Annotated in this window: 50 protein-coding genes and 1 pseudogene; 26 read left to right on the forward strand and 25 right to left on the reverse strand. The window is 69.9% G+C overall.

All coding sequences use genetic code 11. From position 1 onward, the window contains the following. Nucleotides 1-98: 98 nt before the first annotated feature. From truB to rbfA, 3 genes are read right to left on the reverse strand one after another with little or no spacing between them, the layout of a single operon-like run. Nucleotides 99-995, reverse strand: a complete 897-nt coding sequence (truB, locus tag ACFOMP_RS17915; RefSeq protein ID WP_379033084.1) for a tRNA pseudouridine(55) synthase TruB — start codon at nt 993-995, stop codon at nt 99-101. Nucleotide 996: 1 nt separating this feature from the next. Beyond that, nucleotides 997-1,752 (reverse strand): phosphodiester glycosidase family protein, encoded by a 756-nt coding sequence (locus ACFOMP_RS17920; protein WP_379033087.1) that lies wholly within the window; start codon nt 1,750-1,752, stop codon nt 997-999. After that, entirely contained in the window at nt 1,742-2,158 is a 417-nt protein-coding gene (rbfA, locus tag ACFOMP_RS17925) for a 30S ribosome-binding factor RbfA (RefSeq protein WP_289894613.1), read from the reverse strand. The genes ACFOMP_RS17920 and rbfA overlap by 11 nt, the downstream gene beginning before the upstream one ends. 69 nt (nt 2,159-2,227) lie before the next feature. On the opposite strand from rbfA, the gene dapB reads away from it, so the two are divergent. The 6 genes from dapB to trxA are packed head-to-tail and all read left to right on the forward strand — an operon-like array spanning nt 2,228 to nt 11,827. Next, complete coding sequence (gene dapB, locus ACFOMP_RS17930) at nt 2,228-3,034, forward strand: 4-hydroxy-tetrahydrodipicolinate reductase (protein ID WP_379033090.1); 807 nt, start codon at nt 2,228-2,230, stop codon at nt 3,032-3,034. Between the two features lie 30 nt (nt 3,035-3,064). Next, nucleotides 3,065-4,483 (forward strand): tRNA (adenosine(37)-N6)-threonylcarbamoyltransferase complex ATPase subunit type 1 TsaE, encoded by a 1,419-nt coding sequence (gene tsaE / locus ACFOMP_RS17935; protein WP_379033093.1) that lies wholly within the window; start codon nt 3,065-3,067, stop codon nt 4,481-4,483. Beyond that, nucleotides 4,480-5,151, forward strand: a complete 672-nt coding sequence (locus ACFOMP_RS17940; protein ID WP_289894610.1) for a nucleotidyltransferase family protein — start codon at nt 4,480-4,482, stop codon at nt 5,149-5,151. Before tsaE ends, ACFOMP_RS17940 begins: the two co-directional genes overlap by 4 nt. After that, nucleotides 5,144-8,086, forward strand: a complete 2,943-nt coding sequence (gene addB, locus ACFOMP_RS17945; protein WP_379033097.1) for a double-strand break repair protein AddB — start codon at nt 5,144-5,146, stop codon at nt 8,084-8,086. The genes ACFOMP_RS17940 and addB overlap by 8 nt, the downstream gene beginning before the upstream one ends. Then, a complete protein-coding gene (gene addA, locus ACFOMP_RS17950) occupies nt 8,076-11,450 on the forward strand; it encodes a double-strand break repair helicase AddA (protein WP_379033100.1) in 3,375 nt (1,124 codons plus the stop codon). The genes addB and addA overlap by 11 nt, the downstream gene beginning before the upstream one ends. A gap of 53 nt (nt 11,451-11,503) precedes the next feature. Then, a complete protein-coding gene (gene trxA, locus ACFOMP_RS17955; RefSeq protein WP_199259637.1) occupies nt 11,504-11,827 on the forward strand; it encodes a thioredoxin in 324 nt (107 codons plus the stop codon). Nucleotides 11,828-11,849: 22 nt separating this feature from the next. On the opposite strand, the gene ACFOMP_RS17960 is transcribed toward trxA, so the two are convergent. Beyond that, nucleotides 11,850-12,752 (reverse strand): hypothetical protein, encoded by a 903-nt coding sequence (locus ACFOMP_RS17960; RefSeq protein WP_379033104.1) that lies wholly within the window; start codon nt 12,750-12,752, stop codon nt 11,850-11,852. Between the two features lie 128 nt (nt 12,753-12,880). Between ACFOMP_RS17960 and hslV the strand changes: the two genes are divergently transcribed. The 4 genes from hslV to ACFOMP_RS17980 all read left to right on the forward strand — a co-directional run bounded on the left by hslV (nt 12,881) and on the right by ACFOMP_RS17980 (nt 16,221). Then, a complete protein-coding gene (gene hslV, locus ACFOMP_RS17965; RefSeq protein WP_289894605.1) occupies nt 12,881-13,435 on the forward strand; it encodes an ATP-dependent protease subunit HslV in 555 nt (184 codons plus the stop codon). A 114-nt stretch (nt 13,436-13,549) separates the two neighbouring features. Next, entirely contained in the window at nt 13,550-14,854 is a 1,305-nt protein-coding gene (hslU, locus tag ACFOMP_RS17970; protein WP_289894604.1) for an ATP-dependent protease ATPase subunit HslU, read from the forward strand. Between the two features lie 56 nt (nt 14,855-14,910). Then, entirely contained in the window at nt 14,911-15,087 is a 177-nt protein-coding gene (locus ACFOMP_RS17975; protein WP_019351746.1) for a PLD nuclease N-terminal domain-containing protein, read from the forward strand. A gap of 60 nt (nt 15,088-15,147) precedes the next feature. Then, nucleotides 15,148-16,221, forward strand: coding sequence for an alpha/beta hydrolase (locus ACFOMP_RS17980; RefSeq protein WP_379033109.1), 1,074 nt, complete (start codon nt 15,148-15,150; stop codon nt 16,219-16,221). Here the strand turns inward: ACFOMP_RS17980 and ACFOMP_RS17985 are convergent. Both ACFOMP_RS17985 and ACFOMP_RS17990 read right to left on the reverse strand, forming a co-directional pair. Next, nucleotides 16,218-16,820, reverse strand: a complete 603-nt coding sequence (locus ACFOMP_RS17985) for a Smr/MutS family protein (protein WP_289894602.1) — start codon at nt 16,818-16,820, stop codon at nt 16,218-16,220. The two genes, ACFOMP_RS17980 and ACFOMP_RS17985, sit on opposite strands and share 4 nt — an antisense overlap. A gap of 3 nt (nt 16,821-16,823) precedes the next feature. Next, entirely contained in the window at nt 16,824-17,480 is a 657-nt protein-coding gene (locus tag ACFOMP_RS17990; protein ID WP_379033112.1) for a Tim44/TimA family putative adaptor protein, read from the reverse strand. Nucleotides 17,481-17,591: 111 nt separating this feature from the next. Between ACFOMP_RS17990 and ACFOMP_RS17995 the strand changes: the two genes are divergently transcribed. The 3 genes from ACFOMP_RS17995 (at nt 17,592) to ACFOMP_RS18005 (ending at nt 19,489) form a co-directional block, all read left to right on the forward strand. Then, entirely contained in the window at nt 17,592-18,173 is a 582-nt protein-coding gene (locus tag ACFOMP_RS17995; protein ID WP_289894600.1) for an FxsA family protein, read from the forward strand. A gap of 49 nt (nt 18,174-18,222) precedes the next feature. Continuing rightward, complete coding sequence (gene secB, locus ACFOMP_RS18000) at nt 18,223-18,744, forward strand: protein-export chaperone SecB (protein WP_289894599.1); 522 nt, start codon at nt 18,223-18,225, stop codon at nt 18,742-18,744. 136 nt (nt 18,745-18,880) lie between these two features. Continuing rightward, nucleotides 18,881-19,489 carry an HD domain-containing protein gene (locus ACFOMP_RS18005; protein ID WP_379033117.1) on the forward strand — a complete coding sequence of 203 codons (609 nt, stop codon included), beginning with the start codon at nt 18,881-18,883 and terminating at the stop codon, nt 19,487-19,489. A 44-nt stretch (nt 19,490-19,533) separates the two neighbouring features. Here the strand turns inward: ACFOMP_RS18005 and ACFOMP_RS18010 are convergent, their stop codons facing one another. From ACFOMP_RS18010 to ACFOMP_RS18020, 3 genes are all read right to left on the reverse strand, one after another. Beyond that, nucleotides 19,534-19,842 carry an H-NS histone family protein gene (locus ACFOMP_RS18010; RefSeq protein WP_289894597.1) on the reverse strand — a complete coding sequence of 103 codons (309 nt, stop codon included), beginning with the start codon at nt 19,840-19,842 and terminating at the stop codon, nt 19,534-19,536. Nucleotides 19,843-19,926: 84 nt separating this feature from the next. Further along, a complete protein-coding gene (locus tag ACFOMP_RS18015) occupies nt 19,927-20,475 on the reverse strand; it encodes an ActR/PrrA/RegA family redox response regulator transcription factor (RefSeq protein ID WP_289894596.1) in 549 nt (182 codons plus the stop codon). A 53-nt stretch (nt 20,476-20,528) separates the two neighbouring features. Further along, nucleotides 20,529-21,041, reverse strand: a complete 513-nt coding sequence (locus ACFOMP_RS18020; protein ID WP_379033122.1) for an SCO family protein — start codon at nt 21,039-21,041, stop codon at nt 20,529-20,531. On the opposite strand from ACFOMP_RS18020, the gene ACFOMP_RS18025 reads away from it, so the two are divergent. The 3 genes from ACFOMP_RS18025 (at nt 21,034) to ACFOMP_RS18035 (ending at nt 24,758) form a co-directional block, all read left to right on the forward strand. Further along, a complete protein-coding gene (locus tag ACFOMP_RS18025) occupies nt 21,034-22,371 on the forward strand; it encodes an ActS/PrrB/RegB family redox-sensitive histidine kinase (RefSeq protein WP_289894594.1) in 1,338 nt (445 codons plus the stop codon). The two genes, ACFOMP_RS18020 and ACFOMP_RS18025, sit on opposite strands and share 8 nt — an antisense overlap. A 75-nt stretch (nt 22,372-22,446) precedes the next feature. Beyond that, nucleotides 22,447-24,030: a PAS-domain containing protein gene (locus tag ACFOMP_RS18030; RefSeq protein WP_379033126.1), complete on the forward strand. Its 1,584-nt coding sequence runs from the start codon at nt 22,447-22,449 to the stop codon at nt 24,028-24,030. Nucleotides 24,031-24,095: 65 nt separating this feature from the next. After that, nucleotides 24,096-24,758, forward strand: coding sequence for a 5'-methylthioadenosine/S-adenosylhomocysteine nucleosidase (locus ACFOMP_RS18035; protein ID WP_379033129.1), 663 nt, complete (start codon nt 24,096-24,098; stop codon nt 24,756-24,758). Nucleotides 24,759-24,838: 80 nt separating this feature from the next. Here the strand turns inward: ACFOMP_RS18035 and ACFOMP_RS18040 are convergent, their stop codons facing one another. The 3 genes from ACFOMP_RS18040 to ACFOMP_RS18050 form a co-directional block, all read right to left on the reverse strand. After that, nucleotides 24,839-25,015, reverse strand: a complete 177-nt coding sequence (locus tag ACFOMP_RS18040; RefSeq protein ID WP_379033133.1) for a hypothetical protein — start codon at nt 25,013-25,015, stop codon at nt 24,839-24,841. A 126-nt stretch (nt 25,016-25,141) separates the two neighbouring features. Next, nucleotides 25,142-25,402 carry a hypothetical protein gene (locus tag ACFOMP_RS18045; protein WP_289894590.1) on the reverse strand — a complete coding sequence of 87 codons (261 nt, stop codon included), beginning with the start codon at nt 25,400-25,402 and terminating at the stop codon, nt 25,142-25,144. 2 nt (nt 25,403-25,404) lie between these two features. Beyond that, nucleotides 25,405-25,530, reverse strand: coding sequence for a hypothetical protein (locus ACFOMP_RS18050; RefSeq protein WP_289894589.1), 126 nt, complete (start codon nt 25,528-25,530; stop codon nt 25,405-25,407). Nucleotides 25,531-25,777: 247 nt separating this feature from the next. On the opposite strand from ACFOMP_RS18050, the gene trhA reads away from it, so the two are divergent. Continuing rightward, the gene (gene trhA / locus ACFOMP_RS18055) at nt 25,778-26,440 is read left to right on the forward strand and encodes a PAQR family membrane homeostasis protein TrhA (RefSeq protein ID WP_379033137.1); all 663 of its coding nucleotides are present in this window, start codon (nt 25,778-25,780) and stop codon (nt 26,438-26,440) included. Nucleotides 26,441-26,509: 69 nt separating this feature from the next. Then, nucleotides 26,510-27,481, forward strand: a complete 972-nt coding sequence (gene speB, locus ACFOMP_RS18060; protein WP_289894587.1) for an agmatinase — start codon at nt 26,510-26,512, stop codon at nt 27,479-27,481. A 16-nt stretch (nt 27,482-27,497) separates the two neighbouring features. Here speB and ACFOMP_RS18065 read toward each other — a convergent pair whose 3' ends face one another. Beyond that, nucleotides 27,498-27,788, reverse strand: a complete 291-nt coding sequence (locus tag ACFOMP_RS18065) for a hypothetical protein (RefSeq protein ID WP_289894586.1) — start codon at nt 27,786-27,788, stop codon at nt 27,498-27,500. 240 nt (nt 27,789-28,028) lie between these two features. On the opposite strand from ACFOMP_RS18065, the gene ACFOMP_RS18070 reads away from it, so the two are divergent. Continuing rightward, entirely contained in the window at nt 28,029-29,678 is a 1,650-nt protein-coding gene (locus ACFOMP_RS18070; RefSeq protein WP_379033141.1) for a peptidoglycan-binding protein, read from the forward strand. A 65-nt stretch (nt 29,679-29,743) separates the two neighbouring features. Here the strand turns inward: ACFOMP_RS18070 and ACFOMP_RS18075 are convergent, their stop codons facing one another. The 7 genes from ACFOMP_RS18075 to ACFOMP_RS18105 form a co-directional block, all read right to left on the reverse strand. Beyond that, nucleotides 29,744-31,387, reverse strand: coding sequence for a DUF4139 domain-containing protein (locus ACFOMP_RS18075; RefSeq protein WP_379033144.1), 1,644 nt, complete (start codon nt 31,385-31,387; stop codon nt 29,744-29,746). A 96-nt stretch (nt 31,388-31,483) separates the two neighbouring features. Then, the gene (locus ACFOMP_RS18080; protein WP_379033147.1) at nt 31,484-32,506 is read right to left on the reverse strand and encodes an aspartate-semialdehyde dehydrogenase; all 1,023 of its coding nucleotides are present in this window, start codon (nt 32,504-32,506) and stop codon (nt 31,484-31,486) included. Between the two features lie 101 nt (nt 32,507-32,607). After that, nucleotides 32,608-33,222: a glycosyltransferase family 29 protein gene (locus tag ACFOMP_RS18085; protein WP_379033151.1), complete on the reverse strand. Its 615-nt coding sequence runs from the start codon at nt 33,220-33,222 to the stop codon at nt 32,608-32,610. After that, entirely contained in the window at nt 33,219-34,250 is a 1,032-nt protein-coding gene (locus ACFOMP_RS18090; RefSeq protein WP_379033154.1) for a glycosyltransferase family 4 protein, read from the reverse strand. The genes ACFOMP_RS18085 and ACFOMP_RS18090 overlap by 4 nt, the downstream gene beginning before the upstream one ends. After that, nucleotides 34,237-35,436: an MFS transporter gene (locus ACFOMP_RS18095; protein WP_289894579.1), complete on the reverse strand. Its 1,200-nt coding sequence runs from the start codon at nt 35,434-35,436 to the stop codon at nt 34,237-34,239. The genes ACFOMP_RS18090 and ACFOMP_RS18095 overlap by 14 nt, the downstream gene beginning before the upstream one ends. 81 nt (nt 35,437-35,517) lie before the next feature. Continuing rightward, nucleotides 35,518-36,315, reverse strand: a complete 798-nt coding sequence (locus ACFOMP_RS18100; protein WP_379033157.1) for a 5'-nucleotidase, lipoprotein e(P4) family — start codon at nt 36,313-36,315, stop codon at nt 35,518-35,520. Nucleotides 36,316-36,405: 90 nt separating this feature from the next. Beyond that, nucleotides 36,406-37,650 (reverse strand): MFS transporter, encoded by a 1,245-nt coding sequence (locus ACFOMP_RS18105; protein ID WP_379033160.1) that lies wholly within the window; start codon nt 37,648-37,650, stop codon nt 36,406-36,408. A gap of 120 nt (nt 37,651-37,770) precedes the next feature. On the opposite strand from ACFOMP_RS18105, the gene ACFOMP_RS18110 reads away from it, so the two are divergent. Continuing rightward, a complete protein-coding gene (locus ACFOMP_RS18110; protein WP_019352217.1) occupies nt 37,771-38,358 on the forward strand; it encodes a glutathione S-transferase family protein in 588 nt (195 codons plus the stop codon). Here the strand turns inward: ACFOMP_RS18110 and ACFOMP_RS18115 are convergent. The 5 genes from ACFOMP_RS18115 to ACFOMP_RS18135 form a co-directional block, all read right to left on the reverse strand. Continuing rightward, on the reverse strand, nt 38,334-39,542 hold the full coding sequence (locus tag ACFOMP_RS18115; protein ID WP_379033163.1) for a TIGR03862 family flavoprotein: 1,209 nt from the start codon (nt 39,540-39,542) through the stop codon (nt 38,334-38,336). The two genes, ACFOMP_RS18110 and ACFOMP_RS18115, sit on opposite strands and share 25 nt — an antisense overlap. Then, nucleotides 39,539-40,567: a DNA polymerase III subunit delta gene (gene holA / locus ACFOMP_RS18120; RefSeq protein ID WP_379033166.1), complete on the reverse strand. Its 1,029-nt coding sequence runs from the start codon at nt 40,565-40,567 to the stop codon at nt 39,539-39,541. Before holA ends, ACFOMP_RS18115 begins: the two co-directional genes overlap by 4 nt. After that, nucleotides 40,564-41,049 (reverse strand): LPS assembly lipoprotein LptE, encoded by a 486-nt coding sequence (gene lptE / locus ACFOMP_RS18125; RefSeq protein WP_379033169.1) that lies wholly within the window; start codon nt 41,047-41,049, stop codon nt 40,564-40,566. Before lptE ends, holA begins: the two co-directional genes overlap by 4 nt. Next, nucleotides 41,036-43,570 carry a leucine--tRNA ligase gene (gene leuS, locus ACFOMP_RS18130; RefSeq protein ID WP_379033172.1) on the reverse strand — a complete coding sequence of 845 codons (2,535 nt, stop codon included), beginning with the start codon at nt 43,568-43,570 and terminating at the stop codon, nt 41,036-41,038. The genes lptE and leuS overlap by 14 nt, the downstream gene beginning before the upstream one ends. Nucleotides 43,571-43,637: 67 nt before the next feature. Further along, the gene (locus ACFOMP_RS18135) at nt 43,638-44,132 is read right to left on the reverse strand and encodes a DUF3576 domain-containing protein (protein ID WP_289894573.1); all 495 of its coding nucleotides are present in this window, start codon (nt 44,130-44,132) and stop codon (nt 43,638-43,640) included. 340 nt (nt 44,133-44,472) lie between these two features. On the opposite strand from ACFOMP_RS18135, the gene ACFOMP_RS18140 reads away from it, so the two are divergent. From ACFOMP_RS18140 to ACFOMP_RS18165, 6 genes and pseudogenes are all read left to right on the forward strand, one after another. Beyond that, a complete protein-coding gene (locus ACFOMP_RS18140) occupies nt 44,473-45,468 on the forward strand; it encodes a porin (RefSeq protein WP_379033175.1) in 996 nt (331 codons plus the stop codon). A 69-nt stretch (nt 45,469-45,537) separates the two neighbouring features. Further along, the gene (locus tag ACFOMP_RS18145; RefSeq protein ID WP_379033178.1) at nt 45,538-46,191 is read left to right on the forward strand and encodes a YggS family pyridoxal phosphate-dependent enzyme; all 654 of its coding nucleotides are present in this window, start codon (nt 45,538-45,540) and stop codon (nt 46,189-46,191) included. Continuing rightward, nucleotides 46,127-46,705: a DUF1643 domain-containing protein gene (locus ACFOMP_RS18150; RefSeq protein WP_379033181.1), complete on the forward strand. Its 579-nt coding sequence runs from the start codon at nt 46,127-46,129 to the stop codon at nt 46,703-46,705. The genes ACFOMP_RS18145 and ACFOMP_RS18150 overlap by 65 nt, the downstream gene beginning before the upstream one ends. 107 nt (nt 46,706-46,812) lie before the next feature. After that, nucleotides 46,813-47,715, forward strand: coding sequence for a calcium-binding protein (locus tag ACFOMP_RS18155; RefSeq protein ID WP_379033184.1), 903 nt, complete (start codon nt 46,813-46,815; stop codon nt 47,713-47,715). 149 nt (nt 47,716-47,864) lie between these two features. Then, nucleotides 47,865-48,134 carry a 30S ribosomal protein S15 gene (gene rpsO, locus ACFOMP_RS18160; protein WP_017999129.1) on the forward strand — a complete coding sequence of 90 codons (270 nt, stop codon included), beginning with the start codon at nt 47,865-47,867 and terminating at the stop codon, nt 48,132-48,134. A gap of 297 nt (nt 48,135-48,431) precedes the next feature. Next, nucleotides 48,432-48,710: pseudogene (locus ACFOMP_RS18165) on the forward strand (hypothetical protein); the annotation flags it as partial.

The following is a 48,710-nucleotide window of genomic DNA, read 5'->3' on the forward strand; positions in this document are numbered from 1 at the left end:
CCCCGCCGAGGTCCGCTCCGCCGGCACCTTCACCTATGCCGCGGACGCCCTGCCCGGCGCCATGGTGGCCCGGATCATGGCGCCCGGCGACAAGGGGTCTAGCCCAGGTTGAACACCCGCGCGGGCTGCACCTCGCCGCCCATGTAGCGGCCGATGCACAGCGCCCGGCCGTTGCGGCTGACCCAGACCTCCTCGCCGAATTCGGCATGGCCCAGAACCTGGCCGGGATTGCCGTTCAGGATGCGGGTGGCGCCGATCTCGGTCGCCTGCATCTCGGGCAGGTCGGCCAGCGCCGCCTGCAGCGGCAGCAGCGCCGCCTCGATCTCGGCCTGGTTGGCGCGGTCGATGCGGTCGAAGGCCAAGCCGTCCCCGGCCTCGAACGGTCCCGACCAGATGCGGCGCAACTGCGCGACATGGCCAAGGCAGCCCAGCTTGCGGCCGAGGTCGCGGGCGATGGCGCGGACATAGCCGCCCTTGCCGCAGACCATGCGCAGCTCGGCGCTGTCGCGGGTCGTGGCCAGCAGCTCCAGAGAATCCACCCAGAGCGGCCGGGCGGCAAGCTCCACCACCTCACCCTCTCGCGCCAGGTCATAGGCCCGCGCGCCATCGACGCGCACCGCCGAGACGGCGGGGGGAACCTGCATGATCTCGCCGGTAAAGGCGGGTAGCGCGGCGCGGATCGCCGCCTCGTCGGGGCGCGTGTCGCTGGTTTTCACCACCGCGCCCGAGGCGTCGTCGGTCGCGGTCTCGGCCCCCCAGGTCACCGTGAAGTCATAGGCTTTCAGCGCCTCGGCCAGGATCGGCACGGTCTTGGTCGCCTCTCCCAGCGCTACGGCCAGCACGCCGGTCGCATCCGGGTCCAGCGTCCCGGCATGGCCGGCCTTCTTCGCGTCCAGCGCCCAACGCACCTTGCTGACCACGTCGGTCGAGCCGATGCCCGCCGGCTTGTCCACGATCAGCCAACCGTGGATCTCGCGTCCCTTTTTTCGCGCCATTCTAGTTCTGTCCTACATATCCGATGATCGGCCCCAGCCGCCGCCCGAAATCGGCGCGGCCCAGGCTCGGGGCGTATAGCCGCGAAATCGAGCCGTCGAAATACAGCGCGTCCCGCGCCCCCAGCCCGTCGCGGAACAGCCGGCCGAATTCGTGGAACGTCACCGCCCGGTCCGAGATGGCGAACCAGGCCGTCTGCCCGTCCGCCGAGACGCCGACGCCGTTCCGGACATAGCGGCTGTCGCTGTCGACCAGAAAGCGCGGATGCAGCGCGCCGTCGATCACCAGCATCGGCCCCGATTGCGTGGCGATGCGGCATTCCGGCGTGGCCCTGGCAAAGGCCCGGCTTTCGATCACCTGATAGGGCCGCGCGCCGCCGGTGCAGAACACGCCGTTCGGCAGCATGCCGAAATTGCCGCCGCCGCCCGCCGTCACCAGCTCGTGCTGGCTGACGCCGTCGCTGACGTAAAGCCCGACCGGGGTGAAATCGGGGTGATACATGCCGGCATTCATGGCAAAGCCCAGGATCTCGCCCTCGGCCAGCGTGTTTCGCACGGCGGTGAAATCGCCCAGGACCCGGCCGTCCGGGCCGTTCAGCCACAGCCGCAGCCCCGGCTCTTGCCCGGCCTCCAGCGTGCAGATCACATAGCCCTGCCCGTCGAAGTCGCGCTTTTCGCAGATCCCGGCCATGGCGGGCAGGGTCATGGCGATCAGCGCGCCGATGGCCAGGCCCAGCCGGCGCTTGAGATCAATCCTCATCGTCTTCCGGATGCGATTCGACGTCGCGGCGCACCCGGTCCTCGGACAAGAGCCGGCGGGTGTCGTCCATGCGGTCGAAGGTCTCGTCGAGGACGAAGCGCAGTTGCGGCGCGTATTTCAGCGTCATCGCCTTGGCGACCAGGTGGCGCAGCTCGCCCGCATTGCGGCGCAGGGCGGCCAGCGCCTCCTCGGCGTCGTGCCCGCCCAAGGGCAGCACATAGGCGGTCGCGACCTTCAGGTCGGGCGAGGTCCGCACCTCTCCGACCGTGATCGAATGCCGGTTCAGGTCGGGATCGTGGACGTCCCCGCGCAGCAGGACGTCGGAAAGCGTGCGGCGGATCAGCTCGCCCACGCGAAGCTGGCGCTGCGAGGGGCCGGTGCCGGAATGAAAGCGGTTCTGTGCCATGCGCGCAGATGTAGGGGGTCGCGGGCCGCGCCGCAACGGGATAGACATGCCGGAAACGGGGGATCGAGCATGGAAAAACCGGGAATCGTCATCACGGGCGCGTCGGGCCGCATGGGGCAGATGCTGGTGCGCACCGTTCTTGCATCGGATCAGGCCCGCCTTGTCGGCGCCATCGAGCGTCAGGGCAACCCCTGGGTCGGCCGCGACCTGGGCGAGGCGATGGGCGGCGCGGCGCTGGGAATCACCGTCACCGACGATCCGGTCGAGGCCATCGCCAAGGCGCAGGCGGTGATCGACTTCACCGCCCCGGCGGCGACGGTGGCCTTCGCGGAACTGACCGCCCAGGCCCGCGCCGTGCATGTGATCGGCACCACCGGCTTCGAGCCCGCCCATCTGGACAGGCTGAAGGCCGCCGCCCGCCACGCGCCGATCATCCGCGCCGGCAACATGAGCCTGGGCGTGAACCTGCTGGTCGGGCTGACCCGCAAGGTCGCCGCTGCCCTGGGCGAGGATTGGGACGTCGAGGTGGTCGAGGCGCATCACAACCGCAAGGTCGATGCGCCCTCGGGCACCGCGCTGATGCTGGGCGAGGCCGCCGCCGCGGGACGCGGCCACGGCCTGGACGAGCTGCGCACCCCGGCGCGCGAGGGCATCACCGGCGCCCGCGCGCCCGGCTCGATCGGGTTCAGCGCCATCCGCGGCGGCGACATCGTGGGCGAGCATGACGTGATCTTCGCCACCGCGGGCGAGCGGGTGGTGCTGCGCCATGTCGCCACCGACCGCGCCATCTTTGCCCGCGGGGCGCTGCGGGCGGCGCTGTGGGGCCAGGACAAGGGGCCGGGCGAATACGACATGGCCGACGTTCTGGGGCTTTGACAGGGCCGCGTCCCGCATTAGGGTCACGCCATGACCCTGCTTGCGACGCTTGACGATGCCGATGCCGATCTGACCGCCTGCCTGGCGCGGGTGATGGCGGCTGTCCTGAAACCCGGCGACGTGGTGGCGCTGCAAGGGCCGGTCGGCGCCGGCAAGACGCATTTCGCCCGCGCCTTCATCCGCGCCCGCCAGGGCGAGGCGGCCGAGGAGGTGCCCAGCCCCACCTTCACCCTGGTCCAGACCTATGCCGACCCGCTGGGGACCGAGATCTGGCATGCCGATCTTTACCGCCTGACCCATCCCGAGGAACTGGCCGAGCTTGGCCTCGACGAGGCCATGCGCGAGGCCGTCGTGCTGGTCGAATGGCCCGAACATGGCAGCCCGCTGGAGGGCGCGCTGACCGTGGGGCTGGAGCCTTTGGCGGACGCCCCCGACCTGCGCCGCATCACCCTGGCCGGCTCCGAGCCGCATTGGGGCATCATGACCCGTCTGCCCGCCATGGCCCGGCTGATCCACCGTGCCGGCTGGGCCGAGGCGCGGCTGATCCCACTGGCCGGCGACGCCTCGTCGCGGCGCTATTTCCGGCTGGTCGCGCCGGACGGGCGCAGCGCGGTCCTGATGGACGCCTCGCCCGGCGTGACCGCGCCCTATGTCGCCATGACGCAATGGCTGCGGGCGCTGGACCTGCATGCGCCCGAGATCCTGGCCACCGATCAGGCGCAAGGCCTGCTGCTGATCGAGGATCTGGGCGACGACCTGGTCGCCCGGGTGCTGGAAACGCGGCCCGAGCTGGCGCCGCGCATCTATGACCGCATGACCGATCTGCTGGTCCAGCTGCACGGCCATGCGCCGCCGGATTTCGTGCTGCGTCTCGACGGGCCGGAACTGGCGCGTCAGGTCGGGCTGTTCGCCGAATACTATCCCGCCGCCGCCGGGGCGCCCGGCAAGGGCGCCGAGGTTGCGGCGGTGATCAAGCGGCTGCATGCCGAACTGGCCGCCGACATGCCGCCGGTGCTGGGCCTGCGCGATTTCCATGCCGAGAACCTGGTCTGGCGCGCGGATGCGCCGCTGGGTCTGCTGGATTTCCAGGACGCCGTGGCGGTGCATCCGGCCTATGATCTGGTCTCGGCGCTGCAGGATGCCCGCCGCGACGTCGCGCCCGAGATCGAGGCGACGCAGATCGCCCGCTATGTCGCCGCGACCGGGGTGGACGAGGCGCGGTTCCGCGCCGCCTATGCGCTTTTGGGCGCGCAGCGCAACCTGCGCATCATGGGCATCTTCACCCGGCTGGCGCAGCGCGAGGGCAAGCGGCGCTATCTGGCGATGATGCCGCGCGTCTGGGCGGCGATCCGGCGCGACCTGGCGCATCCGGCCCTGGCGCCGCTGGCTGCCGCGCTGGACGGCATCCCGGCCCCGACGCCCGAGGTGATCGAGGGCATCGCCGGATGAGCCTGCCGCTGATGATCTTCGCCGCGGGCAAGGGCACCCGCATGGCGCCGCTGACCGATACGGTGCCGAAACCGCTGATCCCGGTCGGCGGCCAGACCCTTCTGGACCGGGCGCTGGCCTTGGGGCGGCAAGCGGGCGTCGGGCCGGTGGCGGTGAACATCCACCACCTGGGCGGCCAGATCCGTGATCACATTTCCGGGCGGGACATCGCCGTCTCGGACGAATCCGACCTGCTGCTCGAGACCGGGGGCGGCTTGCGCAAGGCGCTGCCGCTGCTGGGCCCCGGCCCGGTGATCACGATGAACCCGGATGTGGTCTGGAGCGGCCCGAACCCGGTCCGCGCCCTGCTGGACGGCTGGCACGAGGAAATGGATGCGCTGTTGATGCTGGTGCCGCTGGAGCGGACGCATGGCCGGCAAGGCGGCGGCGATTTCAGCCTTGACCCCGCCGGCCGGCTGATTCGCAAGGGCGATCTGGTCTATGGCGGCGTGCAGATCATCCGTCCCGACCGGCTGGCCGGGATTCCCGATCCGGTGTTCTCGCTGAACCGGCTCTGGGATCTGATGATTGCCGAGGGCCGCGCCTACGGGCTGGTCCATCCCGGCGAATGGTGCGATGTCGGCCGCCCCGACTGCATCCCGCTGGCCGAGGCGCTGCTGGATGCCTGACTGGCGGAACGGCATCTTCGCCCTGCCCTGCGGCGCCGATTTCCCCGGCGCCTTCGCCGACGGGCTGATCCGGCGCATGGGCCATCGCCCGCCGCAGGACATGGCGCGGGTCACGGTCTATGCCAATTCCGGCCAGTCGCTGATGGCCCTGCGCCAGGCCTTCATCGGGCGCGGGCCGCTGCTTTTGCCGCGGTTGCGGCTGATCGCCGATCTGGGTGGCGGCGCGGCCACGCCGCCGCTGGCGCGGCGGCTGGAGCTGGGCCGGCTGATCGACGCGGCGCTGCGCGCCGATCCCGATCTGGCGCAGGGGCAATCGGTGCCGGAACTGGCCGCCTCGCTGGCGGCGCTGATGGCCGAGATGCAGCTGGAAGGGCTGGACGCGCAGGCGCTGGACCGCATCGACGCCAGCGAACACGCCCAGCATTGGGGCCGGGCGCTGGCCTTCCTGAAGATCGCCGCCGGCTATTACCTGTCCGACCCGCCGCAGGACCGCGAGGCCCGGCAGCGCGCCGCGGCCGAGGCGCTGGCCGCGGCCTGGGCGCGGGGCGAGGATCTGCCGCAGGGCCCGGTGGTCGTCGCCGGCTCGACCGGCTCGCATGGTGCGACGCGGGATTTCATGCGCGCGGTCGCCCGGTTGCCGATGGGCGCGGTGGTGCTGCCGGGTTTCGATGCCGACCTGCCGCAGGCGGTCTGGGACGGGCTCGACCTCCGCGCCGAGGATCACCCGCAGGCGCGCTATGCGCCGCTGGCGGCCGAGTTTGGCCCGCCCGGCGAATGGCTGGCGGGCACCGCCCCCGACCCGGCGCGCAACCGGCTGATCTCGCTGGCGCTGCGCCCGGCACCCGTCACCGACCAATGGATCGAGGAAGGTCCGCGCCTTGGCCCGCTGATTCCCGCCACCGAGCGGCTGACCCTGATCGAGGCCGAACAGCCCGGCGAGGAGGCCGAGGCCGTGGCGCTGGTGATCCGCGAGGCGGTGCAGCGTGACAGCCCGGTCACCCTGATCGCCGCCGACCGGATGCTGACCCGCCGGGTGCAATCGGCGCTGGATCGCTGGGGCATCATCCCCGACGATTCCGCCGGCCAGCCCCTGCCGCTGACCGCGCCCGGCCTGTTCCTGCGCCATGTCGCCGACCTTTTCGGGGCCGAGATGATGCTGGACGCGCTTCTGGTGCTGCTGAAGCACCCGGTCGCGGCGACCGGCCTTGGCCCGGATTACCGGCGCGAGCACAACCGCCACACCCGCGACCTTGAACTGCACCTGCGCCGCAACGGCCCGGCCTTTCCCGACGGCGCGGCGCTGCGGGCCTGGGCCGAGCGGGGCGACGCCTCCAGCAAGCCCTGGGCGCTGTGGCTGGCAGCGCTTCTGGACCGCATCGTGCCCTTGGCCCAGGATCGGGCGCCGCGCGCCTTGGCGGATCGGCTGCGCGATCTGCGCGCCCTGGCCGGGGATCTGGCCGCCGGGCCCGGCGGCGATGCCGATGCCTCGGAGCTCTGGGCCAAGGCTTCGGGCGGGCTGGCGCGCGCGGTGCTGGATCATCTGGACGCCCATGCGCATCTGGGCCACGCTCTGCGCCCGGCCGAGTTCTGCGACCTGCTGCAGGACGAATTGCAGGGACAGGCGGTGCGTCAGGACGTGGCCGCGCATCCGCTGGTCCGCTTCCGCGGCCCGCGCGAGGCGCGCACCGAGGCGGTGGGGAACGATGCCGGGCTGGTGATCCTGTCCGGGCTGAACGAGGGCGGCTGGCCGCAGGCGCTGCCGCCCGATCCGTGGCTGTCGCGGCCGATGCGGCTGGCCGCCGGGCTGACCCTGCCCGAGCGCCGGGTGGGCCTGTCCGCGCATGATTTCCAGCAGGCGGTCGGCGCGGCGCAGGTGGTGCTGACCCGCGCCCGCCGCGATGCCGAGGCCGAGACCATCCCCTCGCGCTGGCTGAACCGGCTGGTGAACCTGCTGGGCGGCCTGCCCGGGCAGCAGGGGCCGCAGGCGCTGGCCGAGATGCGCCGCACCGGCCGCCAGTGGCTGGATCTGGCCGCGTTGCAGGCCCGGCCGCGGACGCGGCTGGCGCCGGCGCCGCGCCCCTCGCCCATCCCGCCGCCGCCGGCGCTGCGCGAGATGTCGGTGACCGAGGTCAGGACGCTGATCCGCGACCCCTATGCCGTCTATGCCCGCCGCGTGCTGGGCCTGCGCGCGCTGGACCCGCTGCGGCCCGAACCCGACGCGGCCGAGCGCGGCAACGTCCTGCATCACATCATGGACCGCTTCCTGCGCGGCCTTCCCGATCTGCCCGAGACGCCGGCGGCGATGAAGGCGCGGCTGCTGGGCATCGCCGACGCGGTGCTGGAAGCCGAGGTGCCCTGGCCCTCGGCCCGGCTGTTCTGGCGGGCGCGCATCGCCGGCATCGCCGAGCGGCTGATGGCGGACGAGGCCGAAAGGCTGGGGCGCGGCACGCCCACCGTGGTCGAGGAATATGGCGAACAGGGCATCCCCGGCCTGGATTTCCGGCTGATCGCCCGCCCCGACCGGCTGGACCGGCTGGATGACGGCCGGGTGCATGTCTATGACTACAAATCCGGCAAGCCGCCGACCGACAACCAGATCGCGCATTTCGACAAGCAATTGCCGCTGGAGGCCGCCATGGTCCGGCACGGCGCCTTCAAGGCGTTGGGACCGGCCGAGGTCGAGGGCATCAGCTATATCCAGCTTGGCGGCGAGGGGAAAACCGAGGGCCGCGAGTTCTCGGCCGGCTTCGCCGAGGAAACCTGGGCCGGCTTCGTCAGCCTGATCCGCCGCTATCTGGCCGGCGAGCGCGGCTTTACCGCCCGGCTGGCGATGGAGCGCAGCGACCATGCCAGCGACTACGACCACCTGTCGCGGCATGGCGAATGGGACACGACCGAGGTCGCGGCCCCGCAGAGGTTCGGCGATGATGGATGAGGCGACGCTGGCGCAGGTGCGGGCGGCGGACCCGCACCGCTCGACCTGGCTGACGGCCAATGCCGGCTCGGGCAAGACGCGGGTGCTGACCGATCGGGTGGCGCGGCTGCTTTTGGCCGGCACCGCGCCCGAGCGCATCCTGTGCCTGACCTATACCAAGGCCGCGGCGACCGAGATGCAGAACCGCCTGCTGGCGCGGCTGGGCCAATGGGCCATGCTGCCCGAGCCGGCGCTGCGCGCCGAGCTGGCCCGGCTGGGCGAGGCCGGCGCCCCCGACCTGCCCGCCGCGCGCCGGCTGTTCGCCCGCGCCATCGAGACGCCGGGCGGTCTCAAGGTCCAGACCATCCACAGCTTCTGTGCCGGCGTGCTGCGCCGCTTTCCGATCGAGGCCGGGGTGCCGCATGGTTTCACCGAGCTTGACGACCGCAGCGCCGCGCTGATCCGGGCCGAGATCATCGAGGACATGGCCCGCGAGCGTGCGCCGGCGCTGGAGGATCTGCTGGCGCTGCATTCCGGCGAAAGGCTCGACGCTTTCCTGGCCGGTCTGCGGGGGTTCGAGGCCCCGGCGGACCGGGACGCGCTCTGGACCGCCTGCGGGCTGGCGCCGGGCGAGGACATGCAGGCGCTGCTGGCCGCCTGTTTCGGCGACGGCGCCATGGTCATTCCGGCGCTGATCCCGCATCTGCTGAAGGGCGGCGCGACCGACCAGAAGGCGGCGGCGAAGCTGGCGCCCGGCAATTGGGCACAGCCGGGCCTGGCGGAGCTGGCGATCCTGGAATCGGTGCTGCTGACCGGGGCGGGCGCCAAGGCGCCGTTCACCGCGAAATACGACGGCTTCCCGACCAAGGCGCTGCGCAGCGGCCCCTGCGCCGCGCTGCTGGACGACCTGGCGATCCTGATGGAGCGGGTGGAAGCCGCCCGCCCGCGCCGCATCGCGCTGGCCCATGCCGAGCGCACGCTGGCGCTGCACCGCTTCGGCCATGCCTTCCTGACCCGCTACCGGGCGCAGAAGGCGACGCATGGCCATCTGGATTTCGACGACCTGATCGACCGCACCGCGCGGCTGCTGTCGGAAAGCAGCATGGCGCAATGGGTGCTGTTCCGGCTCGATGGCGGCATCGACCATATCCTGGTCGACGAGGCGCAGGACACCAGCCCGGCGCAATGGCAGGTGATCGAGCGGCTGACGGATGAATTCACCTCGGGGCAGGGCGCGCGCGACCAGGCGCGCAGCCTGTTCGTGGTGGGCGACCCGAAACAGTCGATCTATTCCTTCCAGGGCGCCGACATCGCGGTGTTCGAGGCGCGGCGGATGGGCTTCGCCCAGGCCTTCCAGGCGGTGCAGAACCCCATGCAGGTGCTGGAGTTGCGGCATTCCTTCCGCAGCTCGACCGCGATCCTGTCGCTGGTCGATCAGGTCTTTGCCGGCGATGCGGCGCGCGGTCTCGGCGATCCGCCGCAGCACCGCGCCTTTCGCACCGAGATGCCGGGCCGGGTGGACCTGTGGCCGCCGGTCCCCAAGCCCGAAAATCCCGAGCCGGGCGACTGGACCGATCCGGTGGACCAGCCGGCCGAGAACTCGGAAACCGTGCAGCTGGCCCGTGCCGTCGCCGATGCCATCGGCAAGATGCTGGGCCAGCCGATCTTCGACGCCAAGACCGGGCAGTTGCGCCGGATCCGCGCCGGCGATGTGCTGATCCTGGTGCAGCGCCGCTCGGACCTGTTTGCCGAGATCATCGCGGCGCTGAAGGCGGCGAACCTGCCGGTCGCCGGCGCCGACCGGCTGAAGCTGGCCGGAGAGATGGCAGTGCAGGACATCCGCGCCCTCTTGTCGGTGCTGGCCACGCCCGAGGACGACCTGTCGCTGGCCGCCTGCCTGCGCTCGCCGCTGTTCGGGCTGACCGAGGAGGAGCTTTACCGCCTCGCCGCCGGGCGCAAGCGCGGCGAATACCTGTGGCGGCGGTTGCGCGAATCGCCGCATCGCCATGCGGTCGAGCTGCTGGCTGACCTGATGGGCCAGACCGGCTTCATGCGCCCCTATGACCTGATCCAGCGGCTGCTGATCCGCCACGGCGGCCGGGCGCGGCTGATCGCCCGGCTGGGCCCCGAGGCGCAGGACGGCATCGACGAGCTGTTGTCGCAGGCGCTGGCCTATGAAAGCTCGGAAACGCCGTCGCTGACCGGCTTCCTGGTCTGGCTGACCGGCGACGATGTCGAGGTGCGCCGCCAGCCCGGCTCGGCCGGCGATGGCGAGGGGCTGATCCGGGTGATGACCGTGCATGGCTCGAAGGGCCTGGAAAGCCCCATCGTCGTGATGCCCGACTGCGCCGAGCGCCGCCCCCCGCGCGAGGCGCCGGTGCTGCCCGGCCCGGACGGGCTGTCCCTGTGGCGCGGCAGGAAGGGCGACCGGCCCGACCCGGTCGAGGAACTGGCCGCCCTGCAGACCGAGCGGCAGTTGCAGGAACGCAAGCGGCTGCTCTATGTCGGCCTGACCCGCGCCGAAAGCTGGCTGATCGTCGCCGCCGCCGGCAAGACCGGCGCGGCCGAGGACAGCTGGCACGCCATGGTCGAGGCCGGCATGGGCCGCACCAACCTGACCGAGATGCGGCTGCCCGCGCCCTGGGGCGGCGAGATCCGGCGGCTGTCCTTTGGCGACTGGCCCGAGGACGCGCCGCAGCCGGTGTTGTCGGAAAAGCCCGCGCTGGCCGAACCGGACTGGCTGCGCGCCCCGTTGCCGCCGGCGCCCGCGAAGGTCCGGCCCGTCGCCGCGACGGCACTGGGCGGCGCCAAGGTGATCGGCATGCCCGGCGCGGGCGATGCGGCGGCGGCGATGCTGTTCGGCACCCGGCTGCACCTGCTCTTGGAGCATCTGCCGGGGCGCGACCCGGCCGGCTGGCCCGAACTGGCCCGCGACGTGCTGGCCGATGCCGAGGGCGGCCTGCCCGGTCCCGAGGCGCTGGCGGCGCTGCTGGCCGAGGCAGCCGCGGTGATCGCGGCGCCGGACCTGGCGCAGGTCTTTGCGCTTTCGGACGCGGCCGAGGTGCTGGCCGAGGTGGCGCTGGCCGCGCCGGTCCCGGGCATCGGCATCCTGACCGGCGCCGTGGACCGGCTGGTGGTCGAGCCGGACCGGATCCTGGCGGTGGACTACAAGTCGAACCGCGAGCTGCCGGGCACGCCGCAGGCGGTGCCGCTGGGCATCCTGCGGCAGATGGCGGCCTATCGCGCGGCGCTGCGGCAGATCTGGCCGGCCCGGCGGGTCGAGGTGGCGGTGCTGTGGACGGCCTCGCGCAGCCTGATGGCGCTGCCCGACGAGTTGCTGGACCGGGTGATGGCGGGCCTTGACCCCAACCGCCCCGGTGCATAGCTCTTGACCCATACGCCCCGCCGGTGCCCGCCGGCACATCGCAGGAGAGCCCCATGGCCAACACCCAAGCCGTTTCCGACGCCGATTTCGACAGCGAAGTCCGCCAGTCCCCGACCCCGGTCGTGGTGGATTTCTGGGCCGAATGGTGCGGACCCTGCCGCCAGATCGGCCCCTCGCTTGAGGAGCTGGCCGCCGAATACGAAGGCCGCGTCAAGATCGTGAAGGTCAATGTGGACGAGAACCCGGAAAGCCCCGCCGCGCTTGGCGTACGCGGCATCCCGGCGCTGTTCCTGTTCAAGGACGGCCAGGTGGTCTCGAACAAGATCGGCGCCGCGCCCAAGGCGGCGCTGAAAGCGTGGATCGACGACTCGATCTGATTGCGCGTCGGGGCGCGGTTGGTCAGATCGGCCAGCCGCCCCTTCGCAGGGCCGCAAGGATGCGGCCGGGCGCCTCGGGCCGGGTGGTGTTGATGGCCTGTTCCTGAAGGAACCACCACAGGTAGCGCGCGAAATCCGGGGCATGGCTTTCGGCGCGGGCCAGCGCCGCCTCGGCGCCCAGTTCGGCCACGTTCAGCCCGATATGGTGGAAGTCGATCTGCCCGAACAGCACCGCCGGCTTGCCCAGCAGGTAGCCGTCGAAGGCCACGGCGCTGTTCTGCGTGGCGACGAAGGCGCAGTCGCGCAAAAGCCGCATCGTGTCGCCGCCGATCCGCAGCTTCGGGTGGCGCGCCGTCAGCCGGGCCAGGGCGGCGTGGTCGGCATCGTCATATTTCTCTTTCGGATGCAGCGTGGCGACCACCGGCCGGCCGGTGGCGGCGACCGCCTTCAGCATGGCGACCGGGCTCATGGTCTGGAAGGAGCGGCAGCGGCGGATATGGCCCTGCAGCGGCACCAGCACCGTGTCGCCCCGCCCGGGTTCCGGGTCGGGCAGCACCCGGGCGCGCAGCCTGGCGGCGAAGTCGCGGGCCGGGGCGGCATCCACCGCGGCGGGGTCGAAGCGGTTCAGGGCGACGGCGAAGCGCCAGCGCTGCTGGGTGCCCTCAATGCGCCAGAACGGGTAATGATAGGCGCGGCGGAAGGTCAGCGCCCGGCCATGCGTGGGTGCCTGCATGTGAAACAGCGCATAGCCGGGCAGCCCGGGCGCGGCGGCGCGGGCCGCGGGCCCGGCTTCCTGCCATTCCACCCGCCAGCCCCGGCCCTCGACCGTGGACCTCAGCAGGTTCAGGAAGTTGACGCCGCCAGTCCGCGCGGTGCGCAGCAGCGGCGGCTCCAGATAGATGCGCAGGATCGGGGCATGGCTCATGCCGGCAGGCTAGCCGGGCCGGCCGGGTTGCGAAAGGCCGGGTTGCGAAGGATCGGGTCGCGAAGGGTCGGGTTGCGAAACAGGGATCCGGCCCATATCTGACGGGCCAGAGGAAAGCGGAGAGAACCATGTCCGAAGAGAGATTTCCCGGCTGGCACGGCACCACGATCCTGGCGGTACGGCGCGGCGGCCGCGTCGTCGTTGCCGGGGACGGCCAGGTCAGCGTCGGCCAGACGGTGATGAAGGGCACGGCGCGCAAGGTGCGCCGGCTGAGCCCCGGCGGGCATGACGTGGTGGTGGGTTTCGCCGGTTCGACCGCCGATGCCTTCACCCTGCTGGAGCGGCTGGAAAAGAAGCTCGAGGCGGCCCCCGGCCAACTGGCCCGGGCCTGCGTCGAGCTGGCCAAGGACTGGCGCATGGACAAGTATCTGCGCAATCTCGAGGCGATGCTGATCGTGACCGACGGGCGCGAGATCTTCGTGGTGACCGGCGCCGGCGACGTGCTGGAGCCCGAGCATGACGTGGCCGCCATCGGCTCGGGCGGGAATTTCGCCTTGGCCGCGGCGCGCGGGCTGATGGAAAGCGACCTGGATGCCGAGGCGGTGGCGCGCAAGGCTATGGCGATCGCGGCGGATATCTGCGTCTACACCAACGGCAACCTGACCGTTGAAGCCATGGGGTGACGGGACCCCTGCCCCTCGCCGCACCCGTCCCTCGGCGGGGCATGGGCGGCGTTCTCCGGAACATTTGGGCAAGAACGAAGGCTGCGGCCAGTGCCCGCGACAGAAAGGCAGAACATGAGTGACCTGACCCCGCGCGAAATCGTGTCCGAGCTGGATCGTTTCATCATCGGGCAGAAGGAGGCGAAGCGCGCCGTGGCCGTGGCGCTGCGCAACCGCTGGCGGCGCCGGCAGCTCGGCGACGACCTGCGCGACGAAGTCTATCCCAAGAACATCCTGATGATCGGCCCGACCGGCGTCGGCAAGACCGAGATCAGCCGCCGGCTGGCCAAGCTGGCCCGCGCCCCCTTCCTGAAGGTCGAGGCGACCAAGTTTACCGAGGTCGGCTATGTCGGCCGCGATGTCGAACAGATCATCCGCGACCTGGCCGATGCCGCCGTCATCGAGACCCGCGAGCGCATGCGCGAGGAGGTCAAGGCCCGCGCCCATAAATCCGCCGAGGAGCGGGTCGTCGCCGCCCTGGCCGGCGAGGGCGCGCGCGAACAGACCCGCGAGATGTTCCGCGACAAGCTCAAGCGCGGCGAGCTGGACGACACGGTGATCGAGCTGGAGGTGCAGGACAATTCCAATCCGCTGGGCATGATGGAGATTCCCGGCCAGCCCGGCGCCATCGGCGGCATGATGGACCTGTCGGGGCTGATGAAGGCCTTTGGCGGCCGCCGGGTGCGGCGCAAGGTCAGCGTCGCGGAAAGCTATGAGCTGCTGATCGCCGAGGAGGCCGACAAGCTTCTGGACGACGAGGCCGTCAAGACCGCCGCGCTGGAGGCGGTGCAGGAAAGCGGCATCGTCTTCATCGACGAGATCGACAAGGTGGCCGCCCGCACCGATGCCCGCGGCGGCGATGTCTCGCGCGAGGGGGTGCAGCGCGACCTGCTGCCGCTGATCGAGGGCACCACCGTCGGCACCAAATACGGCCCGGTCAAGACCGATCATATCCTGTTCATCGCCTCGGGCGCGTTCCATATCGCCAAGCCCTCGGACCTGCTGCCCGAGCTGCAGGGCCGGCTGCCGATCCGCGTCGAGCTGCGCGCCCTGACCGAGGAGGATTTCGTCCGCATCCTGACCGAGACCGACAATGCCCTGACCCGGCAATATACCGCGCTGATGGCGACCGAGGGGGTCGTGGTCGAGTTCACCGAGGACGGCATCCGCGCCCTGGCCCGCATCGCCGCCGAGGTGAACGGCTCGGTCGAGAATATCGGCGCGCGGCGGCTTTATACCGTCATCGAGCGGGTGTTCGAGGAGCTGTCCTTCAGCGCCCCCGACCGCTCGGGCGAGGAGGTGGTGGTGGATGCGGCTTTCGTCGAAAAGCACCTGGGCGACCTGTCGCGTTCGGCCGATCTGTCGCGCTACGTGCTCTAGGGAACCGCGGGGCCCCTCCGCCCGTTGTGCCGGCAGGCAAACGGACGGGGGAGCCCATGAATTATATCTTTGGAATCATCATTTTCGCGCTTGATGTCTGGGCCATCGCCTCGATCATCAACACCAATGAAAGCACGACCACCAAGCTGATCTGGATCGCGCTGGTGGCGATCCTGCCGGTGGTCGGGCTGATCATCTGGTGGTTCGCGGGGCCCAAGGCGACTTACGGCTGAGGGCTTTTCCGCCGCCGCGCGCGATGGCATGGTCCCGCTGACCAGAACGGGACGCGGGACATGCCGGGGCGGATCTTTCTTTCGCTGTTTCTGCTGCTGGCGGCCTGCGCGCCGCGCGGCGAGATCACCCTTGCCCCCGAGGCGGCGCGCGCCGGCCATGTCGAGCGCATCTATGTCGCCACCAACCGCACCCCCGGCGGCAGCCGGCAGGAAGGGGTGAGCTTCGGCCGCGTCGATGTCTCGGTGCCGCCCGAACGGCGGCCCGGCTCGATCACCTATCCCCGCAAGGGCGCCGCGCCCGATCCGCAGCGGGATTTCCTGGTCTCGGATTATGCCCGCTTTGCCCGGCCCGAGGATTTCCGCGCCGATCTGCGCCGCGCCGTCGCCGCCCGCCCGCCGGGCGATCGCGATGTGGTGCTGTTCGTGCATGGCTACAACAACACCTTCGCCGAGGGTCTCTATCGCTTTGCCCAGATCGAGCGCGACCTGAGCCTGCCCGGCGTGCCGCTGCATTTCTCGTGGCCGTCGCGCGGGCAGCCGCTGGCCTATGCGGCGGATCGCGACAGCGTGCTCTATTCCCGCGACGGGCTGAAACGCAGCATCGAGATCGCCACCGAGGCGGGCGGCGGCAAGGCGATCCTGGTCGCGCATTCCATGGGCGCGCTGCTGCTGATGGAAAGCCTGCGCCAGATGGCCATCGCCGGCGACCGGCGCACGCTGGACCGGATCGGCGCGGTGCTGCTGCTGTCGCCCGATATCGACGTCGGCGTGTTTCGCAGTCAGGTCCGGGCCATCGGCAGGTTGCCGCAGCCCTTCGTCATCTTCACCTCGGGGCGGGACCGGGCGTTGAGCCTGTCGGCGCTGATCTCGGCCGAGCCGGTGCGGCTGGGCAGCCTGACCGATGCCGGGCCGGTGGCGGACCTGCCGGTGACGCTGGTCGATGTCGGCGCCTTCAGCAACGGCACCGGGCATTTCAACGTCGCGACCTCGCCGGCGCTGCTGCGCATCCTGTCGCAGGCGCAGGAGCTGAACAGCGTGTTTTCCTCGGATGTGGGCGGCGGGGTCGGGCCGCTGACCCGCGCGGCGCTGCATGCCGAGCGCGCGGCGCAGATCGTGATCTCGCCGGCCTTCTAACGGCGCAGGTAGATGTAATAGGCGCCCTCGCCGCCATGGCGGCGATGCGCCGGGCGGACCTGCAGCACCACGGCATTCAGGGGCGGCATATGCAGCCAATGCGGGACGTTGTGGCGCAGCGCCCCGGGCCGGACCGGCAGCGGCGCGTCCGGCCCACCCTCGCGCCCCTTGCCGGTGATGACCAGAACCAGCCGCCGGCCGTCGGCGCGGGCCTGCAGGAGAAAGCGGGTCAGCACCGGCTGCGCCACGGCCAGCGTCATGCCGTGCAGGTCGATCCGCGCCTCGGGCGCCAGCTTGCCGCGGGTCATCTGGCGATGGGTCTTGTGATCCATGCGCAAGGGTTGGGCATGCAGCGCCTCGCGCGGCGGCGGCGACAGGTCGATGCGGGTCGATCCGGGGCCGCCCGGCTTGGCGCCGATGCGCAGGCCGGCCAACGGCGGCGGCGGCGTGACCTGCGGGGCGGGGACCGGGGTTTTCAGCGGCTTGGGTTCGGGGATCGGTTCGGCCTGCTTGCGGGCCGGATGCATCGGCACCGCGGTCGCGGCGATGCGGGACCACAGGGCCTTGTCCTCGGCCGAGAGTCCCCGCCGGCGCGCCATGGTTCAGGCCGTGGCGACGAGCTGCCAGTTCGGGTCGTCCTGACCCATGCGGCGGGCGAAGGTCCAGGTGTCGCGCTGCTTGCGCGCCGCCTTGGGGTCGCCCTCGACCACGTTGCCCTGGGCGTCGCGGGTGGCGACGATCATCTCGCCGACGAAGCGGACCGAAAGCTCGGCCATGCCGGTGGCCGGGGTGAACTCGGCCCCGGCCAGCGCGGTTTCGCGGGTGCCCAGGAACTGCGCCTCGGTGACCAGGCCGCGGGCCTTGCGGTCCTCGATCACCGACTCGAAGGCCTCGGCCACCGGCGGGGCCAGGAAGCCGCGCACCTCGGAAAGGTCGCCGCGCTCGAAGGCCATCAGGATCATCTCATAGGCGGATTTGGCGCCGGACAGGAACGGGCCCACGGCGAAATCGGCCTCGACCCGCTTCATCTCGGCCAGCGCCCCGGCGGTGGGGCTGCCCGGCTCGGCATGGTCGGCGATGTCGCTGTCGCCGGCTTCGGCGGTGCCGTCGATCACGTCGAAGCGGCTGCGCTGCGCCGGTTCCTCGGGGATGCGCGGCGCCTCGAACCCGTCGCGGGTGCCCAGCACCCCGCGCAGGCGCAGGATCAGGAACACGGCGATCGCGCCCAGGACGAGGAGTTGCAGCAGGGGGTTCGACATCGACGGACCTAACGAGCTTTGTAAGGATGGTTTCCAATGCTTATGTAGGGTGAGGGCCGGCCCAAGTCCAGTTTGGCGCCGGAAATAGAACGTGCCAGAGGGGAAGGCTTTATGTGGCTGTTGTTGCCGTTCGTGATCCTGCCGATCGTCGAGATCGCGCTGTTCATCCAGGTCGGCGGACTGATCGGTGTGTTGCCGGTGATTGCGCTGGTGCTGGCCTCGGCGGTGGCCGGGGTGACGGTGATGCGCCATCAGGGCGCGCGCGCGGCGCTGGACCTGCAGCGGGCCATGCAGGAATTCCGCGATCCCGGCCGGCCGATGGCGCATGGCGCGCTGGTGATGATCGCCGGCCTGCTGATGGTGGTGCCGGGCCTGTTCACCAGCGCCGTCGGCCTGCTGTTGCTGATCCCCGCGGTGCGGTCGCTGATCCTGCGGCAGATGGCGGCGCGGGTGCGGGTCTCGGGCAGTGGGTTCAGCTATCGCCAGACCCATGGCGCCGAATCCGAATTCGGCGCCGATCCGGCGGGTTTCCGTCCCGGCCGCGGCTGGCGGGATGAAGGTGTGATCGACGGCGAATATTCGGTCCAGGACGACCCGCCCGCCCCGGTGCGCGAGGGGCTGACCGACCAGAGCGCGCAGAAGGGCCCCGAGGGTGGCCCGCGGCGCGGCGATTCGGGCTGGACCCGGCATTGAGCGTGCGGCGCCGGGGTGCTAGAACCCCGGCAGATCCGAGGAGAACTCAATGAGCGACGAGAACAACAACGGCGTGGCCGCGACCGAGGCCCCGAACGGCGCCCAGCAGCCGGTCCGCCTGCAGGTCCTGACGCAATACATCCGCGACCTGTCTTTCGAGAACGCGGTGGCGCAGAAGGGCCTGGGCGCCGGCGAGGTGCAGCCCGAGATCAGCGTCCAGGTCAGCCTGGATGCCCGCAAGCGCCCGGCCGAGCACCAGTACGAGGTGATCAGCAAGTTCCGCGTGCAGTCGACCAACTCCAAGGACAAGTCGCCGATCTTCCTGTGCGAGCTGGATTACGGCGGCATCTTCCATGTCGAGGGCGTGCCCGAGGACCAGCTGCACCCGTTCCTGATGATCGAATGCCCGCGCATGCTGTTCCCCTTCGTGCGCCGCATCGTCTCGGACATGACCCGCGACGGCGGCTTCCCGCCCTTCAACATGGACCCGATCGACTTCGTGGCGCTGTATCGGCAAGAGATCGCCCGCCGCATGCAGGCCGAAAAACCCGCGGACCAGCCGCTGTCCTGACGCGGTCACTTCTGCGTGATGACGGGTTTCGGGCCCGCGGCCGCCATGCCGCGGGCCCTTCGCCTTTCCGATCCGCGGTTGGCGCGGTCCGACCGCGCGGCTAGCCTCGCCGGCACAGAGAGCATGGGGGCGCCATATGGCAAGAGCCGCGAAACGCGCGTGGCAAAGGATGCTGTCGGGGCGGAGGCTGGATCTTCTGGACCCCACGCCGATGGATATCGAGATCGCCGACATTGCCCATGGCCTGGCCTTCGTCGCGCGCTGGAACGGCCAGACCCGCGGCGACTGGGCCTATACGGTGGCCGAGCATTCGCTGCTGGTGGAACAGATCCATGCCCGCGCCGATCCTGATTGCGAACCGCAATGGCGTCTGGCGGCCCTGCTGCATGACGCGCCGGAATATGTGATCGGCGACATGATCTCTCCGGTCAAGGCGGCGATTGGCAGCGAATATGGGGAAATGGACGCGCGGCTGGCGGCGGCGATCCACCGCCGTTTCGGATTGCCCGCGCAGCTGCCGGTTGCGGTAAGGCGGGCGATAAAGCGCGCCGACCGGATTTCCGCCTGGCTGGAAGCCATTCAGATTGCCGGATTTTCGCGAGCCGAGGCGGATCGCCTGTTTCCGGCGCCGGAACCGGAATTGCTGCAGGGGCTGGAAATCCGGCTGCGGCCGCCGCTGGAAACCCGCAATGCCTATCTGGCGCGCTTCAACGCGCTAATTGAAGAAATGGATCGCAAATCCTGACGCCGGAAATGCAAGCCCCCGCATCGGGATGCGGGGGCAAGCAATCAGATTTCCAGCTCTTCCAGCTTTTTGCCGGAATCCAGCGCCTCCTGGACCCAGCGCGGTTTGCGGCCGCGGCCGGTCCAGGTCAGCGAGGGATCCTCGGGATTGGCATATTTCGGCGCCACCTTGCCGCGGCCCTGCTTGGCGACCGTCAGATCGGCCAAGTTGAAGCCGAATTCGCGGACGGCGCTTTCGGCTGCGGCCAAAGCCTCGCGTTTGCGGCGATCCTCGAAGGTGGAAATGGCGCGATCAAGCTTGTTGCGCAGATCGCGCAGTTCGCGAAGGGACATCGCGTCCAGGTCGATGGTCATTATGGCTTTCCCTGGGTTTTGGCAGTTATGGCCCCAATATTTGCATTCCAAAACGAAATGCAATCGTTTTTGAGAACCAGATTATTAACGCGGGCTGCGTTTGGCCAAAATCCGCTGGAGGGTGCGGCGATGCATATGCAGGCGGCGCGCCGTTTCGCTGACATTGCGGTCGCATTGCTCATAGACGCGCTGGATATGTTCCCAGCGCACCCGGTCGGCCGACATCGGCGTTTCGGGCGGCGGCGGCAGGGTGTCGCCGCGGGCCAGCAGGGCCCGGGTCACGTCATCCGCATCCGCCGGTTTGGAAAGATAATCCGTCGCGCCCATCTTGACCGCGGCCACCGCCGTGGCGATGGCGCCATATCCGGTCAGCACCACGATGCGGGCATCCGTCCGCGCCTCGCGCAGCGCATCCACCACGTCCAGGCCGTTGCCATCCTCGAGCCGCAGGTCGACCACCGCATAGGCCGGGGCTTTCTCGGCCAGCAGGGCGCGGGCTTCGGCGACCGAGGCGGCGCGGATCACATCGAAGCCGCGTTTCTCCATTGCCCGGGCCAGGCGGTTCAGAAAGACCTCGTCGTCATCGACCAGCAGCAGGCTGGGATCGGGTCCGATCTCGTATTCTTCTGCCATATTTCGCGTGCCCTTGCAGTTTTTCGGTTGATTAGGGGGTTTTGTCCGACGGGTCAAATCCTCGCATTTGACGCAACGTCGATGAAACAGGCGGAGCGGTCGGCGATCTGTCGCGCGGAATGATCGCGGTCGACAATCTCGGCCGGACCGGCGGCGGCCAGGACCAGAGAGGTATTGGTCAGGTGATCGGCCGGATGGGTCTTGGCGTCCTGCCGGTCGTTCAGCCGGCAATAATGGCCCCAGGTTTTCGAAACCGCATCGATTTCCGGCCGGCTGCCGGTCAGGCCGATCATGCGCGGAGGTTCGGGAGTATCGCGGCGCGGCGCCACGGTAATGAAGACCGGCGTGACCTGCATTCCGTTCTCGTCCAGGATCGAAACCGCCCCGGCATTGCGGGCATTGTCCGTCCGGCAGACGCCCGGGCCCGTGCCGAGACCGCCGAGGATCAGCATCCTTCCGTCTTCGCCCATCATCGCGCGCCTTTTCCCTTGGGCGCATTGATCGCGCATCCCGCCATGGGTATCAATGCCAAAGCCCGCCCGAACCCGGAGAACCCGCGTGCCCATCGGCTTCGTGTCCCGCCGCATCGACCTTCTGCCCGGCCAGCCGGGACCCGAGCCGATCCGGCTGCGGACGCTGATCCTGCTGCGCTGGGTGGCGATCGCCGGCCAACTGGCGGCCGTGGGCGCGGCGCTGGCGATCGGGGCGAAATTCCCGCTGGCCGCGGTGCTGGGGGTGATCGGCTTGGCCATCGCGCTGAACCTCGGGCTGTCGCTGCGGCCGGGCCGCCGGATCCCGGCGCGCGAGGCCGCCTGGCAGCTCGGCTTCGACCTGGCGCAGATCGCCGCGCTGCTGGCGCTGACCGGGGCGCTGGAGAATCCCTTTGCCCTGCTGCTGCTGGCGCCGGTCACCGTCGCCGCGACGGCTCTGCCGGGGCGGCACCTGCTGGCGCTGGGGGTGGCGACCTTTGCCATGGTGACGCTGGCCGCGATCTTTGCCCAGCCGCTGACCTTCGTGCCGGGCCGGCTGTCGCTGCAGCATCCGCTGCTGGTCGGGCACTGGTTCGCCATCGTGATCGGCGCGCTGTTCTTTGCGGCCTATGCCCGGCTGGTCGCGGCCGAGGTCAGCGCCACCTCGGACGCGCTGTTCGCCGCCCGCATGGCGCTGGAGCGCGAGCAGAAGCTGCAGCACCTGGGCGGCGTGGTCGCCGCCGCCGCGCATGAGTTGGGCACGCCGCTGGCCACCATCAAGCTGGTCAGCGCCGAGCTGGCCGACGAGCTGTCCGAGGCGCTGCCGGACCGCGAGGATCTGGCCGAGGATGTCGCCCTGCTGCGCCAGTCGGCCGATCGCTGCCGCGACATCCTGAAATCCATGGGCGGGGCCGGGCGGGACGACTTGCTGATCCGCTCGGCGCCGCTGTCCGAAGTGCTGTCCGAGGCGGCGGCGCCGCATCGCGGCCGCGGTGCGCAGATCCTGCTGAAGCCCGGCGCCGAGGATCCCATCGTGCATCGCGACGCCGCTGTGATCCATGGCTTGCGCAACCTGATCCAGAACGCGGTGGATTTCGCGTCCGAGCGCGTGACGGTCGAGACGGGGATGGATCGCCGCGACATCCGGGTGCGGATCAGCGATGACGGGCCGGGCTTTCCGCCCACGCTGCTGCCGCGCATCGGCAGCCCCTTCCTGACCACCCGGCCGCGGGCCGAGGACGGGCGCAGCTACGAAGGCATGGGGCTTGGCCTGTTCATCGCCAAGGCGCTGCTGGAAGGCTCGGGCGCGCGGCTGCGCTTTGGCAACGGCACGCAGGGGGCCGAGGTGACGGTGACCTGGCCGCGCGAGCTGATCGAGACCGAGAATCGCGGCGCGCTGGGGCAGAATCCGGAAATTCGCTCCTGATCCTGCGCGCGTTAACCCCTTTTTAAAACATCGCGCTATAGTTGTATCCCAGTGGTTTGCTCATGGGTTCCTGCGATGGTTGCGCATTTCCTCATCGCCTTTGCCGCCGCGGCGCTGGCCGTGCTGCTGGCGCTGCTGCTGATCCGGCTGGCGGACCGGCGCATGGCGGGACGCGGCGCCGCGCGCGGCCTCGACCTGGGGATCGAGCCGATCATCTTCCTGTTCCGCGACCAGCTGCTTCTGGATGCCACCGGCCCGGCCCGGGCCCTGCTGGCCGCCCTGCCGGGCGAGGGCGACTGGCAAAGGCTGACCTGCTGGCTGGGGATGCGCCTGCCCGAGCTGGGCGCGGTCTTGCCCGACCTGGGCGGCGCCGCGCGGCTGGAGCTGAAAGAGCGGACCGCGGGCAATCCCCTGCGCCTGCTGGCCGAAGATCTGGGCGACGGCACGCTGCGTCTGACCCTGGCCGATCCCTCGGCCGAGAATGCCGGCATTTTGGTCGATTCGCTGTCGCTCGGCGCCATGGAGCAGGAGCTGGAGATCCTGCGCAGCACCATGGACCATTCGCCGATGCTGGCCTGGCGGCAGGACCGGCTGGGGCAGGTGACCTGGGCGAATTCGGCCTATCTGCAACTGGCCGAGGCCAAGGCCGACGGTCAGACGGTCTGGCCGCTGCCGCCGCTGATCGACCTGGCGGCGCGGCCGCCATCCGGCGCCGGCCCGGCAAGGCGCGTGCAGGTCGAACATGACGGGCAAAGCCGCTGGTACGACTGCCATGTCCACGAGATCGCGGAGCAGACCGTCGCCATCGCCCTGCCCGCCGACGCCGCCGTGCGGGCCGAGCGCAGCTTGCGCGAATTCGTGCAGACGCTGACCAAGACCTTTGCCGATCTGCCCATCGGGCTGGCGATCTTCGACCGTGACCGCAATCTGCAACTGTTCAACCCGGCGCTGATCGACCTGACCGGGCTCGCCACCGGCTTCCTGACCGCGCGCCCGACTCTGCACGCCTTCCTCGACCGGCTGCGCGAGGCGCGGATGGTGCCCGAGCCCAAGGACTACCGAAGCTGGCGCCACCAGATGAACACGCTGGAGGCCGCGGCCGCCTCGGGTCACCATTTCGAGACCTGGTCGCTGCCCGGCGGCCAGACCTATCGCGTCACCGGCCGGCCGCATCCCGATGGCGCGGTGGCCTTCCTGTTCGAGGACATCACCTCGGAAATCTCGCTGACCCGCAAGTTCCGCGCCGACCTGTCGCTGGGCGCCGAAGTGCTGGATTCGCTCGAGGACGCGGTGGCGGTCTTTGCCGCCAACGGCGAGCTGCTGATTTCGAACCGACGCTATGCCGAGCTTTGGCGCGCCGCGGCGCCGGGCACGCTGGACGACCATATCGCCATCTGGCTGGGCGCCTGCGGCCAAAGCCCGGGCCTTGCCCGGTTGCGCGAGGCGCTGATGTCGGCCCTGCCCGACGAGCCGCTGCGCGGCGCCATGGCCGGGCCTTCGGGCGGGTTGCTGTCCTGGGGATTGCGCGGGCTGTCGGGCGGGCGCTTGCTGCTGAGCTTTGCCGCGCCGGTTCCGACCCTGCCGCTTGGGCGCGATGTCCCGGTTGCGGCCGATGCCGCGCCGGCGGCGGCGGACATGCAGCGCGCCATGACCGGATGACGATGCCCCCTTGAACGCCCGCCCCGCCTGCGCTTCCCTGCGCCCGGGCTGAGAAGGGATCGGACATGGCGGCAATCGGACGGCAGGGCCCGGGCATCGACCCCGACAGGCTGGGCGGGCGGAGCGTGCTTTTCGTGATGGCGCTGGATGCGGAATACGGGCCGCAGTTGCGCGCCCGCATCTCGCCGCTGATGACCGGCGTCGGCCCGGTCGAGGCGGCGGTGCAGCTGACCGCGGCCCTGGCGCAGTTGGCGGCGCGCGACGAGTTGCCGGAACTGGTGGTGTCGCTGGGTTCGGCCGGATCGCGGCAGTTGCGGCAACTGGGCGTCTATCAGGTCGCGTCGCTGGAATATCGCGACATGGACGCCTCGGCCCTGGGTTTTGCCCGGGGCGAGACGCCGTTGCTGGGTCTGCCCGCCCGGATCGAGCTGCCGCATCGGATCCCCGGTCTTGCCTCGGCGAGCCTCGCCACGGGCGCCAGCATCGTCAGCGGCGGAGATTACGACACCATCGCCGCCGAGATGGTGGATATGGAAAGCTTCGCCGTGCTGCGCGCCTGCCAGCGCTTCGGCATCCCGCTGATCGGCTTGCGCGGCATATCGGACGGCGCCGAGGATCTGCGGCAATTGTCGGACTGGACGCAATATCTGCATCTGATCGACGAACGCCTGGCCGAGGCGGTGGATCGCCTGGCCGAAGCCCTGCAGCGGGGCGAGATCGGGATCTGAGCACGGGGTCGCGACTGTCGGACGACCTCGGCCGTCTTTGCGGTCCGGGCGGCGGGATCGTCCTGCCGCCCGGTCCTTCATCATCTGCCAAGAATGTCGCAGCGCCGCTTCCCCGCCGCTGTCCGTTGCGGGCCGGCGGCCGGTCGCGCCTCGTCGACGGCGGCGCTGTCGTCCAGAATGCCGGCCGCGCCCCTGAGCTTCCGGCGCTCTTCGAACACGGCCTGCTTCACGTCGCTTTTGCTGGGCTTGCTGGTCATTGCGAGTCCTCCAAGGGCGCGTCGGTCGCGCACCGGATGACCCTAACATGTCGAACCCCGTATTTCACGATAAAAGCAATCGTGATTTTCGGGGAAATTTCCCAGCCGTCAACCGACCGGAAAATATCAGGAATCGTCGCGGCGAAGCAGCGTGATGACCCGGGCGACAAAGCCGATGACCGTCCCCGCCAGCACGGTTCCGACGATCAGGACGATGATCGATTCGCCTTCCAGCCCCTTGCCGCCGCCCATCCGGGCGTAAAGCCAGGCGCAGAACAACAGCAGGCCGGCGCCTCCGGCCAGCAGCGAGCGCAGCCCCGGCATCAGCCGCAGCAGCAGGATCGGCGCCACGAGGCAGGCCAGCAAGCCGAAACCAGCCGCGGCCACGGCTAGAGCATCCGGCCGGGCAGCCAGATCCCCAAGGATTGCAGGGCGATGACCGTGCCGGCGGCAAGGGTCGCGCCGGCAGTCAGTCCGGCCAGAAGCAGCAAGGCAAGGACGGGTGCGTGCGGCATTGCGAGTTCTCCTGTTCTGCCCCGAGCGTCGGGGCGGCTGCCATGTCAACGCAGAAGGCAGAACGCTTCGGCACGAAACCGCCCATCCCGCGGTGGGTCGGGGCCGAATCGCCGTGCCGAAACGGCGCCCGCATCCGCTGTCCGAAACCCGCCTTGCCGGTCGCCCCGCCAGCGGTTTGCACCGCTGGCGCCGGGCATGAGCGGGTTTGATTTGCCTGACCGCCCCCGGCCGATCTAGTCTGGTCGCATGGTGTCGATCGCGCATCTTTCCCGGCCCTACAGCCGCGCCGAGCGGATCAGCGACGGCGTGGTCCATGTCATCGGCGTGGTGCTGGCGCTGGCAGCGGTGCCGGCGCTGATCGCGCTGACCGTGGCTTCGGGCGCCGGGGCGGCGGCGGTGGTCGGCGCCGCGGTCTACGGCACGACGCTGATCCTGATGCTGGCCTTCTCGGCGCTTTACAACATGATCGACAATCCGCGATGGACCGGTCTGCTGCGGCGTCTGGACCATTCGGCGATCTACATGAAGATCGCCGGCACCTACACGCCCTTCACGCTGCTGTCCGGCGGCCAGGCCAGCGGGCTGCTGGCCGGGCTGTGGGCGGCGGCGGCGCTGGGGCTGTCCCTGAAGATCATCGCCCCCGCCCGGCTGAAATGGCTGGCGCTGGCGCTTTACCTGGCGATGGGCTGGGCGGGGCTTTACGCCGGCGGCGCCATGCTGGCCGAGCTGCCCGCCGGGGTGCTGGCGCTGATGCTGACCGGCGGCGGGCTTTACACCGTCGGCGTGCTGTTCTTCCTGTTCGAGCGGCTGCCGTTTCACAACACCATCTGGCATGTCTTCGTGCTGGGCGGCAGCGTGATCTTCTTCATCGCCGTCGCGCTCTGCATCGCCAACTGGCCGGTGGTCTGACGGCGCGAGGCGCTGGATCTTCCCGTCTCTGCCCGGCTAACCTTGCCCGGAAACCTTGCGGGAGCACCGATGTCCAGACAGCTCAACGAACCCGTCGATGCGGCCCTTGTGCCGCGTTTCGCCGGCCATTCGACCTTCATGCGCCTGCCGGCGGCGACCAGCGCCGAGGGGCTGGATGTCGCCATCCTGGGCATTCCCTGGGACGGCGGCACCACCAACCGGGCCGGCGCGCGCCACGGCCCGCGCGAGGTGCGCAACCAGTCCAGCCTGATGCGCCGCGTCCACCACGTCACCGGCATCGCCCCCTATGAGCGGCTGGCGGTCGCCGATCTGGGCGATCTGGCCGTGCAGCCCATCGACCTGATGGCGGCGCTGCAGCAGATCGAGGCCGGCATTGCCGCGATCTGCGCTGCCGGCGCCCTGCCGCTGAGCGTGGGCGGCGATCATCTGACGACGCTGCCGGTGCTGCGCGCGCTTCGCAAGGCCGATCCCGGGCGCGGGCGGCTGGGCCTGGTGCAGTTCGACGCCCATTCCGACACCAATGACCGCTATTTCGGCGACAACCCCTATACCCATGGCACGCCCTTCCGCCGCGCCATCGAGGAGGGGATCCTGGATCCCGCGCGCATGGTGCAGATCGGCATCCGCGGCTCGGTCTACGCGGCTGACGAGCATCAATGGGCGCGCGACCAGGGCGTCCGCATCATCTATATCGAGGAATTCGCCCGCCGCGGCCCCGAGGCGGTGATGGCCGAGGTCCGGACGCTGATCGGCTCCGGGCCCGCCTATGTGAGCTTCGATATCGACGGCATCGACCCGTCGATGGCTCCGGGCACCGGCACGCCCGAGATCGGCGGCTTCACCACCCGCGAGGCGCAGGCCATGCTGCGCGGCCTGGCCGGGCTCGACATCGTCGGCGCCGACGTGGTCGAGGTCTCGCCGCCCTTCGATCTGGGCGGCATGACGGCGCTGGCCGGCGCCACCATGGTGTTCGAGCTGCTCTGCGTCCTGGCCGGCAATGCCGGGGGCCCGCCGGCCTAGACGCCTGCCGGCCGGTTCAGGCGGCCTTGGCCTTGCGGCGCATGGCGCCGAAGACGAAGGCGCCGGCGGCGATGCCGGCCATCGCCCATTTGAAGGGCAGGGCGTCGGCCGTTTCGCTGCGGATCGGCAGGACGGTGACGGTGCCGGGGCGCGATTCGTGACCCGGCTGGCCTGCCGCCCTGGCCTCGGCGATCTGCCGGGGCGAGACCACCCATTCGGCGCCGCGCATCTTGTCATAGGTCATGAAGCCGAAGCCGACGGCCAGCGCCGCCACGGCCGGGAAAAGCAATCGCTTGATATCAGGCATGATCAAGTCCATCCGTTGAAAACGGGCGGTCTAAAGCCTGGACCCTCTGGGTGCAAGAACCGCGCCGGAACGGCGGCCTGGCCGGCGCGCCCGGCGGATCGGCGGTCCCTTGCCGAACCGTCGCCGGCCTCGCAGTCATGTGTCCGGCCGTGGCTTGTTGGGCCGCGCCGGCGCCGATAACCGGAATAAATCCCCTGGCCAGCCGTAGACCGACGGCAAGCATCGATGAAGGAGAATGTCATGCGCACCCTGTCGCTTCTTCTGGCCGCCCTGGTCGCGGCGGGACCGGCCTGGGCCGAGGATCGCGGCGTGGCGATCGCCAATGCGCGCTACCAGAACGCGCCGGAACTGGCCGATGCCGATGCCGGCCCCGCCTCGGAGGCGATGAAGGCGGCCGGGTTCCGCACCGTGGCCGGTGCCGACCTGACCAGCGCCGACCTGCGCAAGGCCCTGGCCGACCTGTTGCGGCCCGACGAGGCCCCCGGGGCGCGGCTGGTGCTGCTGAACGGCCGCTTCCTGCATGGCGACAGCGACAGCTGGTACATGGGCACCGATGCCGACCAGCCCGACCTGGTCCGCGCCGGCTCGCAGGGCGTGCCGCTGTCGATGGTGCTGGACCTGATGAAACAGGCGCAGCCGGGCGCGGTGCTGCTGCTCGGCTCGGATCGGCAGGGCATGGACCATGCCGCCGGGCTGGAAAACGGCATCGGCCCATTGGCCGCGCCCGAAGGGGTGACGGTGATCTCGGGTCCGCCGGCCGCGACCACGGCGGCGGCGGCGGCGCTGCTGAAGCCCGGCGCCTCGGTCGAAGCGGTGGTCGACGCCGACGACCGGCTGGCCCTGGCCGAGGGCGGCGATGCGCAACTGGTGCTGGTCGCGGCGCGGGCGGATGCCGATACCGCAGCCGATGCTGCCGCAGACCCGCTGGAGGCGGATCGCGACCTGTGGGCCAAGGCCGCGGCCGAAGACACGGCCGAAGCCTATCGCGGCTATCTGGACCGCTATCCCACCGGCCTTTATTCGGCGGCCGCCAAGGCGCGGCTGGAGGCGCTGGGACCGGCGCAGAGCGATCGCGACCTCTGGGCCGAGGCCGCCGCCGCCAATACCGCCGCCGCCTATGAGGATTACCTGGCCCGCTATCCCCGCGGCGAATATGCCGAGGCGGCACAAAGGCGGCTGGCCGAACTGCGCCCGGCCCCCGCCCCGCAACCCGCCCCCGCCCCTGAACCCGTCCCGCAACCCGGGCCGCCGCGGGCGCCCGAGATCCAGCAGCCGCGCGAGGTGGTGGCGCCGCGCCAGCCTTCGCAGGCCGAACTGACCGAAAGCCGGCTGGGCCTGAGCCGCGGCGACCGGGTGACAATCCAGCGCCGGCTGAACGCGCTTGGCTATTCCACCGGCGGGGCGGACGGCGTGTTCGGTTCGCGCAGCCGTTCGGCGATCCGCGGCTGGCAGCAGCGCAACGGCTATGCGGTGACCGGCTATCTGACCGCGGCGCAGCTTGGCACGCTGCGGGCGCAGGCCGAGGCGGCCACGCCCAGCCGCGACCAGCAGGACCGTGCCTATTGGCAGCAGACCGGGGCCCGCGGCGGGGCCCGCAATCTGCGCGCCTATCTGGACCGCTATCCGAACGGCATCTATGCCCGGACCGCGCGGCAGCGCCTGGCCGCGGCGCTGGACCGGGACATTCCGCGCGATGAGCGCGAGGATCGCGCCTGGAACCGGGCGCGGCAGCTGGATACCGTGCCGTCCTATACGCAATATCTGCAGAACTGGCCGCGCGGCGAACATGCCGAGCAGGCCCGCCAGCGCCGCAACCGGCTGATCAATCAGGGCCAGATGGGCAACGGCGTGATCGGGCTGGACACGATCATCCGCGAACTGGTGAAATGACCGGCAGCCGGGCCCGGCCGCTTCTGCGGTCCGGGGCCGGCCGGGCCGGGGTCCAGAAACCGGGCCTAGAAGCCGTCGAACAGCATCTGGCCTTCCGGCCAGCGCAGGGTGGTGGTCAGGGTGATGGTGCGCTCGGCCCCCGCGGCGATCGGGCCGTTCCAGACCAGCAGGCCGCGCTTGCCGTCGGGGTCGGTCTCGTCCGGGGCGGGATCGGCCGACCAGTCGACGCGCAGATCCTTCTGGGTCGAGACCGGAACCTGGTCGATCACCCGCAGCGGCCATGCCTCGCCGGTCAGATTGCGGATGCGCAGCTCGGCCACCTCCTTGCGTTCCGAGGATGACGAGATCAGCCCGCGATCGCCCTCGACCCGGTCGGGGATGCGGCGCTCCAGCTTGATGCCGGTCAGCGGCCCGAAGCCGAGCTTCATCTCGTCGCCGGCGGCGGTCAGCGTCAGCGCGCCGCGGCCGACCATGGCGCCGTCGGCATGGAAGGTTGCGTCCCCCGGCAGGATCACCGCGCCGGTCGAATTCACCGTGTCCGCCACCAGATAGGCGGTGTCGTCGCGGCGCGGCACCGCCTCGGCCACCACCTCGGGGGCCAGCTCGTGCGAATCCAGCGGCAGGCGCAGCGCATCGGCGCCGTCGCGCAGGGTGACGGGCGTCGGATAGTCATAGACCACGGTTTCCCCGACCACCCCGGCCAACGCCGAGCCGGCCACGCCATCGGCCTTGGCCTCGACCGGGGCGGGGGCATAGGCACGCTCGGCGGCATCCATCGCGGCTTCGGCCATCGGCGCGGCCGAGCGGCTGTAGAGCTTCGCCTCATTCTCGCCAAGGCGCGGGAAGCGCGGCTCCAATTCGCTGGGCGCCGCTTGGTCCATCGGCCGGGCGGTGGAAAGCTGCAGGTGCACGCCGGTCCAGTCCTCGCCAGTCTGCTGGCGGACCAGCAAGCCGCGATCCATGCGCAGCCGGCCCTCCTTGCGCTGCAGCGACAGGTCGTAGACCGGCTGCCAGCTGGCCTCGTCGGTCAGGGTGGTGATGCGGATGCGGGCCGGCTGGCCCTGGCCCTGGACGGCGACGACCAGCGCGCCGCGATCCGATTCCGGGCCGCGCAGCGCCTCCAGCCGGGCCTCGGCGCGCGCGATGCGCTCCTCGAGCTCATCGCGGCCTTCGTCGGCGGCCTCGGCTTCGGCCTCGGCGCGGATGGCGGTCTGACGCGCCTCCAGCAATTGCTGGCCGACCGCGCCCGACAACGCGGCGATGTCGTTGCCGGCCATGCCGTCGGATTCGGCCAGTTTCATCAGGAATTCGATCAGATCCTCGGCCGCCTCGCCGCGGGCCTCGATCTCGGCCCTGCGGCTGTCCCGCTGGGCCAGCTCGGTCCGAAGCCCGCGCAGTTCATCCTCGGCGGCGCGCAGCTCGGGGGACTTGGCCGGCGTCTCGGGCAGGGCGCGTTCCTGCTGGAAGCCCACCGCGCCGATCACCGCCCCCTCGCCCAGGATGCGCAGGCTGGCGGGGTCCACGCCTTCGGGAATGCCGGGGATCACCAGCTCATGCGCACCGGCCGGCAGGTCCAGCGCCGCCTCGCGCGTGACGCCGGCGCCCCAGGGATAGACGGTGACGTCGGTGACGCGAGCGGTCGTCTCGATGCGGTCGGCCAGTGCCGGCCCTGCGAACAGGATGGTGGTGGAAAGCAGCAGATGACGCATCGGACCCCTCGTTCATGACCGCCGACAAGGTCCGCGACGGGGGGCGGAAAAGCAAGAGGGCGCCCGTCCGGGCGCCCCTCACATATCCGTTTGCGATCAACCCTTCTTCAGGCAGCGATTGCCCAGAAGCTCGGCGATCTGCACCGCGTTCAGCGCCGCACCCTTGCGCAGGTTGTCGCTGACGATCCACATGTTCAGGCCGTTCTCCACCGTCACGTCCTGGCGGATGCGGCTGATGAAGGTGGCGAAATCGCCGACGCATTCCACCGGGGTCGAGTAGCCGCCCGGCTCGCGCTTGTCGATGACCAGCACGCCCGGCGCCTCGCGCAGGATGTCGCGGGCCTCGTCCTCGTCCAGGAAATCCTCGAACTCGACGTTCACCGATTCCGAATGGCCGACGAAGACCGGCACCCGCACGCAGGTCGCCGTGACCTTGATCGCCGGATCGACGATCTTCTTGGTCTCGACCACCATCTTCCATTCTTCCTTGGTGTCGCCGCTGTCCAGGAACACGTCGATCTGCGGAATGACGTTGAAGGCGATCTGCTTCTGGAACTTCTTCGGCTCGACCTCCTGACCCGGGACGTAGACGCCCTTGGTCTGATTCCACAGTTCGTCCATGCCCTCTTTCCCGGCGCCCGAGACCGACTGGTAGGTCGAGACGACGACGCGCTTGATCCGCGCCCGGTCATGCAGCGGCTTCAGCGCCACCACCATCTGCGCGGTCGAGCAGTTGGGGTTGGCGATGATCATCTTGTTGCGGTAATCCTCGATCGCGTCGGCGTTCACCTCGGGCACGATCAGCGGGATTTCCGGGTCGTAGCGGTAAAGCGACGAGTTGTCGATCACCACGCAGCCCTGGCTGGCGGCGATCGGCGCATAGGTCTTGGTCGCCTCCGAGCCGATGGCGAACAGCGCAATGTCGTAGCCGGTGAAGTCGAACCCCTCGATATCCTTGCATTTCAGGGTTTTGTCGCCATAGCTGACCTCAGTGCCAATGCTCCGGCGCGAAGCCAGAGCGACAACCTCATCAGCAGGAAACTGGCGCTCGGCCAGGATGTTCAGCATTTCACGGCCCACGTTCCCCGTGGCGCCGGCGACAACGACCTTGTAGCCCATTGGGGTCTCCTTCAACAAAGGACGCCGCGATATAGGGCGTTTCCCCGGAAAGGGAAAGCGAGATTTCGGCGAAACGCCTGATGATATAGCGAAATTTCGGCTTAATGCCGGTGGATCCGGCGATCTGCCAGCTCCAGCTCCCGAACCCAGCGGGATTCCCCTGTAAAATCATGGGGAACCTGTTCGGCGGTTCGCCGACCGGACAGCGACAGCGAGGCGAAGAAATCGAAGCCGTAAAGGTCCAGCCGGGCCATGTCCGAGCGCGCGATCAGGTCGATCATCATCGCGCCGGTGGTGGGCGGGGCGCCCAGCCGGAGCATCAGCGCCCGATAATCGGCCAGCGGGTGCAGGTAGAAGCCGGGACTGGTCGCCGTGCGCCAGTCCAGCCGCTTGCGTTTGGGCGACATCCACAGGATGCGATCCGGGGCGATGCGGGCGCGGTCGGCATCGGGCAGGCGCGTCGCCAGCGCCAGCCAGTCGGTGCGGGTGCCGTGGCTTTCGGCCGCGGGCATCGGCGCGCGGTTGATGCGGATCACCAGGTCGGCCGCGTCGATTTCGGCACCATGCCGGGTCTCGGCCAGTGCCCTGGCATTGCCGATCAGGGCGATGCGCTTGCCGGCCAGCGCGTCGAGGATCGCCGCCTGCGGCATGGACAGCCGTTGCAGCGCGGCATCGTTCCGCAGGGTCCGCGCGATCAGGAAACCCGACCGGGTCACGCCAGCAGCCTGCGATAAACCTCGACGATGGCGCGGGCCTCGGCCTCGATGGCGTGGTTGGCCTCGACATGGGCGCGGGCCGCCTGCCCCGCCGCCCGGCGGCCGGCATCGTCGTCGAGCCAGCACGCCAGCGCCGCCGCCAGCGCCTCGGCGTCGTCGCGCGCCACCAGGTTGCCGGTTTCGCCGTCGCGGATCAGCGTCTCATAGGCGCCGACGCGGGCGGCGACCACGGGGACGCCGCAGGCCATGGCTTCCAGCGGGGTCAGGCCGAAGCCCTCCCAGCGCGCCGGGGCGGCGAACAGGTCCAGCGCCTGATAGGTGCGCACCACCTGCTCCCACGGGATCTCGCCCAGGAAGCGGATGCGGTCCGACAGGCCGGCCGCGGCGATCCGCGCCTGTTGCGCGTCGAAGAAGGCCTGGTTGTCCGGGGTGACGCGGCCGGTGAAGATCAGCTTCGCGCGGGGGCGCTGCGGAAACAGGCGCAGCGCGGCCTCGACCAGCAGGTCCACGCCCTTCTGCGCCCGGATGCGGCCGAAACAGCCGATGACGATGTCGTCCGGCGCAAAGCCCAACCCCGCCCGCAGCGCCTCGCGGTCGGATGCGGGGTGAAAGACCGACAGGTCCACGCCGTGCAGGATCACCGTCGCCGGCCGCTCCAGGTAGCTGGCGGCTTGGGGCGAGGTGGCGATCAGCGCGTCCTGTTGGCGGATCAGCCAGCGGGTGAACCCCGTATGTTGTCTTTGAGCCGCCGACGTAAACAACATTTTGTATTTTCGCCGCAGGATGCGGCGCAGGATCAGCCCCAGCGCCATTTCGGTATTGCGGCGCGCGTGCCAGACCCGCCAGCGGTCGCGTGGCAGGGTCGCGGCGCGGGCCAGCGGGATATGCGGCAGCGCGGGCGGCAGGCCCGGCCCGGTGGCGACGATGCCGATCATGCGCGCCTGCACCGGGATCAGCCGCACCACGGTCGCCGTCACCCCCGACAGGCGGCGTTTCAGGTTCGGCGCGACGACTTCAATATCCGGCATGACGATCCTCGGGGCTGAACAGGTAGAACACCAATCCGATGGCCAGAGGTATCAGGAAGAACAGGAAAATGTAACCATAGGCCTGCGCCGGCGGATGCGCGGCCGAGGTTTGCAGATAGACCGGCCGCGACAGGAATTGCATGATCCCCACGCCCGAGATCGAGACCATGTTCATGAAGGTGATGCCGCGCCCCACCAGATGATGCGGCAGGTAGACCCGGCCATGCGACATGATCAGCGAATAGGAGCTGTCCGAGATGCAGACCATGACCAGCAGCACCGAGGAGAGCCACAGGCTGGCCCCCGGCGCCAGCCACAGCGTCGCCAGCACCGCGCAAAGCAGCAGCGTGTTCGCCACCGAGGTGCGCTTGTCCGAGCCGATCAGCCGCACCACCCGGCCCACCGACAGGTTGGCCGTCACCATCGCCAGCCCCATGCCCAGCGTCACCCAGCCGATGCGATAGTCGCTGGCGCCGAACACCTCGGCCAGATAGGGCCCGGCCCAGAGCCCGCGGATGCAGGCCGAGGCGGCATAGGTCACGCCCATCAGCGGCAGGATGCAGCGCAGCTCGCGCACCGCCAGCAGGTCGCGCAGCCGCGCCGGCGGCAGCTTGCCGGCCGGGCTGGCCGGGTTGCGGACGATGGCGAAGATCGCCAGCGACACCGCCAGGGTAATGAGCGCCAGGCCGCCCAGGGCCTCGCGCCAGCCGGTCTGGTCGATGATCCAGACCAGCGGCGCCGCGCCCAGCATGTTGCCGAGCGAACCGAGCCCGACCACCGCGCCGCCCGCCGCGCTCATCGAAGCGGGCGGCAGGGTGCGGGCGAAGATGAAGAAGCTGCCCATCATCACCGGCGCGCAGCCGATGCCCAGCAGTGCCATGGCGACATGGATGTGCCAGGGCGCCTGGGCCAGCGCGAAAACCAGCGCGCCGCCGGCGCCGCCCACGGCCAGCAGGACCGACACCGCCTCGCGCGGGCCGAAGCGGTCCAGCGCCCAGCCGACCGGCAGCTGCATGGCGGCGAAGGCGATGTACCAGAGCCCCGAGGACAGCGCCAGATCGGCCGGCCCCGCCCCCAGCTCGGCATGCAGCGTCGGCGAAAGCACCGCCAGGAAGGCCCGGTAGAACTGGCTGAGCGCATAGCCCAGCACGAGGGACATCAGTCCCGGCGACATGATCCAGCGCATACTTTTCCCGTCCCCCTTGCGGGCGAAAGCTGCGTCAGGCCGCCGGAAAGTGCAAGCCGGGGTCAGCCCCCGGCCTGCCCGTCACTCGACCTTCAGCGCCGCGTCCCAGGCGGCCAGCGGCGCCTCGCTCCACTCGCCATAGGTGGCGTTGGGGAAGACGATCCAGTCGGCGCCGAAATGCGCGGCGTTCTCGTCCACCGCGGCGCGCTTCGCCTCGGTCGCCGCCTTGTGGAAGGCGCCGTCGAAATCATGCAGCGTGTCGCCCAGCAGCAGCACGATCTGGTGATCCTTGGCCACCACCGCCCGCCGCTCGACCTTCGAGGTGCCGTAAAGCAGCACATGATCGTCCGAGACCTGCGGGAAGCCCAGCTCCTTCAGCGTGGCGATGGTCGCGGCCTTGTTCTCGGGCTCGCCGAAACGGTCCGAGACGTAATAGATCGCCACCCCGGCCTTGTCGGCGAAGTCGAAGAACTCCAGCGCGCCGGGGATGGCGTTCGGCTTGCCGTGCAGCTCCCAGTCGCCCCAGGTGTCCCAGGTGTCGTAGACATGGCATTCCCGCATGTCGCGGACCAGCAGCGGGGTATTGTCGATCGCCGTCTCGTCCAGGTCGGTGACCACGGCCAGTTTCGCGGGATCCTCGGCCTTGGCGATCGCCGCCTGCAGATTGGCCTTGGCCAGCGCATAGGCCTGCAGTTGCAATGCCCGGACCTCGGCCGATTGCTGCTGGTAGCGCAGGCCCATGGCGAACTCGCGGACCTGGCACTGCGGCATCTGCGCGGCGTCCTGGGCCAGCGCGGCGGTCGCGGTCAGGTCGGGCGCCAGCAGGGCCGAGGCGGTCAGGCCCAGCATCAGGCGGCGGGCAAGGCGGTTGTGGAACATGGAATTCTCCCCGTTATGTGTCGGCGCGTTCTGCGCCTGACCGGGAAGGCTAGGGTTTGTTGATTGACCGGTCAAACAAAAACCGGCGGATCAGCCGGCGGCCAGCCGCGAGGGCGCCTCGCGCACCGGCAGGTGGATCAAGGCGCTGAAGGCGCCGACGCCGACGCCCACCCACCAGACCAGCGTGTAGTCGCCGTAGACGTCATACATCTTGCCGCCCAGCCAGACGCCCAGGAACGAGCCGAGCTGGTGGCTCAGGAACACGAAGCCGTAAAGCGTGCCCATGTAGCGCAGCCCGTAGATATAGGCGACCAGGCCCGAGGTCAGCGGCACGGTGGCCAGCCACAGCCCGCCCATGACCAGCGAGAACACGATGACCGTGGTCGGGGTGATCGGCGTCAGGATGAAGGCGGCGGCGGCGATGGTGCGCAGCGTATAGATCCCGGCCAGCAGGTATTTCTTGGTATAGCGCTTGCCCAGCCAGCCGGCGAAGATCGCCCCGGCGATATTCGCCAGCCCGATCAGCGAGATGGCGGCGGCGCCAAGCGCCGAGGTGGTGGTGATGCCGATGCTGGCCAGGGTGCCCATCGGGCTGATCGGCCCGCACATCTCGGTCACCATGGCGGGGAAATGCGCAGTGATGAACGCGAGCTGGTAGCCGCAGGAAAAAAACCCGGCGAAGATCATCAGATAGGAGGGATCGGTGAAGGCCCGCTTCAGCACCGAGCCCATGCTCTCTTCCAGCTCGCCGCGGCTGGCGGGCTTGCCGCCGCCCAGCATGGGCAGGAAGAACAGGCAGGCCAGCACGATCACCCCGAAGATGACGAACACGCTCTGCCACGGGTAATGCATCAGCAGCACCTCGGCCAGGGGCGCGCCGAAGACCTGCCCGGCCGAGCCGGCGGCGGTGCCGATCCCCAGCGCCAGGCTGCGGTTCTCGTCGCTGGCGGCGCGGCCGATCACCGCCAGGATGACGCCGAAGCCGGTGCCGGCGATGCCGAAGCCGACGATCACCTCCAGAAGCTGCACGGTCAGCGGGTCCGTGGCATAGCCGGTCAGGATCAGCCCGGCGGAATAGAGGAAGGCGCCGATGATCACCGACCAGCGGTCGCCCCAGCGCTCGGCCAGTGCGCCGAAGATCGGCTGGCCGATGCCCCAGGCCAGGTTCTGGATGGCGATGGCCAGGCTGAACTCGGAGCGCGGCCAGCCGAATTCCTGCGCGATGGGGATCTGGAAGACGCCGAAACTGGCGCGCAGGGCGAAATTGATCAGCAGGATGATCGAGCCGCCGACCAGGACGGCGGTGAACAGCGGCGCGCGTGTGCTGGCGGACATGGCTTTTCCTCTCTCCGGCCGGCCATTCCTGCGCCGGGGTGCAGGCGGCGTCAATGGCGCTCATTGCGCGGGGCGCGGCCGGGCGCTAGCCTTGGCCTCGTCAACCGCAAGGGGCTGTCCATGTATCAGGTCATTGGAACTGCACGCAGCCGCGCCATGCGGGTGCTCTGGTTGCTCGAGGAACTGGGCCAGCCCTATGAGCATGTGCCGGTCAACCCGCATAGCGAGCGGGTGACGCCCTTCAACCCGGCGGGCAAGGTGCCGGTGCTGATCGTGGACGGCACGCCGATCACCGATTCCACCGCCATCCTGACCTATCTCGCCGACAAGCACGGGGCGCTGACCCATCCGGCCGGAACGCTGGACCGGGCGCGGCAGGACAGCCTGACGCAATTCGTGCTGGACGAGTTCGACGCCGCCCTGTGGCTGGCGGCGCGCCACAGCTTCGTGCTGCCCGAGGAGATGCGGCTGGCGGCGATCAAGAACACCCTGCGCTGGGAATTCGAGCGCAGCCAGCGCACCCTGGTGCATCGCATGGCCGATGGCGGCTTTCTGATGGGCGAGCACATGACGGTGCCCGACATCATCCTGGCGCATTGCCTGACCTGGGCGCTGACGGCGCGCTTCCCGATCACCGAGCACCGGCTGACCGATTATCTGGACCGCATGCGCGCCCGCCCGGCCTATCTGCGCGCCGCGGCCAGATAGGCGGCGGCGCCCCGGCCGGCCCGGCGCCCGGTGGCAAGGCAGCCGGTCAGCAGATAGCCGCCGGTCGGCGCCTCCCAGTCCAGCATCTCGCCGGCGGCAAAGACCCCGGGCAGCGCCTTCAGCTCCAGCGCCGCGCTCAGGCTGTCGGCGGCGATGCCGCCGGCCGAGGAAATCGCCCGCTCGATCGCCATCGGCCCCTCGTGCCGCAGCCGCAGCGCCTTGGCGCGCGCCGCCAGCCGCGCGGGTTCGGCGGGCAGCGGCCGGCCCCATTCCAGCAGCAGCGCCGCCCGGACCGGATCGCCCAGCACCCGCCGCAGCCGGTTGCCGACCGAGAGCCTGGCCGGGACCCGGGCGAAGCGCCGCGCCAACTCCTCCGGCGCGACATCCGGGGCCAGATCGACGAAAGCCTCGGCCCCGTCGCGCATCGCCGCCGCGACCTCGTAGATCCCGCCGCCCTCGACCCCGGCGGCGCTGATCACCCATTCGCCGCGTCCGACCCGGCCCGCGACCTGCAGCGCCACGCCCTTCACCGCCTGGCCGAAATGCCGCGCCATCTCCGCCGACCAGGCGACTCGGAAGCCCATGTTCGCCGGTCGGAACGGCACCACCGCGACGCCCCTGTCGCGAAGCCACGGCACCCAGGCCGCGTCCGAACCCAGCCCCGGCCAGCTCGCCCCTCCCAGCGCCAGCACCACGACCTGCGGGCGCAGGCGCTCGATCCCGCCCGGCGCCTCGAAGCGCCAGTCGTCGCCGTCAAAGCCGCTCCAGCGCCAGCGCGTCCGTAGCCCGACCCCCAGCCCGGCCAGCCGCGCCAGCCAGGCCCTGAGCAGCGGCGAGGCCTTCATGCCGACGGGAAACACCCGCCCCGTCGAGCCCACGAACAGCTCCACCCCCAGCCCGCGCGCCCAGGCCATGACCTCGGCCGGCCCCATTTCACCGTTTTCCAAATCCCCCGGGGCAGGCCGAAGGCCGGGGGCAGCGCCCCCATAATGCGCGAAGAAGGCGGCGCGCGGCTCGTCCCGCGTCAGGTTCAGCCCGGATTTCCCCGCCATCAGGAACTTGCGCGCCGGGGTCGGCATGGCTTCGGCCAGAACCACCCGCGCGCCCTGCCCGGCCAGCGCCTCGGCGGCCATCAGCCCGGCCGGCCCGGCGCCGATCACCAGCGCCTCGACCGCCTCGCTCACCGCCCGCCCCGCGGCATCATGCACAGCCGCAGCAGCATCCGCTCCATCAGCGCCATGGCCGGCGCCCGCGAGGAGGAGCGCAGCACCAGGTCGGTCTCGATCAGCTGGTGGATGGCGTCCTCCAGCGCCCGCATGCCCCAGTCCTGGGCCTGCCGGATCATCCGGTCGCGGCGCGGACCGAAAACCGGCGGCCGCAGCCGCGAAAACCCCGCACCCGGCCCGCCGGGGTCCGAGGCCCCGGCATGCAGCGCCCGGAAATGCCGCAGCGCCGCGATGCAGAGCGTCACCGGCGCGATGCCCTGCCCCTCGATGCGCCGCATCAGCGTGGCGAATTCGCGCGCCCGGCCCTCGGCCACGCAGTCGATCAGCTCGTCGACCTCGGCCTCGATGGTGGCGGGCGCCAGCGCGGCGATCTCGGCCGGGGTCAGCGGCGCCGGGTCGCCATGCTTGTAAAGCCCGATCTTTGCCACCGTCTGGCGGAAATCGCCGGGGTCCAGCGCGCGCGACAGCGCCATCAGGTCGCGCATCGCGTCGCGCGGCACCTCGCGCAGGCCGGCGTCATGCAGCCAGCGGCCGATCTCCTCCTCGCCGGGCGGGTCGTCATAGATCGGCGCGGCCACGGCGGCGGGATGCGGCTCGAAGAGCTTGCGCAGCGCCGAGGACTTGCCGAGCCCGCCGGCCGCCACCACGACCACCGCATCGCCGCTTTTCCATTCCGCGATGGCCGCAGCGATGGCGGGCGCCGCGGCGTCCGACGCGTCGTCAACCAGCACCACGCGCTGGCCGGGAAAGAAGCCCACCGCTTTCACCGCATCCAGCAGCGCCGCCGGATCCTTGCGCAGATCGGCGCCGGGGATGCGGGTCAGGCGCATCTCCTCCTCGGCGCCGGGTCCGACCAGCGCCTTGACCGCCTCGGCCCGCTTCAGCGCCACGCGCATGGCGTCCTGGCCATGGATCAGCAGCGCCGGCCGCGTCGGATCGGGCCGCGCCAGGTAGCGTCCGATCTCGGCGCCCTTCAGGATCATGGAACAGCGGCCGGGTCCACGGCGATCAGCCGCGTCACCACCTGGTCGGCCAGCATCCGCGCCAGCCGCTCATGCGCGTCCTGTTCGGCGGCCATGGTGGCGATGGTGGTGCCGGTGGTGGAATAGGAGGTGAAGCTGCTGACCTGTCCGCGCGTCACCTCGCGGCCGGTCGCGGCCTCGGTCAGGGTGAATTCGGCGGTGCCGTTCAGCGCATAGCGCGTCGTCACCTCGTCCGGGGTGATCGCCTGCGGCACCACGGCGATGCGCAGCCGATAGTCGAGCAGGAAGCGCGCCTCGGCCTCGGGGCCCAGCCGCTCGGCGATGCGGCCGGCGAAGCTGAAATCGTCGGGCGTGCGCGGATCGGCGGTGCGGATCTGGCCGAAAAGCCGGGCTCCGGTGCCGTCCGGCCCGTAGACCGGCGAGAAGCCGCAGGCGGCCAGCGCCAGCCCGGCCAGGAGCACGCTGCGCCTAGACCACGACATTGACGATCCGCCCCGGCACCACGATCAGCTTCTTGGGCGCCTGCCCCTCCATGAAGCGCTGCACGGTCTCGTCGGCCAGCACGATGGCCTCGATCTCTTCCTTGGGCATGTCCTTGGGCACCTCGATCTCGGCCCGGCGCTTGCCGTTGATCTGGATCGGCAGCACCACCGAATCCGAGACCAGCAGCGCCGGATCCGCCTTGGGCCAGGCGGCATCGACCACCATGCCCTGGCCACCGGCCTTGGCCCAGACCTCCTCGGCCAGATGCGGCACCATCGGCGCCAGAAGCTGAGCGAGGATGCGCAGCGCCGCGCCCCGGCTTTCGCCGCCTGCGCCCGACTTGCCGATGGCGTTCGCCAGCTCGTAGAGCTTGGCTACGGCCTTGTTGAAGGCGAAGCCCTCGATGGATTTCGTCACCTCGTCGATGGCGCGATGCGCGGCGCGCAGCAGATCGGGGTCGTCGCCGCCCTCGGGGATCTCGTCGGCCAGCCGCCAGACCCGGGCGAGGAAGCGATTCGCGGCCTCGGCCCCGGCGGCGGTCCATTCCACGTCGCGCTCGGGCGGGCTGTCCGAAAGCATGAACCAGCGCGCGGTGTCGGCGCCGAAATTGGCGACGATGTTCACCGGATCGACGACGTTCTTCTTGGATTTCGACATCTTGGCCGAGGGGATGATCTCGACCGCGGTGCCGTCGGCCAGCTTGCCGTCGGTCACGTCCTCGGGCAGGTGATAGACCGGGCGGCCGCGCGCGTCGCGGGTCATGTAGATTTCGTGCGTGACCATGCCCTGGGTGAACAGCGCGTCGAACGGCTCCTTGGCGCTTTCGGGCAGGTGGCCGGTCTTGACCATCGCCCGGGCGAAGAAGCGCGAATAGAGCAGGTGCAGGATCGCGTGCTCGATGCCGCCGATATACTGGTCCACGTTCATCCAGTAGTCGGTCTCGGGCCGGTCGGTCGGTACCGCGGCATGGGGCGAGGTGAAGCGGGCGTAATACCAGGACGAATCGACGAAGGTGTCCATGGTGTCGGTCTCGCGCCGGGCCGGGCCGCCGCATTGCGGGCAGGCGGCGTTGCGCCAGGTCGGGTGGCGGTCCAGCGGGTTGCCGGGCACGTCGAAGCTGACGTCCTGCGGCAGCAGCACCGGCAGGTTCGCCTTGGCCTCGGGCACGGTGCCGCAGTTTTCGCAATGCACCACGGGAATCGGGCAGCCCCAATAGCGCTGCCGCGAGATGCCCCAGTCGCGCAGCCGGAATCTCGTCACGCCCTCGCCATAGCCCTTGGCCTCGGCATGGGCGATGGCGGCATCCACCGCCGCCTCGCCGGTCTGGTCGGCCGGGCCGGCAAAGCCGCGCACATAGCTCACGGTGTCGGATTTCAGCGGCACAAAGGGCGCTTTCGCCACAAGCGCATCGGCCTGTTCCAGCGTCATGCCCTTGTCGCCGAAGGTGGCGCGGATCGGCAGCCCGTATTTCGTCGCAAACTCGTGGTCGCGCTCGTCATGCGCCGGAGAGCCGAAGATCGCGCCGGTGCCGTAATCCATCAGCACGAAATTCGCGATCCAGATCGGCAGTTGCCAATCCGGGTCCAGCGGGTGGCGCACGGTCAGGCCGGTGTCGAAGCCCAGCTTCGGCGCGGTCTCGATGGCTTCCTCGGTGGTGCCGATCTTGCGGCATTCTTCGACAAAAGCCGCGACTGTCGGGTCCGAAGCCGCCAGCGCCTTGGCCAGCGGGTGGTCCGGCGACAGCGCCACGAAGCTCGCGCCCATCAGCGTGTCGGGCCGGGTGGTATAGACCTCGATCTGCGGGAAATCCGGCAGGTCGACGGTGTCAAAGCGGAACTGCAGCCCGCGCGACTTGCCGATCCAGTTCGCCTGCATCAGCCGCACCTTTTCCGGCCAGCCGTCCAGCCCGTCCAGCGCGGTCAGCAGCTCGTCCGAGTAGTCCGAGATCTTGAAGAACCACTGCGTCAGCTCCTTGCGCTCGACCGCGGCGCCGGATCGCCAGCCCTTGCCGTCGATTACCTGCTCGTTGGCCAGAACCGTCATGTCGACCGGATCCCAGTTCACCTGCGCCGACTTGCGGGTGATCAGCCCGGCGTCCAGCATGTCCAGGAACAGCGCCTGCTGCTGGGCCACATAGGCATCGTCGCAGGTGGCGAATTCGCGGCTCCAGTCGATGGACAGGCCCAAGGGCTTCAGCTGGCCGCGCATGGTGGCGATATTGCCATAGGTCCAGTCGCGCGGATGGCCGCCCTGCTCCATCGCGGCGTTCTCGGCCGGCATGCCGAAGGCGTCCCAGCCCATCGGGTGCAGCACCGAAAAGCCCTGCGCGCGTTTGAAGCGGGCCACCACGTCGCCCATCGTGTAATTGCGGACATGGCCCATATGGATGCGCCCCGAAGGATAGGGGAACATTTCCAGGACGTAATATTTGGGCCGCTCGTCCCGCACCGCGCGGAACGTGTCGGCCTGGTCCCACGCCTTTTGCCAGCGCGGTTCGCTGATTGCGGGATCATAGGGCATGGGAACCTCCGGGCGTCAGATTGCCCGCAGGGTATTAGCCGCTTGCCCGGTGCAGGTCCAGCGGGGTCTAGAGCTGGCCGTCGCGCACCCGCAGCTGCCGGGCCCGGGTCAGGATCGCATCCTCGACCGCGCGCGCCGTGTCGGGCGCCACCGCTGCGCCGCCGGCGCCCTGCAGCGACAGCTTCAGCGCCCGGGCGTCCAGCGACGGATCGCTGATCTTGACCGTGGCGCGATAGGCGCGGCCGCCGCCGGGCGGCGTGCCGTAGCCGGTGACGATCACGCCGGTGAACGGGTCGATGGACTGGATCGGCAGGAAGTTCAGCACTTCCAGGCTGGCGTTCCACAGATACTTGTTCACCGCCACGGTGTCGTTCGAGCTGCGGCGATTCGAGAACAGGTCCCAAAACGTCGATTGCCGTTGCGGCTGTGCGGCCTGGGCCTGCCGGTTCCCGCCCGGCGCCGAGGTCGCGGATCCGGCCGAGCCCGAGCCGCCGCCCGAACATGCGGCAAGCCCGGCCGAGATAAGCAGGGCGGCGGTCAGCCGTGCGGCGCGTCTGGTCATTTGATGTCCCCCGGATCGTCCTTGCGCGAGCCATAGCGCAATTCCGCCCCTTGCGACAAGAGAGGCCGGCCCGCCGCGGCCGGGGCTTTTTGCCGATACGGCTTTGCCGGTATGATAAGGCTCGCGCGCGCAAGGCGGCGAAATCCGGGTTTTGCCGTCCGGGCTTTCGCCGCGCTTCGGCCCTGCAACGGGGGTGTGGCCCATGTGCATCACAGAGGGGCCGAAACAGGTTAAGCCGATGCGATTCCGTTGCATTGCCGGGGTGAAAGCGCGACACAACCATCATACCCCAAGCCGGCCTGCCGGGGTGGGGCACACGAGAGAGACAAGAGGGAAAACCATGAAAAAGGTTCTTTTCGCCACCAGCGCCCTGGTCATGACGGCCGGCGTCGCTGCAGCCGAAGTCGCCGTGTCGGGCGACGGCCGCATGGGTATGATCTATGACGGCAACGACGTGCAGTTCTCGAGCCGCGCCCGCGTGAAATTCACCCTGACCGGTGAATCGGATGCCGGCCTGTCCTTCGGCGGTGCGTTCCGCGTCGACCAGGAAAGCGACTACACCGCTGGTAACGGCGCTACCGAACGTTCGGCCGCTCGCGGCACCGCCGGTTCGGTCTGGATCTCGGGCACCTACGGCAAACTGTCGATGGGCGACGTGGTCTCGGCTTCGGAAGCCGCCATCGGCGACCTGTATGAAATCGGCTACACCGACGGCGAATTCAGTGGCGACATTGAAGAGCTGTGGTTCCTGACCGGCGACGGCGAGAACGAAGATCAGGGTCCGTCGATCCTGTACGAATACACCATCAACAACATCTCGCTCTTCGCTTCGGCCAGCGACGGTTCGGACAACCGCCAGTGCGGCGTCGGCGCCGTCGTCGGTTACGACGCGACCTGCAACGTTGCGGGTGACGATGTCGAATCCGACACCGCCTACTCGGTCGCCGCGAAGTACGAAGGCTCGAACTTCTGGGCCTCGCTGTCCTACTCGAAATGGGGCGATGCCAGCGAAATCGGCCTGGGCGCTGAAGGTTCGTTCAACAACTTCGCCGTCAAAGGTGTCTACCTCTCCTATGAAGATCGCTTCTTCGGTCTGGACGAGATGAAGTACACCGCCGGTCTGGGCGCTTCCTACCAGATGGACGCGATCCTGGTCGAAGGCTTCTGGCGCCAGGACAAGTACGACCTGTTCGGTGGCGACAGCGAGAAGTTCGATGCTTTCGGCATCGGCGCCGAATACGACCTGGGCGGCGGTGCCGTTCTGGCCGGCGGCATCATCGACTCGGACTACCTCGAGGACACCGTTGCCGACATGGGCATCAAGTTCTCGTTCTGATCCGTCAGGACAAGCAACAAGGAAAGAGCGGGCCTTGCGCCCGCTCTTTTCTTTTGGGATCCATGCGCCATGGAACTGGATGACATCAGGCGCCGCATCGCCGCGGCCGAATCCGCCGCTGGCCGTCCCGCCGGCAGCGTCACGCTGATCGCCGTCAGCAAGGTGCAGCCGCCCGAGCGGGTCGAGGCCGTGCTGGCCGCCGGCCATCGCGTCTTCGGCGAGAATTACGTGCAGGAGGCCGGGGCCAAATGGCCTGCCTGGCGCGCGCGTTTCCCGGGGGTCGAGTTGCACATGATCGGTCCGCTGCAGACCAACAAGCTGAAACCGGCGCTTGAGCTTTTCGACGCCATCCACACGCTCGACCGCCCCTCGCTGGCGCAGAAGCTGGCGCGGCAGGTGCAGGGCGCCGGGCGCTGTCCGCAGCTTTTCGTGCAGGTGAACACCGGCGCCGAGCCGCAAAAGGCCGGCATCCTGCCGGACGAGGCCGATGCCTTCATCGCCGATTGCCAGGCGCTGGACCTGGTGCTTTCCGGCCTGATGTGCATCCCGCCCGAGAATCAGGATCCGGTGCCGCATTTCCGCGCCCTGCGCGGGATCGCGGCCCGCAACGGCCTTGCCGGCCTTTCCATGGGCATGAGCGCCGATTTCGAGACGGCGATTGCCGAGGGCGCCACCCATATCCGGGTCGGCAGCGCGATCTTCGGGGCGCGCGACTATAGCTGACGCGGCCGGGCGCATCACCCGCCGGCACCGCGACGGCGAGAAGCGCTCCAGCGCCGTCTTCTCGGCCTGCGGGCGCTATCGCTATGCGCTGACCCGGCAATGGGGGACGGGCGGCCGGCTGGCGGTGGTGATGCTGAACCCCTCGACCGCCGACCAGCGCCGCAACGATCCGACCATCGCCCGCTGCGAGATCCGGGCGCGCGACATGGGCATGGGCGCCCTGCGCATCGTGAACCTGTTCGCCTGGCGCGCGACCTTCCCGCACGAGCTGCGGGCCGCCGCGGATCCGGTCGGCGCCGGCAACGACGCCACCATCCGCCGCGCCGCGCTTTGGGCCGACCTGGTGCTTTGCGCCTGGGGCGCCGACGGCAAGCTGCAGGACCGGGATCGCGCGGTCGAGGCGATGCTGCGCAGCCTTGGGCGGCCGCTTCTCCATCTGGGGTTGACGAAATCCGGCGCGCCGCGGCATCCGCTTTATCGGCCGCGCGCCCTGGCGCCGGTCGAGTGGCGTTAACCCTCTCTTAACAAAAGAGGATGCCAAGGGGTGGGCGGCGGGATAATCTGCCCGCAAGGGTTGTGTGATTCGTGTTTGGTGATGTCATGTTGCTGCTGGCCAGTGTGATGAGCTTGCTGTTTGCGGGTCTGGCGATCGATGTGACCTCGCTGACCCGTCCGGCCGAAGAGGACGATCCCGACAACCCGGACAATCCCACCCCGGTGGAGCCCGAAGACGGCGACGATGCCGAAGGCGCGGCGCTGGACGGCACCGAGGGCGACGATTGGCTGGCCGGGGGCGAAGGCGACGATGCGCTGACCGGCCATGGCGGCAATGACGACCTGCATGGCGGGCAGGGCGACGATACCCTGCTGGGCGGCGACGGCACCGACTGGATCTATGGCGACGGCGATTACGGACCCAGCGGCGCCGATCTGATCGCGGGCGGCGCGGGCGACGATTCCCTGGCCGGGCAGGGCGGCAACGATACGCTGCATGGCCAGGCCGGGAACGACACGATTTTCGGCGGCGAGGGCGACGATTCCCTGACCGGCGGCGCGGGCGACGATTGGATCACCGGCAATTCCGGCCATGACACTCTGGTCGCTGGCAGCGGCACCGATGACCTGGATGGCGGCGCGGGCGACGATCTGCTGACCGGCTCGGCACGGCCGGATGCGGCCTGGCTGCATGGCGGGGCGGGCCAGGACACGCTGATCGCCGGGGCGGGCGATTTCGCCGAGGGCGGCGAGGGCGAGGATCTGTTCCTGATCGGCCCGGCGGACCCGGCGCTGGAGGAGCCGGGCGAGACCGTGCCGGTGATCGGCGATTTCAACCAGGCCGAGGACCGGATCGAGCTGCGCTATCCCGATCCGGGCGATGGCAGCGTGCCGCAGCTTACGCTGGAACTGGACCCGGAGGGCGCGACGATGATCCGCATGGATGGCGTCGCGGTGGCGCGGCTGCTGGCGGCCGAGGGGCTGCGGGCCGGCGACATCACCCTGACGGCGCTGCCGCCGGCCGGCTGAGCGGGTCGGCAGAAAAGCCTTTCCTTTGCGGTGGATTCCGCCTATACGCCCGCATCCGCCGGTCCGAATCCGGCGGTTTCCTCCACGGGCCTGTGCTGGACGACATCCCGGCCTGCGCCATAACCCCTTGACTCTGAAAGGAGACCCCGATGTCGATCACGGTTGAAGAAAAGAACCGCGTGATGAGCGAATTCGCCACCAAGAAAGGCGACACCGGCTCGCCCGAGGTGCAGGTCGCCATCCTGTCGTCGCGCATCGCGACGCTGACCGAGCATTTCAAGACCCACAAGAAAGACAACCATTCGCGTCGTGGTCTGCTGAAGCTGGTCGCGCAGCGCCGCAAGCTGCTGGACTATCTGAAGCGCAAGGACGAAGCCCGCTATACCGACCTGATCGGCAAGCTGGGCCTGCGCCGCTGACCGGCGCGCCGCGCCGAGGCGCGGCCCCTGACGCTGGAACCACGCCCGCGGCGAAAGCCGCGGGCGTTTTTTCATGCCGCGCAACGGCTGCGGGCGTTGCCCCGGCATCCGCCCCCGCCGCCCGCGACGAAAACCCGGCGATTGCTGGGATTCTGGCGGTGATCGGCGTGCAGAAACCGTGCACGGCGCGTACACCGGGCGTACACCGCGTTTCGCTAAAATGCGCGACATTCCTTTCTGGACCGCTGACCGGGCCCGGCTAGGCTTTGGCCTGCGCAAATGAAAAGGAGACGCGGAATGCCGATCGGTTCCCTGCTCGAATCGACCAGATCGCTGCTGAGCACGCTGGCCCCGCAACCCGCCACCCCGCCCGCGCCGCTGCCGCCGGTCGAACGGGTCGCAACCCCCTCGCCGCCACCGGCGGGCGGACCGGATGCGGCCGGGCGGAGCGGCGGTGCGACTTTCGATTTCCCGCCGGAGGCCGTCGCGGCGGCGGTCGCCGGGACATCCCGGCCGGCCGGGCAGGCGGCGGAAACCGCGGTTTCGGCGGTCGCCGGGGCAGGGGACGCGGCGGCG

Origin of the sequence: Paracoccus simplex, assembly GCF_042648325.1 — a bacterium.
GTDB lineage: Bacteria > Pseudomonadota > Alphaproteobacteria > Rhodobacterales > Rhodobacteraceae > Paracoccus > Paracoccus simplex.

Excerpts from the sequence above, each read along its gene's own strand:
- truB (WP_379033084.1), bottom strand. The coding sequence starts at position 995 with ATGGCGCGAAAAAAGGGACGCGAGATCCACGGTTGGCTGATCGTGGAC.
- ACFOMP_RS17920 (WP_379033087.1), bottom strand. The coding sequence starts at position 1,752 with ATGAGGATTGATCTCAAGCGCCGGCTGGGCCTGGCCATCGGCGCGCTG.
- rbfA (WP_289894613.1), bottom strand. The coding sequence starts at position 2,158 with ATGGCACAGAACCGCTTTCATTCCGGCACCGGCCCCTCGCAGCGCCAG.
- dapB (WP_379033090.1), top strand. The coding sequence starts at position 2,228 with ATGGAAAAACCGGGAATCGTCATCACGGGCGCGTCGGGCCGCATGGGG.
- tsaE (WP_379033093.1), top strand. The coding sequence starts at position 3,065 with ATGACCCTGCTTGCGACGCTTGACGATGCCGATGCCGATCTGACCGCC.
- ACFOMP_RS17940 (WP_289894610.1), top strand. The coding sequence starts at position 4,480 with ATGAGCCTGCCGCTGATGATCTTCGCCGCGGGCAAGGGCACCCGCATG.
- addB (WP_379033097.1), top strand. The coding sequence starts at position 5,144 with ATGCCTGACTGGCGGAACGGCATCTTCGCCCTGCCCTGCGGCGCCGAT.
- addA (WP_379033100.1), top strand. The coding sequence starts at position 8,076 with ATGATGGATGAGGCGACGCTGGCGCAGGTGCGGGCGGCGGACCCGCAC.
- trxA (WP_199259637.1), top strand. The coding sequence starts at position 11,504 with ATGGCCAACACCCAAGCCGTTTCCGACGCCGATTTCGACAGCGAAGTC.
- ACFOMP_RS17960 (WP_379033104.1), bottom strand. The coding sequence starts at position 12,752 with ATGAGCCATGCCCCGATCCTGCGCATCTATCTGGAGCCGCCGCTGCTG.
- hslV (WP_289894605.1), top strand. The coding sequence starts at position 12,881 with ATGTCCGAAGAGAGATTTCCCGGCTGGCACGGCACCACGATCCTGGCG.
- hslU (WP_289894604.1), top strand. The coding sequence starts at position 13,550 with ATGAGTGACCTGACCCCGCGCGAAATCGTGTCCGAGCTGGATCGTTTC.
- ACFOMP_RS17975 (WP_019351746.1), top strand. The coding sequence starts at position 14,911 with ATGAATTATATCTTTGGAATCATCATTTTCGCGCTTGATGTCTGGGCC.
- ACFOMP_RS17980 (WP_379033109.1), top strand. The coding sequence starts at position 15,148 with ATGCCGGGGCGGATCTTTCTTTCGCTGTTTCTGCTGCTGGCGGCCTGC.
- ACFOMP_RS17985 (WP_289894602.1), bottom strand. The coding sequence starts at position 16,820 with ATGGCGCGCCGGCGGGGACTCTCGGCCGAGGACAAGGCCCTGTGGTCC.
- ACFOMP_RS17990 (WP_379033112.1), bottom strand. The coding sequence starts at position 17,480 with ATGTCGAACCCCCTGCTGCAACTCCTCGTCCTGGGCGCGATCGCCGTG.
- ACFOMP_RS17995 (WP_289894600.1), top strand. The coding sequence starts at position 17,592 with ATGTGGCTGTTGTTGCCGTTCGTGATCCTGCCGATCGTCGAGATCGCG.
- secB (WP_289894599.1), top strand. The coding sequence starts at position 18,223 with ATGAGCGACGAGAACAACAACGGCGTGGCCGCGACCGAGGCCCCGAAC.
- ACFOMP_RS18005 (WP_379033117.1), top strand. The coding sequence starts at position 18,881 with ATGGCAAGAGCCGCGAAACGCGCGTGGCAAAGGATGCTGTCGGGGCGG.
- ACFOMP_RS18010 (WP_289894597.1), bottom strand. The coding sequence starts at position 19,842 with ATGACCATCGACCTGGACGCGATGTCCCTTCGCGAACTGCGCGATCTG.
- ACFOMP_RS18015 (WP_289894596.1), bottom strand. The coding sequence starts at position 20,475 with ATGGCAGAAGAATACGAGATCGGACCCGATCCCAGCCTGCTGCTGGTC.
- ACFOMP_RS18020 (WP_379033122.1), bottom strand. The coding sequence starts at position 21,041 with ATGGGCACGCGGGTTCTCCGGGTTCGGGCGGGCTTTGGCATTGATACC.
- ACFOMP_RS18030 (WP_379033126.1), top strand. The coding sequence starts at position 22,447 with ATGGTTGCGCATTTCCTCATCGCCTTTGCCGCCGCGGCGCTGGCCGTG.
- ACFOMP_RS18035 (WP_379033129.1), top strand. The coding sequence starts at position 24,096 with ATGGCGGCAATCGGACGGCAGGGCCCGGGCATCGACCCCGACAGGCTG.
- ACFOMP_RS18040 (WP_379033133.1), bottom strand. The coding sequence starts at position 25,015 with ATGACCAGCAAGCCCAGCAAAAGCGACGTGAAGCAGGCCGTGTTCGAA.
- ACFOMP_RS18050 (WP_289894589.1), bottom strand. The coding sequence starts at position 25,530 with ATGCCGCACGCACCCGTCCTTGCCTTGCTGCTTCTGGCCGGACTGACT.
- trhA (WP_379033137.1), top strand. The coding sequence starts at position 25,778 with ATGGTGTCGATCGCGCATCTTTCCCGGCCCTACAGCCGCGCCGAGCGG.
- speB (WP_289894587.1), top strand. The coding sequence starts at position 26,510 with ATGTCCAGACAGCTCAACGAACCCGTCGATGCGGCCCTTGTGCCGCGT.
- ACFOMP_RS18065 (WP_289894586.1), bottom strand. The coding sequence starts at position 27,788 with ATGCCTGATATCAAGCGATTGCTTTTCCCGGCCGTGGCGGCGCTGGCC.
- ACFOMP_RS18070 (WP_379033141.1), top strand. The coding sequence starts at position 28,029 with ATGCGCACCCTGTCGCTTCTTCTGGCCGCCCTGGTCGCGGCGGGACCG.
- ACFOMP_RS18075 (WP_379033144.1), bottom strand. The coding sequence starts at position 31,387 with ATGCGTCATCTGCTGCTTTCCACCACCATCCTGTTCGCAGGGCCGGCA.
- ACFOMP_RS18080 (WP_379033147.1), bottom strand. The coding sequence starts at position 32,506 with ATGGGCTACAAGGTCGTTGTCGCCGGCGCCACGGGGAACGTGGGCCGT.
- ACFOMP_RS18090 (WP_379033154.1), bottom strand. The coding sequence starts at position 34,250 with ATGCCGGATATTGAAGTCGTCGCGCCGAACCTGAAACGCCGCCTGTCG.
- ACFOMP_RS18095 (WP_289894579.1), bottom strand. The coding sequence starts at position 35,436 with ATGCGCTGGATCATGTCGCCGGGACTGATGTCCCTCGTGCTGGGCTAT.
- ACFOMP_RS18100 (WP_379033157.1), bottom strand. The coding sequence starts at position 36,315 with ATGTTCCACAACCGCCTTGCCCGCCGCCTGATGCTGGGCCTGACCGCC.
- ACFOMP_RS18105 (WP_379033160.1), bottom strand. The coding sequence starts at position 37,650 with ATGTCCGCCAGCACACGCGCGCCGCTGTTCACCGCCGTCCTGGTCGGC.
- ACFOMP_RS18110 (WP_019352217.1), top strand. The coding sequence starts at position 37,771 with ATGTATCAGGTCATTGGAACTGCACGCAGCCGCGCCATGCGGGTGCTC.
- holA (WP_379033166.1), bottom strand. The coding sequence starts at position 40,567 with ATGATCCTGAAGGGCGCCGAGATCGGACGCTACCTGGCGCGGCCCGAT.
- lptE (WP_379033169.1), bottom strand. The coding sequence starts at position 41,049 with ATGTCGTGGTCTAGGCGCAGCGTGCTCCTGGCCGGGCTGGCGCTGGCC.
- leuS (WP_379033172.1), bottom strand. The coding sequence starts at position 43,570 with ATGCCCTATGATCCCGCAATCAGCGAACCGCGCTGGCAAAAGGCGTGG.
- ACFOMP_RS18135 (WP_289894573.1), bottom strand. The coding sequence starts at position 44,132 with ATGACCAGACGCGCCGCACGGCTGACCGCCGCCCTGCTTATCTCGGCC.
- ACFOMP_RS18140 (WP_379033175.1), top strand. The coding sequence starts at position 44,473 with ATGAAAAAGGTTCTTTTCGCCACCAGCGCCCTGGTCATGACGGCCGGC.
- ACFOMP_RS18145 (WP_379033178.1), top strand. The coding sequence starts at position 45,538 with ATGGAACTGGATGACATCAGGCGCCGCATCGCCGCGGCCGAATCCGCC.
- ACFOMP_RS18155 (WP_379033184.1), top strand. The coding sequence starts at position 46,813 with ATGAGCTTGCTGTTTGCGGGTCTGGCGATCGATGTGACCTCGCTGACC.
- rpsO (WP_017999129.1), top strand. The coding sequence starts at position 47,865 with ATGTCGATCACGGTTGAAGAAAAGAACCGCGTGATGAGCGAATTCGCC.